The organism is Shewanella sp. TB7-MNA-CIBAN-0143, assembly GCF_040310065.1.
Lineage (GTDB): Bacteria > Pseudomonadota > Gammaproteobacteria > Enterobacterales > Shewanellaceae > Shewanella.
In genome coordinates, this window is sequence record NZ_JBEOPL010000014.1 from 57,672 (window position 1) to 115,342 (window position 57,671).

General features: G+C 41.1%; 52 protein-coding genes (2 of these 52 cut by a window edge). 21 read left to right on the forward strand and 31 right to left on the reverse strand.

The annotated features are described in order from the left end of the window. From AAEY97_RS12705 to AAEY97_RS12735, 7 genes are all read right to left on the reverse strand, one after another. Positions 1–488 carry the 5' portion of a class I SAM-dependent methyltransferase gene (locus AAEY97_RS12705; RefSeq protein ID WP_243756366.1) on the reverse strand. The gene continues 295 nt to the left of window position 1, outside the view, so only the first 488 of its 783 coding nucleotides appear in the window; it begins with the start codon at positions 486–488; its stop codon lies off the left edge, out of view. A gap of 77 nt (positions 489–565) precedes the next feature. Then, positions 566–1,243: a M50 family metallopeptidase gene (locus AAEY97_RS12710; protein ID WP_350999174.1), complete on the reverse strand. Its 678-nt coding sequence runs from the start codon at positions 1,241–1,243 to the stop codon at positions 566–568. Then, complete coding sequence (locus AAEY97_RS12715) at positions 1,236–1,565, reverse strand: hypothetical protein (RefSeq protein ID WP_059745362.1); 330 nt, start codon at positions 1,563–1,565, stop codon at positions 1,236–1,238. Before AAEY97_RS12715 ends, AAEY97_RS12710 begins: the two co-directional genes overlap by 8 nt. A gap of 59 nt (positions 1,566–1,624) precedes the next feature. After that, positions 1,625–2,326, reverse strand: a complete 702-nt coding sequence (gene tsaB / locus AAEY97_RS12720) for a tRNA (adenosine(37)-N6)-threonylcarbamoyltransferase complex dimerization subunit type 1 TsaB (protein WP_350999178.1) — start codon at positions 2,324–2,326, stop codon at positions 1,625–1,627. A 73-nt stretch (positions 2,327–2,399) separates the two neighbouring features. Then, a complete protein-coding gene (gene yoaA / locus AAEY97_RS12725) occupies positions 2,400–4,325 on the reverse strand; it encodes a DNA repair helicase YoaA (RefSeq protein ID WP_350999181.1) in 1,926 nt (641 codons plus the stop codon). A gap of 398 nt (positions 4,326–4,723) precedes the next feature. After that, a complete protein-coding gene (locus tag AAEY97_RS12730; RefSeq protein WP_182743679.1) occupies positions 4,724–4,954 on the reverse strand; it encodes a thioredoxin family protein in 231 nt (76 codons plus the stop codon). A 16-nt stretch (positions 4,955–4,970) separates the two neighbouring features. Beyond that, positions 4,971–5,984 (reverse strand): permease, encoded by a 1,014-nt coding sequence (locus AAEY97_RS12735; RefSeq protein ID WP_182743680.1) that lies wholly within the window; start codon positions 5,982–5,984, stop codon positions 4,971–4,973. Positions 5,985–6,333: 349 nt separating this feature from the next. Between AAEY97_RS12735 and AAEY97_RS12740 the strand changes: the two genes are divergently transcribed. Both AAEY97_RS12740 and AAEY97_RS12745 read left to right on the forward strand, forming a co-directional pair. Continuing rightward, the gene (locus AAEY97_RS12740) at positions 6,334–7,677 is read left to right on the forward strand and encodes a hypothetical protein (RefSeq protein ID WP_335692180.1); all 1,344 of its coding nucleotides are present in this window, start codon (positions 6,334–6,336) and stop codon (positions 7,675–7,677) included. 163 nt (positions 7,678–7,840) lie between these two features. Beyond that, positions 7,841–8,392 carry a DUF1569 domain-containing protein gene (locus AAEY97_RS12745; RefSeq protein ID WP_350999186.1) on the forward strand — a complete coding sequence of 184 codons (552 nt, stop codon included), beginning with the start codon at positions 7,841–7,843 and terminating at the stop codon, positions 8,390–8,392. A 54-nt stretch (positions 8,393–8,446) separates the two neighbouring features. On the opposite strand, the gene AAEY97_RS12750 is transcribed toward AAEY97_RS12745, so the two are convergent. Both AAEY97_RS12750 and AAEY97_RS12755 read right to left on the reverse strand, forming a co-directional pair. After that, a complete protein-coding gene (locus tag AAEY97_RS12750) occupies positions 8,447–8,830 on the reverse strand; it encodes a Fis family transcriptional regulator (RefSeq protein WP_192116092.1) in 384 nt (127 codons plus the stop codon). A 233-nt stretch (positions 8,831–9,063) separates the two neighbouring features. Further along, on the reverse strand, positions 9,064–9,948 hold the full coding sequence (locus AAEY97_RS12755) for a diguanylate cyclase domain-containing protein (RefSeq protein WP_350999189.1): 885 nt from the start codon (positions 9,946–9,948) through the stop codon (positions 9,064–9,066). Between the two features lie 809 nt (positions 9,949–10,757). Between AAEY97_RS12755 and hisG the strand changes: the two genes are divergently transcribed. The 8 genes from hisG to hisIE all read left to right on the forward strand — a co-directional run bounded on the left by hisG (position 10,758) and on the right by hisIE (position 18,075). Continuing rightward, a complete protein-coding gene (hisG, locus tag AAEY97_RS12760) occupies positions 10,758–11,657 on the forward strand; it encodes an ATP phosphoribosyltransferase (protein ID WP_101087564.1) in 900 nt (299 codons plus the stop codon). A gap of 5 nt (positions 11,658–11,662) precedes the next feature. Next, a complete protein-coding gene (gene hisD, locus AAEY97_RS12765; protein ID WP_335692498.1) occupies positions 11,663–12,949 on the forward strand; it encodes a histidinol dehydrogenase in 1,287 nt (428 codons plus the stop codon). Positions 12,950–13,031: 82 nt separating this feature from the next. Next, the gene (hisC, locus tag AAEY97_RS12770) at positions 13,032–14,081 is read left to right on the forward strand and encodes a histidinol-phosphate transaminase (protein ID WP_350999193.1); all 1,050 of its coding nucleotides are present in this window, start codon (positions 13,032–13,034) and stop codon (positions 14,079–14,081) included. A gap of 104 nt (positions 14,082–14,185) precedes the next feature. Continuing rightward, positions 14,186–15,253 carry a bifunctional histidinol-phosphatase/imidazoleglycerol-phosphate dehydratase HisB gene (gene hisB / locus AAEY97_RS12775; protein WP_350999196.1) on the forward strand — a complete coding sequence of 356 codons (1,068 nt, stop codon included), beginning with the start codon at positions 14,186–14,188 and terminating at the stop codon, positions 15,251–15,253. A gap of 9 nt (positions 15,254–15,262) precedes the next feature. Continuing rightward, positions 15,263–15,913, forward strand: a complete 651-nt coding sequence (hisH, locus tag AAEY97_RS12780; protein WP_101087560.1) for an imidazole glycerol phosphate synthase subunit HisH — start codon at positions 15,263–15,265, stop codon at positions 15,911–15,913. Beyond that, entirely contained in the window at positions 15,910–16,647 is a 738-nt protein-coding gene (gene hisA / locus AAEY97_RS12785; protein WP_350978799.1) for a 1-(5-phosphoribosyl)-5-[(5-phosphoribosylamino)methylideneamino]imidazole-4-carboxamide isomerase, read from the forward strand. The genes hisH and hisA overlap by 4 nt, the downstream gene beginning before the upstream one ends. Next, positions 16,629–17,402, forward strand: coding sequence for an imidazole glycerol phosphate synthase subunit HisF (gene hisF / locus AAEY97_RS12790; protein WP_101087558.1), 774 nt, complete (start codon positions 16,629–16,631; stop codon positions 17,400–17,402). The genes hisA and hisF overlap by 19 nt, the downstream gene beginning before the upstream one ends. Positions 17,403–17,454: 52 nt before the next feature. Further along, entirely contained in the window at positions 17,455–18,075 is a 621-nt protein-coding gene (gene hisIE, locus AAEY97_RS12795; protein WP_101087557.1) for a bifunctional phosphoribosyl-AMP cyclohydrolase/phosphoribosyl-ATP diphosphatase HisIE, read from the forward strand. Between the two features lie 83 nt (positions 18,076–18,158). On the opposite strand, the gene AAEY97_RS12800 is transcribed toward hisIE, so the two are convergent. The 14 genes from AAEY97_RS12800 to speA form a co-directional block, all read right to left on the reverse strand. Further along, complete coding sequence (locus tag AAEY97_RS12800) at positions 18,159–19,028, reverse strand: mechanosensitive ion channel family protein (RefSeq protein ID WP_192116097.1); 870 nt, start codon at positions 19,026–19,028, stop codon at positions 18,159–18,161. Between the two features lie 48 nt (positions 19,029–19,076). After that, on the reverse strand, positions 19,077–20,012 hold the full coding sequence (gene lpxM, locus AAEY97_RS12805; protein ID WP_101087555.1) for a lauroyl-Kdo(2)-lipid IV(A) myristoyltransferase: 936 nt from the start codon (positions 20,010–20,012) through the stop codon (positions 19,077–19,079). A gap of 315 nt (positions 20,013–20,327) precedes the next feature. Continuing rightward, positions 20,328–20,627, reverse strand: a complete 300-nt coding sequence (gene ihfA / locus AAEY97_RS12810) for an integration host factor subunit alpha (protein WP_011637176.1) — start codon at positions 20,625–20,627, stop codon at positions 20,328–20,330. Between the two features lie 3 nt (positions 20,628–20,630). Then, positions 20,631–23,018, reverse strand: coding sequence for a phenylalanine--tRNA ligase subunit beta (pheT, locus tag AAEY97_RS12815; protein WP_350999201.1), 2,388 nt, complete (start codon positions 23,016–23,018; stop codon positions 20,631–20,633). Between the two features lie 15 nt (positions 23,019–23,033). Then, positions 23,034–24,017: a phenylalanine--tRNA ligase subunit alpha gene (gene pheS, locus AAEY97_RS12820; protein ID WP_059745381.1), complete on the reverse strand. Its 984-nt coding sequence runs from the start codon at positions 24,015–24,017 to the stop codon at positions 23,034–23,036. 479 nt (positions 24,018–24,496) lie between these two features. Then, positions 24,497–27,358 (reverse strand): ExeM/NucH family extracellular endonuclease, encoded by a 2,862-nt coding sequence (locus AAEY97_RS12825; RefSeq protein ID WP_350999204.1) that lies wholly within the window; start codon positions 27,356–27,358, stop codon positions 24,497–24,499. Between the two features lie 538 nt (positions 27,359–27,896). Further along, positions 27,897–28,781: a putative ATP-dependent zinc protease gene (locus tag AAEY97_RS12830; RefSeq protein WP_350999206.1), complete on the reverse strand. Its 885-nt coding sequence runs from the start codon at positions 28,779–28,781 to the stop codon at positions 27,897–27,899. Positions 28,782–28,836: 55 nt separating this feature from the next. Beyond that, positions 28,837–29,187 (reverse strand): DUF3802 family protein, encoded by a 351-nt coding sequence (locus tag AAEY97_RS12835; protein ID WP_101087551.1) that lies wholly within the window; start codon positions 29,185–29,187, stop codon positions 28,837–28,839. Positions 29,188–29,269: 82 nt separating this feature from the next. Then, positions 29,270–29,845, reverse strand: a complete 576-nt coding sequence (locus AAEY97_RS12840; protein WP_101087550.1) for a YceI family protein — start codon at positions 29,843–29,845, stop codon at positions 29,270–29,272. Positions 29,846–29,905: 60 nt separating this feature from the next. Next, positions 29,906–30,403, reverse strand: coding sequence for a YaiI/YqxD family protein (locus tag AAEY97_RS12845; RefSeq protein WP_101087549.1), 498 nt, complete (start codon positions 30,401–30,403; stop codon positions 29,906–29,908). Beyond that, entirely contained in the window at positions 30,403–31,041 is a 639-nt protein-coding gene (pdxH, locus tag AAEY97_RS12850; protein ID WP_350999209.1) for a pyridoxamine 5'-phosphate oxidase, read from the reverse strand. Before pdxH ends, AAEY97_RS12845 begins: the two co-directional genes overlap by 1 nt. A gap of 102 nt (positions 31,042–31,143) precedes the next feature. Continuing rightward, complete coding sequence (locus AAEY97_RS12855) at positions 31,144–31,407, reverse strand: arginase family protein (RefSeq protein ID WP_350999267.1); 264 nt, start codon at positions 31,405–31,407, stop codon at positions 31,144–31,146. Positions 31,408–31,783: 376 nt separating this feature from the next. Beyond that, entirely contained in the window at positions 31,784–32,713 is a 930-nt protein-coding gene (locus AAEY97_RS12860) for an adenosylmethionine decarboxylase (RefSeq protein ID WP_162022914.1), read from the reverse strand. Positions 32,714–32,966: 253 nt separating this feature from the next. Next, entirely contained in the window at positions 32,967–34,877 is a 1,911-nt protein-coding gene (speA, locus tag AAEY97_RS12865; RefSeq protein ID WP_101087546.1) for a biosynthetic arginine decarboxylase, read from the reverse strand. Positions 34,878–35,465: 588 nt separating this feature from the next. On the opposite strand from speA, the gene AAEY97_RS12870 reads away from it, so the two are divergent. The 4 genes from AAEY97_RS12870 (at position 35,466) to AAEY97_RS12885 (ending at position 38,826) form a co-directional block, all read left to right on the forward strand. Then, complete coding sequence (locus tag AAEY97_RS12870) at positions 35,466–36,299, forward strand: CvfB family protein (RefSeq protein ID WP_101087545.1); 834 nt, start codon at positions 35,466–35,468, stop codon at positions 36,297–36,299. Between the two features lie 105 nt (positions 36,300–36,404). Further along, positions 36,405–37,058 (forward strand): YceH family protein, encoded by a 654-nt coding sequence (locus tag AAEY97_RS12875; protein ID WP_350999212.1) that lies wholly within the window; start codon positions 36,405–36,407, stop codon positions 37,056–37,058. A 38-nt stretch (positions 37,059–37,096) separates the two neighbouring features. Beyond that, on the forward strand, positions 37,097–37,930 hold the full coding sequence (locus AAEY97_RS12880) for an ABC transporter permease (RefSeq protein WP_162022912.1): 834 nt from the start codon (positions 37,097–37,099) through the stop codon (positions 37,928–37,930). Then, on the forward strand, positions 37,927–38,826 hold the full coding sequence (locus AAEY97_RS12885) for an ABC transporter ATP-binding protein (protein ID WP_350999217.1): 900 nt from the start codon (positions 37,927–37,929) through the stop codon (positions 38,824–38,826). Before AAEY97_RS12880 ends, AAEY97_RS12885 begins: the two co-directional genes overlap by 4 nt. 1,166 nt (positions 38,827–39,992) lie before the next feature. On the opposite strand, the gene AAEY97_RS12890 is transcribed toward AAEY97_RS12885, so the two are convergent. The 3 genes from AAEY97_RS12890 to AAEY97_RS12900 all read right to left on the reverse strand — a co-directional run bounded on the left by AAEY97_RS12890 (position 39,993) and on the right by AAEY97_RS12900 (position 42,112). Further along, on the reverse strand, positions 39,993–40,199 hold the full coding sequence (locus AAEY97_RS12890; protein ID WP_011637160.1) for a cold-shock protein: 207 nt from the start codon (positions 40,197–40,199) through the stop codon (positions 39,993–39,995). Between the two features lie 255 nt (positions 40,200–40,454). After that, positions 40,455–41,279 (reverse strand): 23S rRNA (guanine(745)-N(1))-methyltransferase, encoded by an 825-nt coding sequence (rlmA, locus tag AAEY97_RS12895; RefSeq protein ID WP_350999220.1) that lies wholly within the window; start codon positions 41,277–41,279, stop codon positions 40,455–40,457. Between the two features lie 26 nt (positions 41,280–41,305). Continuing rightward, positions 41,306–42,112, reverse strand: a complete 807-nt coding sequence (locus AAEY97_RS12900) for a hypothetical protein (RefSeq protein WP_192116105.1) — start codon at positions 42,110–42,112, stop codon at positions 41,306–41,308. 167 nt (positions 42,113–42,279) lie between these two features. Here AAEY97_RS12900 and sbcB point away from each other — a divergent pair, with 167 nt between their 5' ends. From sbcB to AAEY97_RS12925, 5 genes are all read left to right on the forward strand, one after another. Further along, entirely contained in the window at positions 42,280–43,695 is a 1,416-nt protein-coding gene (gene sbcB / locus AAEY97_RS12905; protein ID WP_350999224.1) for an exodeoxyribonuclease I, read from the forward strand. A 45-nt stretch (positions 43,696–43,740) separates the two neighbouring features. Further along, complete coding sequence (gene cdd, locus AAEY97_RS12910) at positions 43,741–44,637, forward strand: cytidine deaminase (protein WP_101087538.1); 897 nt, start codon at positions 43,741–43,743, stop codon at positions 44,635–44,637. A gap of 488 nt (positions 44,638–45,125) precedes the next feature. Further along, on the forward strand, positions 45,126–48,272 hold the full coding sequence (locus AAEY97_RS12915; RefSeq protein WP_162022860.1) for an intermembrane phospholipid transport YdbH family protein: 3,147 nt from the start codon (positions 45,126–45,128) through the stop codon (positions 48,270–48,272). A 63-nt stretch (positions 48,273–48,335) separates the two neighbouring features. Then, complete coding sequence (locus tag AAEY97_RS12920) at positions 48,336–48,494, forward strand: YnbE family lipoprotein (protein ID WP_081430160.1); 159 nt, start codon at positions 48,336–48,338, stop codon at positions 48,492–48,494. Between the two features lie 15 nt (positions 48,495–48,509). Further along, the gene (locus tag AAEY97_RS12925; RefSeq protein ID WP_101087536.1) at positions 48,510–48,842 is read left to right on the forward strand and encodes a YdbL family probable chaperone protein; all 333 of its coding nucleotides are present in this window, start codon (positions 48,510–48,512) and stop codon (positions 48,840–48,842) included. A 46-nt stretch (positions 48,843–48,888) separates the two neighbouring features. On the opposite strand, the gene AAEY97_RS12930 is transcribed toward AAEY97_RS12925, so the two are convergent. The 5 genes from AAEY97_RS12930 to AAEY97_RS12950 all read right to left on the reverse strand — a co-directional run bounded on the left by AAEY97_RS12930 (position 48,889) and on the right by AAEY97_RS12950 (position 54,806). Continuing rightward, the gene (locus AAEY97_RS12930; protein ID WP_101087535.1) at positions 48,889–49,293 is read right to left on the reverse strand and encodes a hypothetical protein; all 405 of its coding nucleotides are present in this window, start codon (positions 49,291–49,293) and stop codon (positions 48,889–48,891) included. Positions 49,294–49,311: 18 nt separating this feature from the next. Then, complete coding sequence (locus tag AAEY97_RS12935) at positions 49,312–49,902, reverse strand: GNAT family N-acetyltransferase (protein ID WP_162024323.1); 591 nt, start codon at positions 49,900–49,902, stop codon at positions 49,312–49,314. Positions 49,903–50,083: 181 nt separating this feature from the next. Then, a complete protein-coding gene (locus AAEY97_RS12940) occupies positions 50,084–50,707 on the reverse strand; it encodes a 2OG-Fe(II) oxygenase (RefSeq protein ID WP_350978774.1) in 624 nt (207 codons plus the stop codon). Between the two features lie 228 nt (positions 50,708–50,935). Beyond that, positions 50,936–52,738, reverse strand: a complete 1,803-nt coding sequence (locus AAEY97_RS12945; RefSeq protein WP_392342719.1) for a SulP family inorganic anion transporter — start codon at positions 52,736–52,738, stop codon at positions 50,936–50,938. 151 nt (positions 52,739–52,889) lie between these two features. After that, positions 52,890–54,806 (reverse strand): choice-of-anchor I family protein, encoded by a 1,917-nt coding sequence (locus AAEY97_RS12950; RefSeq protein WP_254439887.1) that lies wholly within the window; start codon positions 54,804–54,806, stop codon positions 52,890–52,892. Between the two features lie 304 nt (positions 54,807–55,110). On the opposite strand from AAEY97_RS12950, the gene AAEY97_RS12955 reads away from it, so the two are divergent. Continuing rightward, positions 55,111–56,271, forward strand: coding sequence for a multidrug effflux MFS transporter (locus AAEY97_RS12955; protein ID WP_162024320.1), 1,161 nt, complete (start codon positions 55,111–55,113; stop codon positions 56,269–56,271). Positions 56,272–56,668: 397 nt separating this feature from the next. Further along, positions 56,669–57,671: the 5' portion of an acetolactate synthase 3 large subunit gene (locus tag AAEY97_RS12960; protein ID WP_101087533.1), read on the forward strand. 716 nt of this gene lie beyond the right edge of the window; only the first 1,003 of its 1,719 coding nucleotides appear in the window; the start codon lies at positions 56,669–56,671; its stop codon lies beyond the right edge, outside the window.

Consider the following 57,671-nt stretch of genomic DNA (forward strand, 5'->3'; position numbering starts at 1 on the left):
ACGTCATGAGCGGCTTTAAACACACCTTCCAACTCTCCTTTCATTGCCCAATTGTGCAAGTTACGGAATGTTAATACGTGGTCTGCAGAATTATCTTTACCCAATGAAAACTTAGCCGGTGGATCAAGCGTTACAAACTGTACATTGCCTACGCTGGCTTTGTTATCGCTAACCCATTTTTCAAACTTCAAACCCGCTGATTTGTAATAAGCACTTTGATTCGTGTCTGTTGCAGGATTAGTTTCAAAATTAGCAGCTACATATTGGCCTTTTTCAGCTAGGTATGGCGCTAAAATTTCAGCATACCAACCACCACCTGGCCATAGTTCAATCACAGTTTGTTCAGGCTTAATATCAAAAAACGCTAATGTTTCAGCAGGATGACGATATTGGTCACGTAGTTTATTATCTGCAGTACGAAACTCGCTGGCCACTGCTTTAGCAAGGGCAGAACTAACCTGCGGTGCCGTCACTTTTTTATCGGGCATACTATCGGCTGCGTATATTGCGGTCGACATACCTAAACTTGATAAGCCAATTAAGGCTCCTAACATCATGTTACGTTTCATTTTGACACTCCCTTTTTTCGATCAACTTTACGCCAACAGAGCAACAACATAAACCCGCTAAAGGCGAGCCATGTTATTACCCATAACCATGCAGGTAGCCAAGTCATTTTAGCTAACATAACCGCATCGCCTTGACCGCTTAACCCCAATAATACCATCGGACTTGCCATGGCATTTAAAATAATCATTAACCCTAATATACGCAGTAAGGTGTTTAACAGACTACTGTTTTTTAATTTAAGTGGTAACAAAAAAAGTATTATCAATACGCTGAGTATAACAATGGTTAACACATCGCGAGCCCAAAAAAGTAACGATGCTGCCACGGTAAACGCGAGTAAAGTCAGGGTAAATCTAATAGTCTGTTTTTGCGTTGCCATCAGAAATATCGAATAACCCCAGAGTGCGGCGCCAAAATAGCCCGCATAAGCGATTAATATACTGCTGCCGCCTTGGCTAAAACAAAAGCCAGCGCCGTTTGGAAATAGCTGAATATGACTGACCGAGCCACCGGTCAATAATGTCGCGATGCCATGAGATAATTCGTGAAAATAACTTTCAAACCATTTAAAAGGTATAGAGATATAAGGGAATCGCGTCAGTAAAAAAGCCAACAGTAATTCAATCACAAAACGGCTACGACTGGGTATTGCAGACAACGGCACATTAGGCATATAAATCAATACCAACCATTTGTTGAATTTCGTCTCTTTTAGCAGAATGCTGTGTCGATAAATACTGAGCTATAGCGCCACGCTGACTGTAAGTCTCACGGTCGTATTCAACACGCGCTTGCTGTTTGGCCGATAAAGTTGAATCATCAACAATGGCCATGTTGCGAGCTTCAATCCCTTGAACCTCAGTTTCTACAGTAGCAGGATTAACAATAATAGGTTCGTGGGCCGCTATGATCGGCCGATTACCGGCAACAGCTTGGCTCAGGCTAATTGGGCCTGATTGATTATTTGCCATTGATAATGCTGAATTTATCGTCATTAACGACACCGTTTACCTATATTTGAATCTTATACTTTATGTCAAATTGTCGTGAATGGCTATTCTCGGCCCGGAAGTTTTTTCCACGTAACAGTATCACGAAGGTACACAGGCGAAAGTTCATCAACAGTAGTATGCAAACCTTGTTGAAAACCTTGTTGTGCAAGAATTAACATGGCTTTCGCATCTGGATAAGTCGCTTGAGTGCATGGTGTCATGTGTGGCGCTATCGTTAATAATTGTGGATAGGCTTCAAAGCCTGTGCCACAAACACTAATGTTTTGTTGTGTATCGAGGGTTAACTCAATCGCTTCTGGCGCGCTAACGTGTTCTTGACCTACTAAGGTAGCAATGCCGTCTTTGGCAATGTATTGGCCCCAATAGACTTCCTTCATACGGGCGTCAATACAGCACAATACTTGCGTAGCACCTTGCTCTGTTATGGCTAATTGGGCCATAGCGGCTAAGGTCGAAATGCCAATAACCGGCAAGTCGAGTCCCAAGGCTAATCCTTGGGTCATGCTGGTACAAATGCGGATACCGGTAAAACTGCCAGGACCGCGGCCATAGGCAATCATGTCCACATCGGCCAGTGTCACTTGGGCTTGGGCTAGCACTTCATCGACCATAGGTAATAATCGTTGACTATGCTCACGTGGTGCATCAGCAATAAGTGCAAACACCTCACCATTAATGGTTAACGCAGCGGAGCAAGTTTCAGTGCAAGTATCAAGAGCGAGGATGGTTAACGGCTTTGGCATTATGATGGGTTACCCAGTAAAAAAACATCAAATAGACTCAATATGATAACTGATGCGTACGGTTTTAAAAAGCTTAAGGGATTTGTTTTAAAAATTGTAATGCACGGTCTAAGTCACGTGTGCGTTGCATGGGTGGCAAAGAATTAATAAACGCCTGGCCATAAGCGCGGTTAACGATGCGGTTATCGCACAAAATAAGCACACCACGGTCTTTCTCATCACGGATTAGCCGCCCGACGCCTTGCTTTAAACTTATGACCGCTTGTGGCAGAGAAATATGGTTAAAGGGGTCAAGCCCTTGACGTTCGGCATTGGCTGAACGGGCTTTGTATAAAGCATCATCTGGCGATACAAACGGCAACTTATCGATAATCACGCAGCTGAGTAACTTACCGCGAACATCGACGCCTTCCCAAAAACTGCTGGTACCGAGTAATACTGCATTACCTAACTGCCTAAATTTATTTAACAAACTTTGTTTACTGGCTTGGCCTTGTACCAGTAAAGGATAAGCGACTTTACCTTGTAAAGCGGATGCAACTTGTTCGAGCATTTGATGGCTAGTAAACAATATGAACGTACGGCCTTGAGCCGCGTTGATAGCTTGAATACACACATCGACTAATTGTTTTACCGTATGTTGCGACTGCCCTACTTTACCTAAATGGCGCGGTACACAAAATACCGCTTGATTAGGGTAATCAAATGGACTGTCTAAAATGATTTGTTGCGCTGATGACAAGCCAAGCTCAGTCGCAAAATGGCCCAAACTTCGGTTTACTTGTAAGGTAGCCGAGGTGAAAATCCAGCGAGTTTTGGCATCAAACAGCTGCTGGCATTGTTTTGCCACATTGATAGGACTCAGTCTTAACAGGATAAAGCGCGGACCTAACTCGACATTATAAGCCGCTTGCATGTCTTTGCATTCAAAATAGTCTTGTAGCTTTTCAGCAAGCTCATGCAATTGTTCAAACGCTAAGTCGAGTTGGTCTTCACGCCCAAGATGATGACGCATTACATTGGTAAGGTCGGTAAGTGCCTGTTGTAGTGCCCACGATACTGTCGCTAAGTGTTTATTGGCGAGTACTTTACGCCAATCAGTTACTTGGTTGTCGTACATAGCGTTGTGCCAGTCACTCAAAGCCAACAGCCCACGTTGCGACAGTTGCTCTATTTGAATACTGTCGCGAATGAGTTGTTTGTGTATTTTAATGATGCCATTAAGCAACTGATCAATTTCGCGACTGGAGATATGGCTGCCAAAGTAGTTAATGCAAATATCTGGCACCAAATGGGCTTCATCAAAAATAACCACATCAGGATCTGGCAATAACTCGGCAAACCCGGTGTCTTTGAGTAAGCGGTCGGCAAAAAATAAATGGTGATTAACCACCACCACTTTTGCCTCCATGGCCCTAATACGTGCTTTACGGGTAAAACACACATCATAATGATCGCATTTTTTACCCGTACAGGTTTCTTTGGTGCTCACAATGCTAGGAATAACCTCTGAATGCTCTGCCACCGAGGTTAAATTGCCGATATCGCCATCTTTGCTTAAATGTGCCCATTGGTTAATCTTGAGTAAATCATCAATATAATATTCGCTAAATTGACTGGCATTTTGCATCTGCTTTTCAAGACGTAACTGACATAAATAATTGTTACGCCCTTTTAATAACGCAATCGGTACATGTACATCTAACATGGCAAGTAATGCGGGGAGATCTTTGAGGAATAGCTGCTCTTGCAGATTTTTACTGCCGGTACTCACAACCACTTGCTTGCCGCTGAGTAAGGCCGGAATTAAATACGCATAGGTTTTACCCACACCAGTACCCGCTTCTAAAATCAGATTATGCTTTTTAGCAATAGCGTCACTGACCGCAACGGCCATATCTGTCTGACTTTGTCGATGGTGGTAATGATGCACATGTTTGGCTAACGCACCGCGATCGCTAAATTCATGGATTACAGATTGGGTAAGTGTAGAGCTCAAAGCATCCTCAAATTATCGCGCTAATGCTGATGTAGTGTGATTTGGGCTATTATGCTTATAACGGCATCATGTTCCAACTGTTTATCACCAAAAGTTGTAAAGGCAGTTGTATAAACAATATCGATGATTTGACTAAATTTAGACCAGAAACAAAAAATGCTGGCCACCAGCGTGACTCAGCATTTCTTGACTCGTATAAAATATAATCAAACGTTTATTTTTTAGTAATTCAGAGAACAGGTTTTGAATGTGGTGTTCAGGGGTGAATTCAAATACCACTTTTTCATTGGTAACCTTGCGTTTAACACTTATGCTCGTGACTTTTTCGGCCGATTTTGACCAAATAAGTCAAATGACAATATATCAGGCATCACAAAATCATCCGTAAAACATATCTTCTATATCCACATTGCCATCTGTTCTTTGGTGGGTTTACTGCCTTTATGGACCACTTTTTCATCAACCACTACCGCTGGCGTACTCATTACGTCATAAGCCATAATTTGCGTCATATCGGTTACTTTTTCTATTTTTATAGCAACACCTTTTTCGTCGGCAACAGCTTGGGCAAGCTCAGCAGTTTCAAGACACTTTTTACAACCTGAACCTAATACTTTAATGATTTTCATTTATTGTTCCTTGTGACTAATTCGTAGATGATAGCAACGGAGCAAATGCATTAAATATCCACCCCACTAAAGTGAATGAAACTAATAGAAGGCTAAATAATATTGCCAGTAAACGCCATTGCATGACTTGCTTTAACAAAATAAATTCAGGAAAACTGGCCGCTACAGTGCTCATACAAAATGCTAATGTGGTACCTATTGGTAAACCATTGATAATAAGGCTTTCCATAATCGGAATAACACCTGTCGCATTGGAATAAAGTGGAATGCCGAGCAACACCGCAGCAGGAACAGACCACCATTGTCCGTCGCCCAAATGCGCTTCAATCCAACCGTCTGGTACAAAGCCATGCAGCGCCGCGCCCAAACCCACCCCAATGATGACCCATTTCCACACTCGGCCGAATATATCTAGCATCTCAGTTTTGGCAAATTGATGCCTTTGTGGCAATGACATAGTTTGCACTTTGCCACTATCATCAGCAGTATTGCCAACCCCCTTCTGCTGACCACGTTTTAAGGCTTCGGCCGCAAACGACTGTAGCCAACGTTCAGCCTTAATACTGTCAAGAAACAGGCCGCCTAACATTCCCACACTCATTCCAACGGCAATATACAATAAGGTAAATTTGAGCCCCAATAAGCTCATAAGCAGTAATATTGCGACTTCGTTGATTAAAGGCGAGGTAATCAAAAAGCTCATGGTGATCCCTAATGGGATCCCGGCAGAGGTAAAACCTAAAAAAACAGGAATGCTCGAACAAGAACAGAATGGCGTTATGACACCAAAACCTGATCCCATTAAATAACCTAATCCTCGGTGTTTACCTGCTAAATAATCTCTGACACGCTCAACATTTAACGAAGCCCGGATGAGGGCAATGAAATAAATCATCACCAGCAGTAAAGCAAAAATTTTAGTGACGTCTTCAACAAAAAAATGCAGCGCATCTCCGAGTTTGGTCTCTGGCGACAACCCCAATAAACTGTATATAAGCCAAGATGCAAAATCAGAAAAAATCTGAAACATAAGTTATTGCTCTATAAAAACACTACTGTAAAGATAGCCTTATTTTTAGTCGCAATATAAGATCCAGGTCTCGATTTTGTTGATGATAAAAATAAACATAGATTATCCGAAATAATATCGGGTTAATTTTTTGTCTAAGTGGAATGTCTTGTTTTTGTCAGTTTTACCTATGATGACTTATTCAAACTCAAAATTTAAATGTCGATGATAAATTAATATAAAAATTAGTCAGTTAAACTCGTTTTTATTAAATCTATTACTGAATAATTCGTTGCAATGTTAACGGCATCATAATAACGTAGCCCTAGAGATCTTTGAACACAGTCAATAAGCTTAAGGAAAAGCAATAATGAAATGGTTAATTGTAGTGGTTATAAGTTGGTGTATCGGGTTTATCAGTTATCCGCTGATATGGCCTAGTGACACCCCAGACACTACCGAACATGCCGATTTATTGTCCAAAACACCACAAGGCAACACTTCAAAGTTTGTCTCTGCAGGTCAAGCTAATCTTACTTCGGTAAATGATGTAACCCAGAACACTCACGACCGAGAAGCATTTAAGGCATCGTTAGGCAATGATGAAACGCCTTACATGTCGATTTTTCGCATCATGCAACTGGCCGAACAAGACCCTCTAGAAGCATTACTCGTTGCCGAAGAAACGCAACATGAAGACTTATATGGATTAATTTTAGAAATAGCGGGGAAAATGCAATTTTCAAATGTCATTTCATGGCTAGAACAGCAAAAGTCGACTGAACAATATGAATCATTACTCGACGGTTATTTACGTGGTTTAGCGTCTGTAAATCCGCAACAAGCATTAAGCGATGTAGAGTTATTAGCAGTAGAACCAATGAAGTCGTCGATCATCATGTCGATTGTCGACTCATGGGCCAACACCGATGCAATAGCCGCATTTGAATGGTTAAAATTGCAAACAGAAACTCAATCAACGTTAAAAATGTACTTAAATACCATGTATTACTACATTGAACAGTCACCTAACGAAGCCGCCAATCTCATTTCATCACTGCCATTAAATGAGTCGACTAATTATCTTATTACATCGATGGTATATCAGTTGGTTGAAAAGAATACTCAAGATGCTGTCGATTGGTTAGATACTATTGCCGTAGAGCAACGTGCCAGCGGGATATATATTGTTTCTCGAAAAATGGCAGAAACAGATCCTGAGGCTGCTTTAGTATTTTTAAACAATCAAAAACAAGCTTACGATTTAAATCAAGATTATTTCAACAGTGCCTTAGCTGAAATAGCCAGTGTGGAACCCAATATGATGCTAGCGCGAATAGACAATTATGAAGCGAATGTTCAGCGGGATATTATCATTAACGCTAGCTACGCCCTCGCAGAAAATTCGGAAGTCGATTTTTTGCAGGTAATTAACTCGCTGTCCGATGACAACAAAGATATTGCTTTTCGTCAACGATCAGCCCAGTTGAGCCAAACAGATCCACAACAAGCGTTTAATGTAGCCGAACGCATTAATGATACCACGACTCGATTAGAATCTATTGCCAGTACCGTCAATGTCTGGAGTGGGTTTGACAAACGAGCAGCGATGACAGCAATTGATAACTCAACCCTCTTAACAGCCAGTCAAAAAGCCGAAATAAGCAGTCAAATACAATTGCAGCTGACATCATCGAATATTATTTACCCTTGAGTAGCCATTTGATTATTTGGCTAACGAGCTTGTTCTATTGATTGCCACGGCAATTAACATCTTGTTATAGAAATAAGCAATCCACACAGATGCACACAGTCGTTAAGTTGATTATGATGATGACATTAAATAGTAAGTTAATGCCTACCAAAAAGGCCACATAATGCAACGCAGACTGTTTTTAAAAGTGGGAATGTTAGGCGCTGCGGTAGGATTAACTGGTGCCAGTGCATTATGGTTAAGCCAAGGCAATGATCCAACACAACTGAACATTGCTGCACTATTAGCCAAGTTGAATAAGTTAACGATGTTATCAACCGAACAACTTGCAGGTTTAAGCACTGGCAAGTGGAACAGTGCTGAAGTGTTTACACATTGCGCGCAAAGTGTTGAATTTTCAATGAGCGGGTTTCCAGAGCATAAATCAGCACTCTTTAAACAAACTGTCGGGGCGCTGGCATTCACCGTATTTGCCACTAAAGGCGCAATGTCTCATAACTTAGCCGAACCAATCCCTGCTGCGCCAGAGTTAGACCGCAGTGTTGATGTTAATCAAGCACTCGCTAGGCTGATACAATCTTTAAAAGATTTTCAACAATATCAAACTGATTTGGCACCACATTTTGCTTATGGTGAATTAAACAAAGCAGATTACGAGCTTGCCCATGTACTGCATTTTTATAATCACCAACAGAACTTTAATCTAATGAGTTAACGGTTAAAAATTAACATTAAATATCAAGTGTTTAAACAAAACCCCAATGCAACGTTAATGCAGCTTAGATAGCCCGTTTTTATCGATACTACTGGCATTATGTAATCGCAACGCCCAATTACCATGATGTTGCTGATCACAAGCAGTTTCAGTATCAAAGCTAACATGTTGATTAATATCTTTGAGATCAATCTGGTATTGAGCAAGGGTGCGTTGAATTAGCGTTAACAGTAGCGCTTTATGACCACTTTGATTAAATTGCGTTAGTTGTGTTTCAGTATCAAATATACAAATAATTCGTAAGCTCTTGGGGAATGTCGTGTAATCAACGACGTGCGTAATCCATGCAAAACCAGGATAGCTATCCAGTGCATGTTCGCATACGACGGTTAACCCCTCTCTTAATTTATTATCGATTTTTTTATCGGTTTTTCGCATACTAAAATGTTCTTCCTAATCTGTACAACTAGATGAATACATCATCATATTAAAAGCTATCGAGTACATTATGTTTTTATGCGCAGACATATCGTTAACCATAGTTCTGGTGACCATTAATGATGAACGGCTATTTCGTTACATAACTCTTGTTAAAGTTTGAGCTAATGACGAGGGCCTGTTTATCTTTGCAAAAACAGCCTTGAAAGATCAACAGGCCCTAAACCGTAACCCTACTTAAGATGGTCTACACCATTATCGATCCGGTTCCCTCCAGCATTTTTTGCTCTATACATAGCTTGATCTGCATATTGAATTAATTGCTGCTCATCAGCACCATTATCGGGATAACGAGCGACACCAATACTCGGTGAAAGTTGCAAATTAAGGCTATCAAATTGATAAGTTTTCTCCAGTTCAACTCGAATATTCTCTGCAATAAACAACACACTATCAACTGAATCAATACCGTTTAGTACAACGACAAATTCATCGCCACCAAAACGTCCAACCGTATCTGATTTACGAACGCAATCACGCAAACGCTGAGCGATATTCTTAAGTAGCTTGTCACCAACAAGATGCCCATAGCTGTCATTAACATGTTTAAACCCATCAATGTCGATAAATAACAAAGAAAGATGAGAGCCTTCGCGACGCGCCAGTCCAAGCGATGTTTGTAAACGCCCAAACAACAATGCTCTATTAGGTAATTCTGTTAATGGATCATGTCCTGCAATGTAATGAAGTTGCTGCTCCATTAATTTTCGTTCAGTAATATCGTGAGCAACTGCAATTCTAAACTGGTGATCTTCTGACCATCGTGCCGACCAAAGAATATCAATTATTTTGCCATCTTTACGAACCCAACGATTTTCAAAGCGAGGTAGTTTTTTGCCACTCAGCAATGATTCAACGACTTTAAGTGTCTTTATACCGTCTTCAGGATAAACATGGTCAAGCATAGGTTTGCCTATCACTTCGTCAGGAGAGTATCCAAAAATATCTTCAAATGCAGCACTAACAAACACAAAATTTCCTGCTTTATCAACCACACAAACTGCATCGAGCATTAAGTCCATAACATCTCTAAGCGCCACTACATCAATGGTCTTCATACTGTGCGTACCTCGAGAAGTTAGCTAAATTAATAAAGCGTAATACACGCCAGCTTATAAGTAGCGTCCAATAAACTCAATGGCTTATAACGATATGATTTAAACATTGCGATTCATAAAGACTAAAGGAACAAGTTTCATCACACTAAAACATCATTTATCCCTTGAATAATCGACTAGCACACGGCTCTTGTTGCATAAGAATCAAGCAATTGAACGGTATCATTAACCTAAGTGATATAGAGTGCCAAATGGGAGGCGTCATTACGCTAACGGTCTACCCTTTGTATTTATTGAGTTCTCAAAGTCATTTATCGACAAACAACAAGTAGAGGTTAATCCCCAAGGGCATTGATAGCTAAAATATTAAGCAGTTGTGTTGTTAACGCTTTCTTAATCGGCTCTAATGATCACAAACAGACAAGAAAGCATATCTTATGCAAAAAATATGGTAATTAAATAACATTAATGCTTTATCCGCTCTTGCAAACAAGCATAAATGCGGTTAAGTTAACTGCAAGTCGATATACACGACATCAGATGAGTGCATAATCCTTCATTTGAACTGATTTACTAATATCAAATAAAGAGTACTGAAATGAACATCCAAGTGACTACAATCCACCATCATCACCATATGCGGTAGCCTTCGGATGCTAACTGCCGAAGGACGATATCCTTCTGGTGGTGAACAATTATTCACATAAACCCCTGGAAGGAATTTCAGGGGTTTTTTGTTTCTAAATTTTTATTTTTATTTAAGCAGTTAAATTTACACATTTTATATTTAATACATAAGGAATTATCACATGAGTGAGTCAAAGCGTTTACGTATAGCCATCCAGAAATCAGGCCGTTTATCTAAAGAATCTCAACAATTGCTGAAAAGCTGTGGCGTTAAATTTAACGTTAATGAGCAACGCTTGATTGCACACGCAGACAACATGCCAATCGACTTATTACGCGTTCGTGATGATGATATTCCAGGCCTAGTAATGGATGGAGTTGTCGACCTAGGTATTATCGGTGAAAACGTTCTAGAAGAAGAACAAATAGAGCGCCAACTAGCAGGTAAACCGGCTGAATGCACTAAATTACGTGAATTAGATTTTGGTTCATGTCGTTTATCACTTGCGGTACCTAATGAGTTTGAATATAAAGATGCCAACTCACTAGAAGGTCTGCGCATCGCGACATCTTACCCGAACTTACTGCGCCGTTTTATGCTAGAAAAAGGCATTAACTACAGCGACTGTATGCTTAAAGGTTCTGTTGAAGTCGCGCCACGGGCAGGATTGTCAGATGGCATTTGTGATTTAGTCTCGACCGGTGCAACCCTTGAAGCGAACGGCTTGTATGAAACCGAAGTCATTTACCGCTCAATGGCTTGCATTATTCAATCAAACAAAACTCAATCTACTGAAAAACAAGCTCTAATCAACAAAATCTTATCGCGTATTAATGGCGTTATCCGTGCCCGTGAAAGTAAGTACATCTTATTGCACGCTCCAATTGAAACGTTAGATCAAATCGTTGCCCTACTCCCAGGCGCTGAAAACCCAACCGTATTACCACTTAATGACGACACTAATCGTGTGGCTATTCACGTAGTAAGCACAGAAGATTTATTCTGGGACACTATGGAAGAATTAACCGCACTAGGTGCAAGCTCAATTCTGGTCATGCCTATTGAAAAAATGATGGGGTAACACAAATGCAAATTCTCGATTGGGCTTCTTTATCTACTGAACAACAACGACAAACGTTAGCGCGTTCGCCATTAATTGGTGATGCAAGTGTAGAGCAACGTGTTCGTGACATTATTGAGCAAGTCAACGCTCAAGGTGATAGCGCATTACTGGCTTATAACAAGCAATTTGACGGTGTTGAACTGACTGAGCTCGCATTATCAACTGACGCCATTGCGGCAGCATGTGCACGTGTAGGTGACGACGTCAAACAAGCTGTTGCGCAAGCGGTGAACAACATTGAAACCTTTCACAAGGCGCAGGTGTTTCAGGGTGTTGATATAGAAACTCAAGCGGGAATTCGTTGTGAATTGCGCAGTGAACCCATCGAGCGAGTCGGCTTATATATTCCCGGTGGTACAGCTCCATTAATATCCACAGTAATGATGTTGGCGTTACCAGCAAGAATTGCCGGTTGCGAAAAGCGTGTGTTAGTCAGTCCACCGCCGATTAATGATGCGATTATTTATGCCGCCAATGTCTGTGGTATTACTGATATTTTCCAGGTGGGTGGTGCCCAAGCCATTGCGGCATTAGCATTTGGGACAGAGTCGGTGCCGAACGTAGATAAAATATTTGGTCCGGGTAATCGTTATGTGACTGAAGCAAAACGATTAGTGTCACAAGACAGCCGTATTAGTGTGTCAATAGACATGCCTGCAGGTCCGTCTGAAGTGTTAGTGATTGCCGACAAAGATGCAAATCCTGGTTTTGTTGCGGCCGATTTATTATCCCAAGCAGAACATGGTGTTGACTCGCAAGTAATGTTAGTGACTGACTCATTAACACTGGCAGAGCAAGTCAACCAAGCGTTAACTGAACAATTAGCACAGTTGAGCCGTAAAGACATCGCCGCACAAGCGCTAGAATGCAGCCGCAGTATTATTGTTAGCGATATGGTGCAAGCTGCAAAAGTGTCTAATTTGTATGGCCCAGAACATTTAATTATTCAAACTACTGCCCCACGTGACGTGCTTAGGCAAGTTCGCGGTGCCGGCTCCGTCTTTTTAGGCGCTTATACCCCAGAGTCTGTGGGCGATTATGCTAGTGGTACTAACCATGTTTTACCGACTTATGGTTATAGCCGTTCAGTTTCAAGTTTGTCATTAGCCGATTTTAGTCGACGTTTTACAGTGCAAGAGCTCAGCCAACAAGGGCTTAAAACTTTAGGTAACACTGTGATGGTGTTGGCAGAAAATGAATTATTAGATGCACATAAAAATGCTATCGCCATTCGTTTAGCCAGTTTTTAGTCGTTAGCAGTAAATAGTATGTCAGCGCTATAGCTAAGAGCTAGTTAGCACCCTATTAGAGTAGAAAGTAGAGAACACAGCCATGAGCCAGACCGTAGCAGCGTCTTTTGATCCAAAGCAGTTGGCTAGACCCGAATTACTTACATTAACGCCCTATCAAAGTGCCAGACGAATTGGTGGTCGCGGTGATATTTGGATTAACGCCAATGAATCGCCATTCAATAATAGCCCGCTTGATAAAGTGAATCGTTACCCAGAATGCCAACCTGCTGAACTCATCAATGCTTACAGCCGTTACTCAGGCGTTAAGGCAAGTAATATTATTGCCAGTCGCGGTGCCGACGAAGCGATCGAATTACTCATTCGTACATTTTGTATCCCTGCTGTCGACAGTATTGCTTGTTTTGGTCCAACTTATGGGATGTATTCAATTAGTGCTGCAACCTTTAATGTAGCTGTCACAGCGTTAAGTTTAACAGATGAATATCAGTTACCGGATGCGTGGCCAACACAAATCGGCAATGCCAAAATTGTATTTATTTGTAACCCAAATAACCCAACCGGCACCGTGATTGCAAAAGACAAAATTGAACAAGCTATTAACGCAGCACCTAAAGCTATTGTGGTGGTAGACGAAGCCTACATTGAGTTTTGCCCAGACTACAGCGTGGCAGATTTACTTGGCACCTACCCTAACCTTGTGGTGTTGCGCACATTATCAAAAGCATTTGCTTTAGCAGGTGCACGTTGTGGCTTTATGCTCGCCAGTGATGACATTATTGACTTAGTCATGCGAGTCATCGCCCCTTACCCGGTGCCATTACCGGTGTCAGACCTTGCGGTAAAAGCGTTAAGTCCTGCTGGCATTGACACTATGCGAACTCAAGTCGCCAGTTTAATTGAACAAGGCAAACGCTTAAGCGTTGCATTAACAGCCTATGGCGCTAAGGTGTTACCTGCCAACGGTAACTATGTTTTAGCCCAATTTGACGATGTACAAGCAGCCGCTAAACGATTAAGCGATTCCGGCGTGGTTGCTCGTGCATACAAAGACCCACGCCTTGCTGATGCGATTCGTTTTAGCTTTACATCAGCCAAACAAACCGATGTGATTATTCAGTTATTTGGTTAATGCGTTAGTGCGTTAGTGCGTTAGTGCGTTAGTGCACGTTGCATATCGGTCAATACCCTATACATCATAAATAAGAATTAGATATCACCATTAAGGTAGTTAGCATGAAACAGAAAATCCTTTTTATCGACCGCGACGGTACATTAGTTGAAGAGCCAGCCATCGATAAACAACTCGATAGTTTAGCTAAATTAGTGTTTGAACCACAAGTGATCCCAGCGTTACTTAAATTGCATAAAGCCGGTTTCCGTTTAGTCATGGTCAGCAATCAAGACGGTTTGGGCACTCCTTCGTTTCCAAAAGCAGACTTTGATGCCCCGCACGACATGATGATGCAAATTTTTTCAAGCCAAGGTGTCGTTTTTGACGATGTGGTTATCTGTCCACACTTTAATGATGAAAACTGCAGCTGTCGTAAGCCTAAACTTGGTTTAGTAAAAGACTACTTAACCCAAGGTAAAGTAGATTTTACTGAATCAGCGGTAATTGGCGATCGTGAAACTGACGTTGAGCTCGCTAATGCCATGGGCATTAAAAGCTTTAAATATAATCGTCAAACACTCGACTGGGATGCTATAACCAGCGCTTTATTAAGTAAAGGTCGCGTGGCAACGGTAGTGCGTACCACCAAAGAAACCGACATCAAAGTCACCATCGACTTAGACAACCAAAGCAAAGGTAAGATTGAAACCGGGATTGGCTTTTTTGACCATATGCTGGATCAAATTCAAACCCACGGTAATTTTAAAATGGACGTGCATGTTGACGGCGACCTAGAAATTGACGACCACCACAGCGTAGAAGACACGGCCCTCGCTATTGGCGATGCCATTCGCCAGGCCTTAGGCGACAAGCGCGGTATCGCTCGTTTTGGTTTTAGCTTACCTATGGATGAAGCCAGTGGCGAATGTTTAATGGACATTTCTGGTCGTCCATTCATAAAATTCAATGCTGACTTTGATCGCGAAATGGTCGGTGAAATGGCTATCGAAATGGTGCCTCACTTCTTCCGCTCATTCGCTGATGGCCTACGTTGCACTTTACACATTGGATCGAAAGGCGATAACGATCACCACAAAGTAGAAGCACTGTTTAAAGTGTTAGGCCGTACGCTTCGCCAAGCGGTGAAAGTCGAAGGTGACATACTGCCATCAAGCAAAGGTGTGCTGTAAGGAGTTCATGTGACACAAGTATCGAATACTTCAAACGCTAGCAATGATCTTACCGTGATTATTGATACCGGCTGTGCCAATTTAAGCTCTGTACGGTTTGCTTTTGAGCGCCTGAATGCCAATGTCTTAGTCAGTGCTGACTTTGATGTCATCCGCAGCGCCGCAAGAGTGGTACTACCGGGTGTTGGCACCGCTGGTGCGGCCATGGATGCCCTAAAACAAAAGAACCTTATCGAGCTAATTAAAAGCTTAACGCAACCTGTTATGGGCGTGTGTTTAGGCATGCAAATGCTGGCATCATTGTCTAATGAACATGGCGGCCGCAGCGAGCAAAATATCACCTGTCTAGGATTAGTGCCGACAGACATTGGCGACCTAGACAGTAAAGGCTTACCGCTGCCACACATGGGCTGGAATCAAATAGAGGTGAGCGATCACCCATTATTTGTTGGCATTGAAAATGGCAGCTACGTGTATTTTGTTCACAGCTACCGTGCGCCAATCAGTGAGTACACCCTAGCCAGCAGCACTTATGGCGAGTCATTCAGTGCCGCCATTGGTAAAGGTAACTTTTTTGGGGTGCAATTCCACCCAGAAAAAAGTGCCAAAGTAGGCGCACAAATTTTACAGAACTTCTTAAACATGGGGACACCACAGTGATTATTCCTGCCATTGATTTAATTGACGGCCAAGTGGTGCGCTTGTACCAAGGTGACTATGACAAACAGACCACCTTTGACTTAAGTCCACTGGTACAATTGCAGTCTTATCAAGCCCAAGGGGCAAAATTGCTGCATATCGTTGACTTAACGGGTGCTAAAGATCCGAATAAACGCCAAACTCAATTAATTGCTGAACTTGCTGCGGGACTTGATGTTGATATTCAAGTCGGCGGCGGTATTCGCAGCGAAGAGCAAGTCGCGGAATTATTAGCCATTGGGGTTAAACGTGTGGTGATAGGCTCTCTTGCAGTCAAAGAGCCTGAACTGGTCAAAAGTTGGTTTGTAAAATACGGCAGCGATGCTATTTGTTTAGCTCTTGATGTCAATATTAACGATAACGGCGACAAAATTGTCGCGGTATCGGGCTGGCAATCGGGTGGCGGTAAGTCATTAGAGTCGTTAGTGGCTGAATTTGAAACCGTCGGCCTTAAGCATGCTTTAGTGACTGATATCAGCCGTGATGGCACCTTAACAGGCGCCAATACCGAGCTCTACACAGAACTTGCCGCAACGTATCCCCATATCCTTTGGCAAGCCTCTGGTGGCATTGCAACACTTGACAATGTTGCCGCTGTACGCGACAGCAAAGCATCGGGCATTATTATCGGTAAAGCTTTACTGATTAACCAATTTACCGTGAAGGAGGCAATACAATGCTGGCCAAACGCATAGTTCCGTGTCTTGATGTACGCGAAGGTAAAGTGGTTAAAGGGGTGCAGTTTCGCAATCACGAGATTGTTGGAGACATCGTTCCCCTCGCCGCCCGTTATGCAGAAGAAGGCGCTGATGAGTTAGTGTTTTATGACATTACCGCCAGCGCGCACGACCGCGTTATCGATAAATCTTGGGTTAGCCGCGTAGCTGAACAAATTGATATTCCGTTTTGTGTCGCCGGGGGCATTAAAACCATCGAGCAAGCACGCGAAAAACTCGCCTTTGGTGCTGATAAAATATCGATTAACTCGCCTGCATTAAGCGACCCGAGTTTAATATCACGCCTACAAGATGAGTTTGGCCGCCAGTGTATCGTTATCGGCATTGACTCATTTTACGATGCTGTCAGCGATAGTTACAAAGTAAAACAGTTTACCGGGGATGAAGCCGCTACCAAAGACACTCAATGGTATACTCAGGATTGGGTTGAAGAAGTGCAAAAACGCGGTTGTGGCGAGATTGTATTGAACGTCATGAACCAAGACGGCGTGCGCGGTGGTTATGACATCAAACAACTCAGCATAGTACGCGCCATTTGCGATGTACCGTTAATTGCTTCTGGCGGTGCGGGCACCATGGAGCACTTTAAAGAAGTGTTTGAACTTGCCAAGGTTGATGCCGCATTAGCAGCAAGCGTGTTTCATAAAGGCATCATTGATATTGGTGAGTTAAAACAATACTTGCACGCCAATAACATCGCGATTCGTTTATAGGCTTAGACTTTTACGAAACTAGAAAATAGCCTTACCCAAAAAGAGATTACAGATGACAGACATCAAATTTGATAGCACAGGCGTAGATTGGGACAAGCAACAAGGCTTGATCCCAGCGGTTGTACAGCACCACCTAACGGGCAAAGTCCTCATGCTAGGTTACATGGACCAAGCTGCATTAGAGAAAACCTTAGCCACCAAACAAGTCACTTTTTTTAGTCGTTCTAAACAACGTTTATGGACCAAAGGCGAAACCTCAGGCAACACGCTTGATCTCATTGCTATCGACAAAGATTGCGACAACGACAGTTTTCTAGTTCAAGTTATTCCTAACGGCCCAACGTGTCACACTGGGACAGAAAGCTGCTGGAAAGATGGTAACGCGCATCCTTTTATCGATAATCTAACCAAGTTGATTATTTCACGTAAAGGCCAAAGTGCTGAGTCAAGCTATACTGCCTCGCTATTTGAACGTGGTACTAAGCGTATCGCCCAAAAAGTCGGTGAGGAAGGTTTAGAAACTGCACTTGCTGCTGCGACTCATGATAAAGAGGAGCTTGTGAATGAAGCTTCTGATTTGATGTATCACTTAATCGTGTTACTTGAAGACCAAGGCTTATCAATGGCTGATATTAATAAAAACCTATTAGATCGCCACAATAAAGCCAAGTAGTTTTAGAGTCCTTCTGCATTAAATAGAAAAAGACGCTACGGCGTCTTTTTTGTTGATATACATTGATATAAAAATGGTTTTATTTACATTTTATGACTTTGAGTTACCGTCAAATTACCATTAACATGCAAATCACGTTGTGGGTATGCTATCACCACATTATTCTCGTTAAATAGTTCATACATTCTAAAACGAATTTCGCTACGACGGCGGCGGATATCCGTTTCTGACACTGCACTAACCCAGAATATTAAGTCAAAAATCAATGCGTTGTCGCCAAAGTCCTCAAATAAGACTGAAGGTTTAGGTTGCGGCAGAATATCATCCCGTTCAGCAATAACTTGATAAATCAGCTCACGCACTTTAATCACATCCGAACCGTAAGCCACACCTACACGAACAAATGTACGTGCATTTTTATCGATCAAGGTCCAATTAGTTACGGTATTTTCCAGTAACTGACTGTTAGGCACTAGCATGTGCACCCCGTCATTTCGGCGTATCAAGGTTGAGCGAGTATTAATACATTCCACTACTCCACGGGCTTCACCGACTTCTAAAAAGTCACCAATACGGATTGGCCGTTCCCACATTAAAATCCAACCACTGATAAAGTTATTGATAATGTTTTGTGCACCAAAACCGACCCCAATGGCTATCGCACCAGACACAAACGCAAATGCCGTTAATGGAATATTTAAAATTTCCATACTGGTAAACACCAGCACCGCAATACTGATAATAAAATACATGCGAGTGAACAAGTGAATGGCATCTGCGCCCACTTTTCGACGTTTTAGTGCTTTAACAATCAATCGCCCAACACGAGTGATAATAAACCACGCTAAAAATATGTAGAGAGGCACTTGCAACAGCTGCAATAAGGTGATGTGATGATTATCATAAGTGAACACCACAAACGATAAAGCCGCTAATAACTCATTAAAATCCATATAAACCTCTTATTATTATTGTGTTCATATCATGGTAGTCGTTATATTTTAGTAAAATTCTTGCTCGCCTGGAGGACGAGTTTTAAGTAATTTCAAAAACCACATATATTGCTCTGGATAAGCATTAATGACTTGTTCAACCACTTTGTTTAATGCGATAGCTTCGTTTTCTTTGCCAATCATTTCATCAGGATTCACCGCTGGCATCACTGTCATAATAAATTGTTTAGCTTGTTGATCGTATCCTATTTTAACAGGCATAACTTGTGCGTTGCCGGCTTGAGCTAAGCGCCCTACTACGGGTAACGTCGCTTTAACAGTACCCATAAAAGGTGCAAACACACTCTGTTCAGGGCCTAAGTCTTCATCTGGTAAATAGAAAAAACTGTTATCATTTTTTAACTCTGCTAACAATGCTCTGATGCCTGCTTCACGCATATACACGCGACCATTTTGACTGCTGCGCATCCGGTTACTAAACCAATTAAATAACCCATTGCGATGAGCCTTAGCCATAGTCACTAAAGGTATTTCCATGTTAATACGAAGACCGGCGTACTCCATCGGCCATACATGCGGCATGATGAAAATAATCGGCTGCTTAGCATCGCGAGCTGCTTTAACATGCTCAAAACCGTTAAGTTGAATACGTCGTTTAAGGTGCGCGGTAGAACGAATAAGCAGCTCTGCTTGCGATAATAAAGTAATGACAAATGTCTCAACATTTTTTTTGATTAATTCATCGACTTGTTCAGCTGATTTTTCTGGAAAACAATGGGTAATGTTCACCTTTGCTATTCGCAATGGTTTTTTGGCCACTTTCATCACGACTCGAGCCAATAGTCTCGCAATGGGATCTCTTACGCTTGCGGGAAGTACGCCAAATAGAAACAACACAGCGATAGCTAGCCATGTTCCCCAGTAACGAGGATGCAATAGTGATTTATTAAAGCGAGTATCAAAATATTTTGCTTGTCGTGCCAAAAGAAACTCCAAATAAACTGACCGTGACCCACGGTAAAAAATCATATTATAACGAAGGCATTATACTAGTGATTAATGAGTGTGAAACAGAAATTATACCAGACAATAGCAAACGTCTTTGTTGCACAGCTTACTCACACCTATTTTAGAACAGCCTGGGCAAGATTTATCGAATACACTGGTTACCATGCCAATATCAAGCTGATGCAGCAAACGGTGGGTTACATTCACCAAATTCAAAAACAAAAGAGCCACTCAATTAAGAGTGGCTCTTCGTAATACAGATCCGTTCGGATTGGCGTATTAACTAGTGAACTATTTTTTACCCGAGTTTGCCGCTTCGACACGTGATTTTAACTTCTGTCCAGGACGGAAGGTAACAACACGGCGTGCAGAAATCGGAATATCTTCACCAGTTTTCGGGTTCCTTCCCGGTCTTTGATTCTTGTCCCTAAGGTCAAAGTTGCCAAAGCCAGATAACTTGACCTGCTCACCACTTTCGAGTGCTTCACGAATTTCTTCAAAAAAAGACTCAACCATCTCTTTAGCCACACGTTTGTTAATGCCCAATGTTTCAAAAAGATGTTCTGCCATTTCGGCTTTGGTAAGTGCCATACTTTAATCCCTCAACGATGCGTTGAACTCGGTCTTTAGAGCCGATACCACTGATTCCATAGTCTCAGTAATATCTTTATCTTCAAGTGTACGAGTAGTGTCTTGTAACGTAAGTGCGATGGCTAGGCTCTTTTTGCCTGGCTCAACACCTTTACCTTGGTATACATCGAACAAGTTTAAGCCAACCAACTGATTTTCGCCAACTTTTCTTATCAAATTCATAACATCAGTTGCAGAAACTGTTTCATCTACTACTACCGCGATGTCGCGACGATTGGCAGGAAACTTAGATACAGCTTGGGCTAGCGGCAAACGGGCGTGCAATAATGCATCCAGTTCTAACTCAAAAACAATTGTTTTTCCATTGAGTCCAAACGGCTTTTCCAAACTAGGATGGATAGCACCGATGTAACCAATGACTCGATTATTTCGTAATATTTCAGCACATTGACCTGGATGCAGCGCAGGATGTGTTGCCCCTCTAAAGCTAAATTCTGTAGCGGCAACTGTCAAGCCGATTATTGCTTCTAAATCACCTTTTAAATCAAAGAAGTCGACAGTTTTCGATTCCATTGACCAATGTTCTTCGTTTTGAACACCGGAAATAACCGCGCCCAGCATAGCTTGTTGACGAACTCCAGAATCTGCTTGTGCATCAGGAACAAAGCGTAAACCGGTCTCAAATAAACGTACTCTATTTTGCTGACGGCTCTGGTTATAGCCTACTGCGGTCAATAATCCAGTAAACATTGATAAGCGCATTGCTGACATTTCGACAGAAATCGGGTTAGGCAATACCATGGCTTCTTCGCCAGGATGAACAATGTTCTGCATCTTAGGGTCGACAAAGCTGTAGGTCACCGCTTCTTGGAAACCACGAGCCACAAATATACTGCGCACACGTTTTAACGAAATATCCGCTTCTTTGTGATCTGGCATGCTTAACGCCGCTTGAGGGGCGATATTAGGAATGTTGTTGTAGCCGTAAATGCGGGCGACTTCTTCGATTAAATCTTCTTCAATCGCCATATCAAAGCGATAGGTAGCCGTTGTCACATGCCATACATCACCGCTGGTCTGCACGCTAAAACCTAAACGTTCTAGAATTTCAACCACGTCAGAATCTGGAATAAAGTGACCTAAGCTTTTATCTAACTTGCTACGACGCAAAGTGATATTAGCGGCTGCGGGCAAATGCTCAGCAGACACGGCTTCAATCACCTGCCCGGCTTCACCACCACAAATATCTAATACAAGGCGTGTAGCGCGGTCCATAACCTTATGTTGCAACTCAGGGTCTACACCACGTTCAAAACGGTGTGACGCGTCTGTGTGTAAGCCTAAGCGACGAGATTTACCCATAATGGCTAATGGTGCAAAGAAAGCGCACTCTAAAAGAATGTCTTGGGTGTTTTCATTCACACCGGTACTTTCGCCGCCAAACACACCCGCAAGCGCAACCGCTTGTTTGTCGTCTGCAATCACTAAGGTATCGCTTGGAACGGTAATTTCGTTGCTATCCAGTAAGGTTAGCTTTTCAACACCATCAGCTAAACGCACGGTAATACCGCCGTTTAAGGCATTTAAATCAAACGCATGCATTGGCTGACCAAATTCGATCAACACATAGTTGGTGATATCAACGATGGGATCAATTGAGCGAATACCACTACGACGCAATTTTTCTTGCATCCATAATGGCGTAGCAGCCTTGACATTGATGTTTTTAACCACACGTCCTAAGTAACGTGGGCACAAATCTGGTGCAACAACATTTATGCTAAACGGCGCGTCGATAGTGGCCGTTACCGCTTCCCAGGAAGGCTCTGTCACTGCTTGGCGATTTAATACACCCACTTCGCGTGCAAGCCCTGCCATGCCTAAACAATCAGCGCGGTTAGCCGTTAAATCAACATCAATAATGGCGTCATCTAATTGCAAGTATTCACGCACATTGACGCCTAAAGGCGCATCTTGTGGTAATTCGATAATGCCATCACTTTCGATGTCCATACCTAACTCGCCATACGAGCACAACATGCCCATTGACGGTTGTCCACGTAACTTGGCTTTTTTAATTTTAAAATCGCCAGGTAACACAGCGCCAACCATTGCTACAGCCACTTTTAAGCCTAAACGGCAGTTTGGTGCTCCACAAACAATGTCAATAAGCTCATCGCCGCCAACATTGATTTTGGTGACGCGTAATTTGTCTGCATCTGGGTGTTGGCCACATTCAACCACTTCGCCAATAATAACACCGCTAAAATCGGCAGCTACGGCATCAATACCGTCAACTTCAAGACCGGCCATGGTGATTTGGTGTGATAATGCGTCACGACTTACTGATGGGTTAACCCACTCACGAAGCCAAGATTCACTGAATTTCATCTACTTTTTGCTCCGTTATTTGAATTGCTTAAGAAAACGTAAATCGTTTTCGAAGAAGGCACGTAAATCATTTACGCCATAGCGCAACATGGTTAAACGCTCAACACCCATACCAAAAGCAAAACCAGAGTATTTTTCAGGGTCAATACCCACACTGCGCAATACATTTGGATGTACCATGCCACAGCCTAATACTTCTAACCACTTACCGTTTTTTCCCATCACGTCTACTTCGGCTGAAGGTTCTGTAAATGGAAAGTAAGATGGGCGGAAACGTACTTCTAAGTCTTCTTCAAAGAAGTTACGTAAAAAATCATGCAAAATGCCCTTAAGCTCGGCAAAGTTAACGTTTTCAGCAACCATTAACCCTTCAACTTGGTGGAACATTGGCGTGTGAGTTTGGTCGTAATCATTACGATAAACACGGCCTGGAGAAATGATCCTAAGTGGCGGCTTTTCATGTTCCATCGTGCGAATTTGTACGCCCGATGTTTGGGTGCGTAACATCACTTTAGGATTAAAGTAAAAAGTGTCATGATCAGCACGAGCAGGATGATGCTCAGAAATATTTAACGCATCGAAATTATGGAAATCATCTTCGATTTCAGGACCTTGCTTAACAACAAAGCCTAACTCACCAAAGAAGGTTTCAATACGTTCGATAGTACGCGTAACCGGATGTAAACCACCGATATCTAAGGTACGACCAGGTAAAGTCACATCAATATTTTCAGCAATTAATTTGGCTTCTAACTCAGATGCTTTTAATCCGTCAATACGCTCAGTCAACTGCTGTTGAACGGCTTGTTTAGCTTGATTGACTGCGGCACCAAAGGCAGGTTTTTCTTCTGCACTTAATGATCCCATCATTTTCATCATGTCAGTGATTTTACCTTTTTTACCAAGGTAATCGACACGGATATCATCCAATGTCTTTAGATCACTGGCCTTATCAATGACTTCTAAGGCTTGTTCTACGATCTCGGTTAACTGCTGCATGTTATCATCCACTGCATTTTTGCATTTAAATGCGATTGGGCGTCTTGTCGGCTATGCGAGTACACAAAAGTGATAACCCGGTAGTGAGTGACGACGCGGTAGTTTGACGCTTATTATGACAAATAAACCATCAAAACTGGGGTTAAAATAAAAGAGTGAAATTTTACGTTAGCGAGTCTAAATTTACTAGTCATTATTGGTATATTTAATGGCAAATAGTTGTATTTAACTACAATTACCCCTCTTAGTGTGTATCGGTGACGACAAGTAATAAGCTAACAGTCTTGCTAAGCAAAATCGTCGGTCTGCTGATGGTGAGAATAGATGAATGTCTATTGAGCTTGCATGCAACAATTTAGTGCCGTTGAACAGTCATCATAAAGGTCGGTTTACGCGGATAAAACACAATAAAAAAGGCGCATGTTGCGCCTTCCTCATTATTTTTCGTGAATATTTATTCACATATCGACAATATTTACCTATCTAAAATTGAGTGTTGCAGTGTCTTTTTCATCGTTATTATCGACTACCGTCAGTGACACAGCTTTATCGCGACGACTGAAACTAAACGCGATTGGCCCATGTGCTTTTCGACCATTATTAAATAGCCAGTTTTGACGTTTAATAAAACCGTCTTGGTCATAGCTCGTTGAAATAAATAATTTCATAAACCATAAGTTAACCAAGTGTATTTGTGCAGTTGGCGCTATATTAGCCGGTTCAACAAGCACATTTATGGTTTTCACGGTTGTCACAACCTCACCTTTATTGTCAGTAACAGTAAGCTGAACTTGATAATTACCTGATTGCAGATATTGATGTGAAGCCGTTTCTACATTAGCAACAGTACCATTAACGATAGTACCATCACCAAAATCCCATTCTAATGACGTAATATCACCATCATTATCAACAGAGGTAGACTGAACCTGTAGTTGGCTACCATTGATTTGATGATCAAAACTGGCGATTGGGAGCTCATTTTTCACCTCAAATTGCAGTGAAACAATCACAGGATCATGGTCTGAAGAGCGGAAGCCATCAGCTTGATACAAATCTTGTATCTGAGCAGCAGATTTAAACTCTTGGTTATAATCAAGGATCCTTGGCTCGTCAGCATTGATGTGCCATTCCGTTATGGCTAATACATTATCCAATAACGCTTGGTTTGCTAATGCATGGTCTAATTGGCCTGACTCACCCGAGAACACATAGGAGTATGAATTAACACTGCCAAGATGCTCATTTAATTCGCTATAGCCATGGCTGGCAAGTTGAGTGAGTGGATTTTCTTTGGCATAAGCATTTAAATCACCCATTACCAAGATTTTTTGCTCTGGATACTGCTCCATTAACCATTGCCCAATAGCATCTGTTGCCCGGGTACGGGTTAAATTACAGTTACCTTGGCCATCCAATAAATCAGGATCATTGTTACTGTCGCAACTACTTCCTTTTGATTTTAAATGGTTTACGGCGACAACAATGCTGCCCTCACGGCCATTGAGCATAAATGATTGCGTTAACATCGGACGGTTTTTACCGTCATCAAACAATGCCGCGCCATTTCCATCAACAGGCGAATTAGCTGAAGATAATATTTGAGCATCACCTGTTGGAGTGATTTTATCAGCACGGTAGATCATTCCCACAGCAATTGCATCGGAACCTATTTGTGCCACTGAAGGCACAACATAAGCGTATACCTCCGCTCCCATAGCTTGGTTTAATCCGCTGACTAAGTCGTTAATGGCTGAATCACTACCATAGCCGTCATTTTCAATTTCCATTAAACCAAATACATCAGCGTTAATGGCATGCATTGCACTGATAATTTTCACGCGTTGACGCTCAAATTCAGATAATGTGTCGGCGCCGCGATCAGTCGGAAATCCATTGCCGTTGCCATCACCGTTGAAATAATTAAGCACATTGAAACTGGCGACACGAAGATCTGCGCCAAGCGCTAACTCTGGAGTAGATTGTCGCGGGTTACTTTGCACTACATTGACCACTTGAGTTGGCATCACACGATATTGGCTAAAGCCATAATGCATAATACCCTCGAGCCCGGTAACAGAATCGCCTACCCGTAAGGTATTTGAGGCTGATAACCCAGGAGCTGGATAAGGTATCTGTTCAGGATTTTGGCTGGTTAAGCCATCATCCAACAAAATACTATCTCTGGCATTCGCTTCAGTCACTGCCAGCGCTGCTGCACCAGGTAAAGCAACTTGAGTACCGATAAAATGGCGACTACTGCCTAATGATACTTCACCATAACGGCCTAAGTTATACACTTCATTGACCACCAGAGATTGATCGAATATTACTCGCATGCCTTCAACACGCTCAAGTTGTTGATTGTCGGCTAACGGCAATGTGACAGTAGCAACCACAGGCAATGATAGGTTAGTACCACATAATGCAAATTGAGTCACATTAGACAACTGAGTTGTGCCTTGATATTCGGCAACAGAAGCTTGTAAACGAATTCTATCACCGGCATTCACGTCAAGTGATTGATTACCGCTGTAAACAAAAATACCTTCTGAGGTGTTAATGTCAGCATCAACTTCGCTGTCGGCCATTTGGATAAATATACCCTTTAGCCCAGCTTGTTGATTACTCGTCACAATCGCTTCAACCACCACGTCTGAACCCACTAGAGGGCTTGTGTCATCCATCCCTTGAATGTCATGGATTGCGACTGCGCTTTGTGAACAGACAAATTCTATTGGGTCAGTTGGATCTACTGGGTCTACTGGATCTGTTGGACCTGAATCATTACCCGCGAAAACACCTAAATCGCTGATGTCATCTTGAGCAAAACCTTGCCAGCCAGTAAATGTGACTTCGTCGTCAATGATGGTATCGGCAATTAATTGAGTGGCGTCACGACGAAGAGTATTGTTTTGGGTCGATAAATCACCTGCTCCCCATTGTGAACCGGGGTCTGTACCCACTTGTCCTAAAGAGTCGATCACTACGCTATTGTGACTGAGTACAATGGCATCATCACCATTAAAAAAGCTCGCTGTACTCGTCTGTTGAGCAAGCGCAAGGATCTCTGCAGATGCATCATTATCGGCGATAACAAACGTTGAGTTGGCTGCAATATTGCCATCCAATGCAATATTGGTTGTCGCTGCGGTATTGCCATTAAAATAAAACGACAACACATAATTACTCAAATCTATCGCTATCGAACTTGGATTGTACAATTCAATTGCTTTGTTATTACTGCTGCCTTCTATGTACTCTGAAATAAGCACATCTTGAGCAGCAACATTGAATACCATTAAAGATGATATCGCGAGCAACGACTTTTGAACTAACATAGTGAACCCCTATTCATTATCCATAAATCCAATGAGTTAATTTAATTATTCAATTGATATTTTATTGCTTGGTATAACCTCAGCTCGGAATAACCGTTGTAATAAACAGATAAAGATCCGTTTATGTTCAAATCATCAATATCAAGCTTGCCATTGTTTTGCTAACAAACCGTATTGACGAATCAATAGTGTGCGAGTTGTAAGTTGATACAACAGCGATAGCGAAATAAGCGCATGTTTGATAAGCATTTATGATCCCGCGTTGAGGCTACATAGCTCAATCAGCGCTTACTATAACGATTACGGATGACAATAAGGTTGCAAAGATGTTGCAGTGAATACAAAAGCAATTTCAGTCAACAACCGCGCCTAACTACCGCTTATTCACACACCTCTTTCTACGATCTTTTTTGGTTACCTAGGCGTGAAAAACAGCCAAAAAAATACCGCTCATATTGAGCGGTATTGTTAGCTGATGTTATTGAACGATGTTATTGACCAGCGTTATTGACCGATGTTATTGACCGATAATAAGCAATTAATGCTTTTTAGACACATCAACCATATAGTGACCTTGTAACCAATTTCGGCCAATTAATAATTTATAACCCATTTTGGTACGGTCTTTAAGATTCACATCGACTATAAATTCATGACGAGGCTCACCAACACTTAACCTCACCATGTAACGCCTTTCTGTACCTTGTGCATTACGAATTAACGATGTGCCCCGAATTTTGGTGCGAACATCAGCTTTTTCGCCTTTTTCATTCGCTGTGGTGAACGTAATCATCTTACCAATGTTATTTTCAATGTTCACTTTGTCTTCATTCTCGACTCGAATATTAACTGCATGTAATGAGTTTTCAACGGCGCCGGTATCTATACGCGTATTATACATTAAGCCAGTTTGCTTAATGCTCAGATCTGCTAAAGGACCAATGGTCTTTTTGTCAGAAACATCCACAATGTAGTTATGTTTTAAAAAGTTACGCCCAATAAGTAATTTGTAATTCATGTGGCTACGATCGCGTAAGTTAACATGAATATTATGCAATTGATCAGGAAAACCTATATCAAGCTTCACCATGTAACGAGTTTCAATTCCTTGAGAGTTTTTCACCCTTGAAGTACTGACAATTTCGGCTTGAATGCGTTTTTTATCACCACGTTCATTTTCAGTAGTGAATTCAACAATTTTACCAACATTGCTTTTCATTTTTTTGGATGCACCGCCAAGGATTTCTAAATTGACAGCGTGCAGTGAAGTGTTCACGGCACCTGTATCAATGCGAGCATTATATTGTAGTCCTGACTTAGCGACGGTCATGGTTTCAACTTGACTTAAAACGGTTTTATCACTCGCAAAAACAGATATAGAAAGCAAACACAGCAGAGTCGAAATCACAATTCTTTTAAACATGATCAATCCCAAAAAATCCACAAATCGCTTTAGTAGCGGCCAGTTTTATGTACGTTTATTGCAATAAATGATCAACTTCTTGATCGAATAAATTTTTAATCAGTCCTGAAAACTCAGTAATAAAAATGCTTTGTTCGGGGGTGGCTTGTTGATTAGCTACAGAGGCTAAAATCTCTTCTAAGTCATATACAATTGCGTCAATTTCGCGGATCACCATATTACGTTGTGCAAATGATAATTGCGGGTTTTGCCCACATACCATAATGATCTGAGCAGATAACTGCTCTTCAAACAATTCCATGACAGTTTCCGTTGCAGCGGCATTACTCTCAGACGACTCAAATAGCCCTAAATGTTCAGTTAAATACTGAATTAAATGCATGTATCCGTCTTTGTCAGTAACCATTTCATACCACCTTTCTTAAAAACGACTTAACAGGAAATGGCTCCCAACCTGATGATTGAAAACCATTAATAACCACATATAACTATTGCGCTAAGGTTAGCACAAATGACACTGGCACCGCTAAGCTGATACTCGGCAATCCCGCCATTTCTTTAAGTTTTTCGACACCGGACACTAAACCAAATTCACTTGCTTGAACAATCACTGGCGCTAAGCTTGAAATCACCATTTTCTTATCCGACAATTTAGCGACTAACACATCAAAGCTCTTTTGTTGTTTCTGACCATGTAGCTTAATGGTTGCTTCAACTTGCGTCGTTAGCGTGTCACCGACTTTTAATCCGGCTAGCAATTTAGGGTTAACCACTGCATCCAAGGTTAACTTAGGAAACTGTGCCACTTCAAATAACACTGCTTGCATTCGTTGATCTCGAATTTCTATTCCGGTATCAACACTGGTTAAATCAATCGATAAAGAAAATGCACCAGCATCCGTTAATGAACCTGCAACTTGTTTAAAATGATGCACTTCAGCAACATCGGCTTTCTTAATCGAAATGAAGCTCACCCGAGAATGATCTTGATTGACTTGCCAATCGCCTGCCATCACTGATGTACTCAGCAAGCTCGCGGCTAATAATGGTAACCATTTTTTCATCGTAAAGTCCTTTGTATAGAAAGTAAGATTAACAATAAATAAGTATAGAGTAATCTTTGGTTATATCTTGCTGGGGATCAATCTAGCCAGCCATTTGTCTAACGCTTGTGCAAAAGCATGTTTATCCGTTTGCGAAAAACTGTTCGGACCACCAGTATGGATGCCACTGCTGCGCATTTCTTCCATAAAATCGCGCATCGTCAGAATCTGTTTAATATTTTCAGCTGTATACACCGTACCACGAGGGTTTAATACTAGTGCGCCTTTATCAACCGCATCAGATGCCAGAGGAATATCAGCAGTGACGACTAAGTCCCCTTTGACGACTTGTTCCACAATGTAGTTATCTGCTTCATCAAAACCCGAACTCACCCGTATCATGCTAACTAAGGGCGAAATAGGCACTTTAATCATTTGATTGGCCACTAACACTAATCGAACCGATTTACGCTCAGATGCCCTAAATAACATTTCTTTAACTGGGTTGGGGCAAGCATCAGCATCAACCCAGATTTTATTGGTTATCACCGCAAAATGCTCCACTTCATTAACACTCATTAAGGTGCCAACCGATCAATATTCCAATCCGCATCGGTTTTAGTGTAAATAAATCGGTCGTGTAACCGATGTTCACCACCCTGCCAAAACTCAATGCTAGCTGGTCGCACCAAATATCCACCCCAAAACTTAGGTAATGGAACCTCACCTTGGGCAAATTTAGCTTTCATTTCAGCAAATTTACCTTCTAACGCCTGTCGTGCGCTAATCTTGCTTGATTGTTTAGATACCCAGGCAGCAATTTGGCTATCTTTTGGTCTAGACATAAAATATTTCGCCACGTCCAACATAGATAATGGCTCCGCTTGCCCTAATACAGCCACTTGACGTTCAAGTGGATGCCAAGGAAACAGTAAACTGACTTTACTGTTAGTGGCAATTTGTTTTGCTTTGCGGCTTTCTAAATTAGTAAAAAACACAAAACCGTTATCATCAAACTTTTTTAATAACACAATACGTTGAAATGGCTGGCCATCTTCGTCCACCGTCGCGACACACATGGCCGTTGGGTCAGTAAGTTGGGCATCTTTTGCCTGTTGCATCCATTGTTCGAATAGATCCATTGGGTTAACAGGCAAATTCGCTCGTCTTAATCCGCCCTGGGTATATTCACGGCGAATATCACTTAAATCACTCATATTGGTTCCTCATTAAACCTTGCTGGACCTATTCTACGCTGAGCAGACACAAAAAAGCCAACGTCAACTCGTTGGCTAATGTGTTTAATTACAAAGTTGAAATTACTTTTTAATTAAGCCTTTACCTTCAGCCCACACCTGTAGCATTTCAAGGCCCAGTGTTGCTGCAGCTAGCGGGGTAACATCTGTATAATCATAAAAGAATGCTAGTTCTACAACATCCATGCCGACAATATTTAAACCACGTAAGCCACGAATGATCTCGCTAGTGAACTTACCACAAAAGGGCGTAGCTGTAGCGGTTGCAAAAGCCGGGTCTAAACATAAACAGTCAATATCGAATATCGAATGTCGAATGCGACGTATAACGGCATATCGCCAACACGCATAATTAACTGTTCAACCATTTGTTGAGCGGTTAAGTTATTGGCGAATCACTTCAAAGCCATGACCTTTTTTGTGCTATTCAGTACAAATAGCAATTTGCATTGAATGCTCAACATCAATAAACCCCTCACGCAGCGCATAGTAAAACATTGTCCCGTAGTCGTACCGTACTTACTGCCTTGGCGGTATCTGTGTGGGCATCAAAAGGTAAACCAATAACAACGTCTGCGTCAGACTCTGCGGGTTTGAAATCAAGCGGTTGGCGTAAATTGCCACATGGGTTTGAATAATACGAATAATCTAATTTTTCTACGAAAGTAGTTATAAACGATCAAAAGATGGCAACTGTTGATAATTATAATAGTGTAGGGCTCAGCAGTTCTGAGCAATCTTGCTGATAGTGGTTAAAGTGTATAGTGAAACCTTGCTCGATTGGCATCGCGCAATGGCTTAAACACAAATAATTTAAAAAGGGTTTATTGGCAATATGACTATTAAAGCCAATAATGTCACAGCTACTAGGCTGCAATAATCTTACCAGTTCAGCAAAAACATCAACCGGCGTTGAGCTAAGATCAATGTTAGTTTCAACACTCACATATGAGCTATTTTCTTGTGGTGTAATGTGTATTGTAAAATATTCAGCACCGCGAATACCGTTTATTGAATAACCTAACGGACTGAATAAATACTGATCAATACTAAAACCATTAAATAATTGTTCCAGTTGCAGCATCTGACTAATTTGAACAGTTGATTGCTGCTCACCACGTAAATAATCAGCTACTGCACCAGAAATATGGTACATCAGCAGTTCATTGGTAGTATCGAGCTGGCTAGCTTGATAGTCTTTGTTGGTCGAAAATATATAGTGATGATGGCTATCTAAATGACCCATTCGATAGGCCTGCCCAGCAATAAACTGCCTTAATCTAAACACATCATCGATAAAGGAAGTTGCTTGTAAATGGGCATAGTATTCATTTTTGCGTTGATAACAAATGTACGCAATCGCCTGTTCACTTAAATGTTCAATGCAGTAGCATGCAGATTCTACCAACGTGCTAGCCCCGCAAGTGAGCATAACGATACGATCATCCCAAACAAATAAACTCGATTCACTCAGCAAATAAGCATCACAATATTCATTACTTATGGAAGATAAAATGTCTGCATTTGAGGCAGCAACGAGCCCCAGCCAAAATGTTCGATCTAAGGATCGTAATTTAGGCGCTGATTCATTAACAATAATCTCTAACTTTTTCTCTGAACCTTCAAAAAACATGTGTAACTACTCAGCACTTATTCTAATTAGAGATGTTTGTATAAAAATGTAATGTCTCATGGTTAAGCCATATATGCGCAGTTAAAAGAGAAAAAAGCGTAGTTTAGCGGTTTAAATAAGCATTTCCCAACGATAAAATAGGCTTAAATAGAACTGCCTGAATAATTACAAATATGTTAGCAACTTAAAAGCCTAGCGACCTGAGATCGCTAGGCTTTTTTAATAACAAGCTAACATCACTTAGTCGATAAGATTAAAAATCTTCTAAGTAAGTGTAACCCTTAAGCCCTAACTGTAACTCTTCTAGAATACTGGCACGCTCTTCTTCAACAATATGCTGATTTACAAGCTCTTCATAAGTGCGCATAAAGTCAACCGCATCTAAGTTTACATAACGTAAAACGTCAGCTACCGTATCGCCTTCTAAAACAGATTCAATCTGGCTTAATCCACGCTCATCAATGCGAACAACAGCAGAGTTAGTATCACCAAACAAGTTATGCATATCACCCAAAATTTCTTGGTATGCACCCACCATAAAGAAACCAATCAAATATGGGCTGTCGGCACTCCATGCTGGGACGGGCAATGTGGTTTCAATTCCCTGACCGTCTACGTATTGGTCAACAATACCGTCTGAGTCACAGGTAATATCTAACATAACCGCACGGCGCTCAGGTGCTTTATCTAAACCCGATAACGGCAACACTGGGAACACTTGATCAATACCCCATGCATCAGGTAATGACTGGAATAAAGAGAAGTTAACGAAAAACTTATCAGCTAACTTTTCATTTAATTCGTCAATCACTGGACGGTGATAGCGGTTATTGTTGCTTAATAGTCCCTTCACTTCATGGCAAACACGTAAATTAGCTTGTTCTGCCCAAGCTCGGTCAGCCAAACTTAATTGACCCACAGCAAACAATGAGTGTGCTTCAGAAATATCACTTTGACTATCATGGTAAATTTCAATAATTGCACGTTGATCATATCGACCGCTGATTTCTAACCAAGATTGCCACATATTGTGGAGCAATTGCGGCGCCTCTTCACTTGGTTCCTGAATATTTTCTGGTTGATACGCTTCAGTACCAATAACATCAGTAATTAACACCGCATGATGCGCCGTTAAATGGCGACCAGATTCAGAAATAATACGCGGCATTGGTTGCTCGTACTCATTACATAAATCGGTTAATACGTTGACGATATTGTTAGCATACTCATTTAAACCATAGTTCATTGAGTTATTGCTCTGGCTACGAGTACCGTCGTAGTCAACCGCTAACCCGCCGCCCACATCGAAACAATCAATGCTGGCACCAAGTTGGCGCAATTCACAGTAAAAACGGCCAGCTTCACTTACGCCTTGGCGAATGTCGCGAATATTGGCAATTTGCGAACCTAAATGGAAGTGCAATAGCTGCAGAGAATCAAGCATATTAGCACTTTTTAATTCAGCTATAACTTTCAACACTTGTGCTGCAGACAAACCAAATTTAGACTTTTCACCACCGCTGGCTTGCCATTTGCCTTTGCCCTGGAAAGCCAAACGCACACGTAAACCTAAACGAGGTGTAATACCAAGCTTTTCAGCTTCAATTAATACCATTTTAAGTTCTGACATTTTTTCCAGAACGATATACACCTTATGGCCAAGCTTTTCGCCGATAAGTGCTAAACGAATGTATTCTTTATCTTTGTAACCATTACATACAATGACTGAACTGGCTTTTTGTGCCATGGCAAGTACAGCCATTAACTCTGGCTTACTACCGGCTTCAAGTCCTAACTGAGGGACTTCTTTAGATTTTTGGCTAGCTAAAATTTCTTCAACTACCGTTTTCTGTTGGTTTACTTTAATTGGGTAAACTAACAAGTAATCATTTTGATAATCGTACTTCTTAATTGCATCATTAAATGCTTCGCATAAACTTTCCACTCTATGGTGTAAGATTTGCGGGAAACGGACTAATACCGGTAACGAGACGCCTGCTTCGACCATACTTTTGGCTAGTTCATTTAAGCCGACTTTATGATCAGGATTTTGTGGGTTAGGTGACACTGTCACTTCGCCATCTTCACGAATACCATAAAAACCTTGGCTCCAGTGAGTCACGTTATAACCCGAGCGAGCATCTTCGATAGACCAATCAGACATAATTATTTTCCGTATTTGTATCAAAGTTAGCAGTTGACCAAAAGTGGCTTCTGCTTGTTAAAAATCCAGATAACACAACAATGCTATCCAAGAAATAAAAATGGTTTATTCAGCACTATGATTATGGCTGTAAAACCTGTGACAGACAAAATGGAGGCCCTATAAATTGGCTCGACATCATATCGTCATTGTTATCATGTTTCGCATCTGCTTATATAGAACATCTTACGCAGAAATCCACAAAGCATGCAAATTTTGGCTGCTGAACATCAGTTCGCTGCTGTAACAAGTATTTTACTGATTACGCCTGCAGTTAGTTCACTTTTTAATTGCTAACCAACCACATTTTTAGCCTTTATAAAAACGGCGCAATTAAAACCTGCAATGATGTGTAATGCAAGTTAATTACCGATTAATTACTATAAAAAATCATCTACAATTGTTGTCATAAACCTCAACAAACAAGGCGATAAGCCTAAATGATTTTCGATAGCGCTTAATTGGCACAACGTGAGCTTAATTTACGTGTATAATTACGTGTTTTTCTTAAGATCATCTTTTTCATTTTTAATTAAAGTAGAGTCATTCATGATACAAATCGGTAAACGTTATTCATTAGAAGTTGTTAAACAAGTTAATTTTGGGGTTTATCTAAATGCTCAAGAGCTTGGACAAGTCTTGCTTCCTAATAAATTTGTCCCTACCGGTTGTAATGTCGGTGATATGGTAGATGTGTTTCTTTACCTAGACTCTGAAGACATTGTGATTGCTACTACCCAAAAGTCGTTAGCTCAAGTGGGTGAATATGCTTATTTAAAAGTAATCGCCACGGGCCCATTCGGCGCATTTTTAGATTGGGGCTTAGACAAAGATTTACTACTCCCTTTTGGCGAGCAACATAAACCGGCAGAAGAAGGCCACTCATATTTAGTTTATGTCCATGCTAACCATGCCGACGAACGTATTATGGCATCGTCAAAACTGGATAAGTTTGTCGATAAAACAGAAGCGCATTATACCGAAGGTGAACAGGTTAATTTAATCATCGGTGGCACTACAGAGTTGGGTTACAAAGCCATTATTAACAACCTGCATTGGGGCGTAATTTACACTAATGAAGTTTTCCAAAAATTGCGATTTGGTCAAAAAGTGACTGGTTATATCAAAACGATTCGCAGTGATGGCAAAATTGATCTTGTACTGCAAAAAGGTGATAAAGACGAGCTAGACAAAAATGCCCGGTTGATCATTAATAAATTGCGTAGCGCTAATGGTTTTTTACCTCTACATGACAAAACTGATGCTGATGTCATTTATGACAAACTCGGCATGAGTAAAAAAGCCTTTAAGAAATCAATTGGTGGTTTATTTAAAGCAGGTGAAATCACAATCGAAAGTGAAGGTATTCGCCTAACTGTGTGAACAATAATCGATTAGCCTCGGTAAACTAGTCCAATCCTTTGAGAAAAAGCATGCCTCTGTTATAAAAGTAATAGAATCATGCTTTTTATTAAAAGGATACTGTGTATGGAATTAACCTCACTAGAAGCTAGAGTTATCGGATGTTTACTCGAAAAAGAACTCACGACTCCAGATCAATATCCTCTGTCATTAAATTCACTCGCCTTAGCATGTAATCAAAAAAGCAGCCGCGAACCTGTGCTGTCACTGAGCGAATCTCAAGTAAAAACAGTATTAGACGATCTTACCAAAAAACGCTTACTCAGCGAGCAATCTGGTTTCGGTAGTCGAGTCGAAAAATATAAGCATCGCTTTTGTAATACTGAATTCAGTGAATTGCAGTTAAGCAGTGCGGAAGTCGCTATAATTTGTGTGTTGTTATTGCGGGGACCGCAAACACCAGGCGAACTCAAAACTCGTACCAATCGACTCCATGAATTCACTGATGTCTCACAGGTTGAAACAGCATTACTGGCATTAAGCCAACGTGAAAAGCCTTTAGTAGTTCAACTTGCTCGAGAAGCGAATAAACGTGATTGTCGCTTCCTTGAGTGCTTTAGTGGCAACGTTGATGATTATGATGTGAACAGCTGTGATGCCATTGTCGTGTCGACTCACACTCAACAAACTGTACAGCAAGATTCTCGGATTGTAGAACTAGAACAAAGAGTTGAGTTGCTAGAACAAAAGCTAGCCCAATTAGAGTCGCTTTTAAACTAATTAACGCTTTCCAAAACAGGTTAAGCAAGGAAAAGTATATGGACCGTACCGCATCTCCATCGTCATTAACTCATATTTGGTTATTAGCCAAATATGAGTTAACCAAACGTTTTACTAACAAAAGCGGTATGATTTCATTAATCGCCTTTATGCTAATTTGGGCAATTTTATTGCTGTACCCTATCAAGAGTGCATCTGAATTTATTATGCAGCCTAACTTCAAAGACTTTACTGAAGCCCTCTTTGGGCCAGGGAGTTTACGCCATCTATTTGAATGGCCCGTCGAAGAGTTTGCTGTGTTTTGGTTAGCTGCACTGTACCTTTTCCCCATGTTCAGTATTTTTATTGCCGCAGACCAATTTAGTTCAGATAAACAACGTGGTAGTTTGCGATTTCTAACCTTAAGAGTCAGTCGTTCCAGTTTGTTTTTTGGTCGTTTCTTAGGGCAAATGTTTATCCAATTGATGTTGATCATCTTAACGTTATTGGCAACCATCGCATTAGCATTATCACGTGATATATCTTTGTTATTGCCATCAATAACAACTAGCTTAATCGTAATGGTTAATCTAGTGATCGTATTATTACCCTACACTGCTGCTATGGCGGTGCTGTCATTACATGCAAACTCAGCAAGACAAGCCAGTATATTTGCGGTTATCTTGTGGGCTGTAGTATCAATATTTATTGCATTAATTAATATGAATTTCCCACAATTAAGCTGGTTAAACTGGATACTGCCTGGTTCGCAAATAGGTAATTTGATCAATACTCAAGGATTAGGTTCATTCGTATACGCTCCCATTCCTTTACTGCAAACTGCGGTTATTTTATTTGCTGGTAAAGTCTTAATGAGTAGGAGTGCGCTATGAGTATCATTCAATGTGACAACCTTTCTAAACAATACGGTAATAAACTTGCGCTCGACACTGTATCGTTAACGCTTACACAAGGTGCTCCCATTGCATTAGTGGGTCCAAATGGTGCCGGTAAAACAACGCTATTTAGTTTATTATGCGGTTTTATTCAACCCACCAATGGCTGTATTAGCATTTTAGGCCATAAACCCGGTAGCAAAGCGTTACAAGGACTATTGTCGGCATTGCCACAAGATGCAGCATTGGATCCTAATTTTAGTATTGTGTCGCAACTCCAGTTTTTTGCCCAATTACAAGGCATGACAGCAGCGGCAGCAAAACAAGAAGCATTAAGAGTTCTCGCCCTTGTCGACTTAAGTGACTCAGCAGAGGCGAAACCTAAAAGTTTAAGTCATGGTATGAGTAAACGAGTCTCTATTGCCCAAGCCCTCATGGGTTCTCCTAAGATTGTGTTACTCGACGAACCGACAGCGGGACTTGATCCTGCCAATGCGAAAAAAATTCGTCAAATTGTCAAAGATTTATCCGACCATACGACTTTTGTGATCAGCTCACATAACCTTGATGAACTTGAAAAGTTATGCGACCAAGTTGTCTATCTCGAACATGGCAAATTACAGCAATCGGTATCAATTAAAGCCAGCCAAGCGACAGACTTTATCACGCTGACAATGAAGCAATGTGACATGGACAGCCTCCATCAGCAGTTATTAGGCCTTAACGATATCATTGAAGTAAGGCGTATCGGTGATGAGCAATATGTTATCGAGTACCAAAAGCAATCCGGCTTTGCCATTGAAATGCAGTTGTTTGAGCTGTTTACTGCTCACCAGTGGCAATATAAAGCATTACTTAAAGGCCGTACCTTAGAAGAAACCTTGTTTTCTTAACTCACCGCCAATGGTTAAATGAACCTTTAATGCTGACTAAAATCGGTTTGCGTAAAAAGGCTTAACAACAAACGTCATAAGCATCAGTCTCTAATGCCATCGTTTATTAATTAGTGATAACTCACCATATTAATAAACCATGGCATTTTTTAATATATTATTTACGTATCAGGTCGATATAATGAAAATTTAATTGCTTAAAAAACCACATCAAATGAGGTACGTTAAAGTGTCTTCAATCGCTCACCCCTCTTCTACAGCGACTCTAAAACAGCAAATACTCTACATTCAAAATAACGACTAAATGCTAAGAAATCAGTCTAAATGACTAGACCCTTAAGTAAAGAAGCCTTCCCAGCAACCTCAATGCAATGCAATTAACTCAGCGTCCTTCAGTTAGTGAGCTCAACGCTAAAATCTGTTAAAGGGTTCTAAAATAGACAACATAAATAGGCAAAATTAATAATGATAATAATTTCATAAGCTTAGGCTTAAACACACCCATTGCTGACGTGTATTTTAATGCGCTAATAACCTGTCGTTACAACTAATACAATCCAGATATTCAATAAGCAACGGCTGAATGAGCGTTTATAACGATGAATTCGTTGTGTATTAGTTCTGAATCTGCTCTGTATTGTCACTAAATGGCAAACAAGCCATTGCTGTTATTGTGCTTATAATACTCAACAGTTTTGGCTGTTAATGTATTTACATAACAAAGACAAACTAATAATCCTCAATTCTAGTCATCTTATTAAGCTGGCTTTATGTGATGACCGTTTATGAGTGAGCCACCTTGTTCTTTAGAAAAGCTAAATCTTAAGTGACGGTACAGCATATAGGGATACGCGGGTCGACCGTATAGCGTCGACAGAAGAACGGTTTTTATCATCTTTGAATGAGTTTCTGGAGTCATTTTGAACTGATAAATGATTTGATGCGCATAACAATATTTCTATGTGTATTAATGATATGAGAGAGATAAATAGATTAATGATATACAACATATGATTAGACGATTAGACGATTAGACGATTAGACGATTAGACGATTAGACGATTAGACGATTAGCATGATGACAATACACAATAAAAAAGCAAAAAAAACTGCAGCAATAAATTGCTACAGTTTTAAATCTTTTAACACTTAGCCGAAGCTAAATACTAAACGATTGAAACGTTCTCAGCTTGAGGACCTTTCTGACCTTGAGTCACAGTGAAAGAAACTTTCTGACCTTCGTCAAGAGTTTTGAAACCGTCTGAGTTGATAGCACGGAAATGAACGAATACGTCTGGACCAGACTCTTGCTCAATAAATCCGAAACCTTTATCAGAGTTAAACCACTTAACAACACCAGTAACTTGAGACATAATATAAATCCTGTAAAAAAAAATAGTTAAAGCCTTAACGGCAGTAAAGCTGGAAAATGCCGGTATTACTTATGTTTACAGGACGAAACTGTTCGTATTGATAAATATAAGCCCAACCTTCAAGCTGAGTAAACTATAAACCATTTTCAGGATAAGTCAACAAACATCAACCAAACAATGGTATTTAATTAGTCTCATTTCAAAAAGGTTTATCTTTGAGCATCAAATAGTTATTTATATCAATTATCTGATTGTTTATTGTTCTCGTTGATGAATTTCGATTTTAAAATCTATCTCACACTCGAGCCCTTGCTCTATTATCTGAGACTTCTGTGAATCACTCAATTTCCATGCGTAAGGAGTCATGTTAAGAAAGTGATCAATGTCTTCCGCACGAGTTAATGTTAATGAATAAGCTAATGCTTGGTGTGCTAAGTAAGTAAAGCCATCTAACACCATAGGTTCTTGTGGATGTTGTTTGGGTTCACTATAAATTTTCTTTTTTAACGCATAGTGATGCATCGGCCCAGGAGAAACGGTAATGAGTATTCCGGTCGGTTTTATCACCCGCTGTAACTCTTCAACTTTAGACGGCGCATAAATACGTATCGCTAAATCAAAACTGTCATCAGCAAAAGGCATTTCAAATGCACTTGCCACACAAAAATGTAATCCACTATAGCGTTTGGCAGCATAACGAATTGCAGACTTAGAAATATCTAAACCATAAAACTCACAATGGGGTTTAACCACAGACTGCAACGTTTCAAATAACCGATGACTGTAATACCCTTCGCCACACCCTATATCGAGCACCTTAGTGGCATCTCCTCCAGCAAACTCTAGCGCTAACTGATTTACTTTGTCGCTTAACGGTTGATAAAAGCCTTGATTAAGAAACTCTCGTCTGGCAATCATCATTTCTTTGTTATCACCAGGATCTTTTGTTTTCTTTTTTTGTACAGGCAATAAATTAACGTAACCTTCTTTAGCACAATCAAATTGATGGCGCTGTTCACATTGCCAAGAATGTTGTTGTTGTACTAATGGCGCGCTACAAATAGGGCAAATATAAGACATGGGTGGGCTCTAGAGTTACTGAAAAGTTAAAGATCGTCATCACACAGCTTATTGACCATTTCCGACACGTCTTTAGGGGCTAAAAGTTCAAAACAATCCAATTTACGCTGTAATTGTTCATTATTATAAAATTGTTCATTAGACGAGCGGCCGAAGTTGGAACGCTCTAATGACTGATGATAGGTCCGTAACAACCATTGATGCTTATTTTGCAATAAATGATCGAGTTTTAGTAGCTCAGTTGAGACACCTGGGTGGATTTTGCCCGACTCGCCTCGGAGGTAATCACGTAATTCTCGTCGAACTTGCTCTAATTCACTTATATGAACCGCAAGCATGGTAGAAGGCTCATCATAATCAAACTTACGTCCTAATATCGCTTTAGCCATAACTAGAGCTTGAGGTTCACTCAAAATCCGTAAGTCATTCTCTAACGTCACTAGTTCAAAACGAGCTTCAGCCGCTACACTAAAGTGCACATCTTCATCAGCGTGAATATTAATCGTCACCCCATTTCTGAGTTGTTCAATACACACACGTGGAGCTACCCCCATTGAAGGATATAACTTAATCCCCTGCCCTACGAGCCTTGGCTGAGTAGGCATTTCAATCATTGTTTGTGTATGTTCAAAAGCAAAAGTCAAAAAAGGTTGAATACGTAAAATGAGTGTCGTTTGTTTATGCTCAACTTGGCTAACCACAAACTCAACTAAAGGATTACTCATCGTTGAAAGTACTAATAAATCACTCACACTATCCGGTAAACGAAGTGTCAACGCAGTCGGTTGAGTTATTTCACTGACGCATGGTTGAGTAAATACATGATGATGCATACAATATTCCTTTACTACTTCACTAAATTGTAACCAGCAAATCCACATTAGTCACCAGTAAACAAGGTTATATTAGAAAAATCATATTGAAGGTTACCTCATTATCATTTTTTTATGCTGATAAATGTTAACATGTTTTTAATCGCGAAAAGGATCTTATACTTACTATGGCTAACGCAATTCAACCCACCTTATTCTGGCACGATTATGAAACATTCGGGGCAAACCCAAGCAAAGATCGTCCGTCTCAGTTTGCGGGTATTCGAACCGATTTAGAACTCAACATTATCGGTGAGCCTGAAACCTTTTATTGCAAACTCGCGCCTGACTATTTACCGTCTCCCGAAGCCATATTAATTACGGGGATAACCCCACAACTGGCCAACCTTAAGGGCGTACCAGAAGCTGAGTTTATGAAACGTATTAATACGCTGTTTAGCCAACCCAGCACCTGTGTTGTGGGCTATAACTCATTACGTTTTGATGATGAGGTCAGTCGCTATGGTTTCTATCGTAATTTTATAGACCCTTACGCGCGAGAATGGCAAAACGGTAATTCTCGTTGGGATATCATTGATTTAGTTCGAGCTTGCTATGCATTTCGTCCAGACGGAATAAATTGGCCGAAGAAAGAAGATGGCTCACCGAGTTTCAAGCTAGAGTTACTCACCCAAGCGAATGGTTTAAGTCATGAAAAAGCCCATGATGCTATGTCAGACGTTTATGCCACGATTGCTATGGCTAAACTGATAAAGCAGACACAACCCAAGCTGTACGAATATTATTTTAATTTAAGGCGTAAACAAGCGGTTGCGGATCATATTGATGTCCTTAAAATGCAGCCTTTGGTTCATGTCAGTTCAAAAATTAGTGCGCTGCAAGGCTGTACTACGTTAATCGCGCCAGTGGCATATCACCCAACTAATAAAAATGCGGTGATATGCGTTAATTTGGCCATGGATATCTCGCCAATATTAGAATTATCTGCTCAAGAAATAAACGACCGTATGTATACGTCTCGTCAAAACTTAGCTGAAAATGAGCTCGCAATACCACTCAAACAAATCCACCTTAACAAGTGTCCCTTTATCGGATCGCCAAAATTACTTGACGACGAGGTAGCTGAAAAATTACAGTTCGATAAAGCATTTGCACGTGAGCAATATAAACGCTTAAAAAACCACCCAGAATTGCGCGAAAAGCTTAACCAAGTATTTGAACTTGAATCAGATCGTAAACCGATCACCGATCCTGATTTAATGCTATATAGCGGTGGATTTTTCAGCCATGCTGATAAAACAAAAATGGACATTATTTGCCATACTGCACCACATAATTTAGCAGCTTTGGCATTGCAATTTGATGATCCGCGGATCAATGAAATGTTGTTTCGTTTTCGGGCACGTAATTATCCAGAAACATTAAGCGACAGTGAAGTCCGTAAATGGCGTGATTTCTGTCAACAACGCTTATCGGATGCCGATTATGTGATTAAACTCGAGAACCTGGTCGAAGAAACCAGCGAGAATGAACACAAACAAAAGCTATTAAAAGCCCTATATCAATATTTACAGTCACTATAGTAAATTTTATTTTTACCCAATTTATTTCATCTAAGGATTAAGGGAATGCAAAATCGTTTTTTAGAAAGCATTACTCAACTAGACAAACCTCTGGCCAATGCGCTTGTGCCATTATTACACGAGCAATTTTGCGGTCATATTGATGCAAGTCAATTTGCAGGCCTAGTTAACGCAAGCGGTAAAACAGAGCAACAAGTGCTCATGGATTTATTACCTATTGCCGCAGCACTCGCTAACCCACCGATAAGCGAATTTTATGTCGGTGCTATTGCAAAAGGTGGCAGTGGCGACTTGTACATGGGTGCTAATTTAGAATTACCCGGAGAAGCGTTATTTCACAGTGTTCATGCTGAACAAAGTGCCATCAGTCATGCATGGTTAAGTGGTGAAACAGAAATTGTTGATATCATTGTAAACTTCAGTCCTTGTGGTCATTGTCGCCAATTTATGAACGAACTAGTCAATGGCAGTAAGATAAATATTCACCTGCCTAATCAACCAACCCAAACATTAGCGCATTATTTACCTTATGCGTTTGGGCCGGCAGACTTAGATATAACCGTGCCACTATTATGTAAGCGCGAGCAAGAATTTAATTGTGATTCAGATGACCCAATGATCATCGAAGCCATTGATCAAATGGGCCTCAGTTACGCGCCATATACTAATAGCAATGCCGCTGTTGTATTAGAAACTAACGACGGCGCCACTTTCTGTGGTCGTTATGCTGAAAGTGCGGCATTTAATCCATCAATGCAACCGATGCAAATGGCATTATCCAATTTAATCCGCCATAACCGTCAATACAGCGAAATAAAGCGCGCGGTATTAGTCGAATCATCAGTAGGCAAAATTACCTTGGTCGGCGCTGCTATGGATGCTCTGCATGCAATCGCACCGATTGAGCTTCAACATATGGTTGTAGAACCATTGCTGGGATAAATAACAGCAAACTTACTATGTTAAATATTCAGATAGATGGAAGGCGCTAATAAGCGCCTTTTTTTATTTGGATTAACACTACATTAAACCTAGATTAATAATGTATTATATTTTAACAATCTACTGCTGATACCATGCTAAGCTAATTGACATTTTTAGCATGGATAATATTAATTTAGCATGGATAATATTAAATTATCGGTGTACACATCGTTAAACAAACAACTGTTTATTGCTATTTTAATTATTTACTGGCTAATAATTTTCATCTAATGCAGCGTTTAATCAACAACAGTCTGTAGATAATTTATCTCCTTTAATGGCAGATAATGAGTAGGATTATTACCATGGCCGATATTAATCAATCTTATAGCCAAATTCAGATAATAACTGCAACATTATTAACGGGCACATCGTTATCAATGAACAAACAAATGTAAAGCGAGTCACTATTGCGCATATCGAGCCTTAGCAAAGTTTTACTCTTTATGCTGTTTTGTACAGTCGCTTTAGTATGGGCCATTATCGAAAATGCCAAACCTCTTACGGTCAAAATACTCAACAACTTATTAGCCGACAACCACATAGAAGTGCTTAATTTTGATGCCGAATATGTCTCATTTAATCATATTCGGATCCCCAGGTTAGTCCTAAAAATTGAAGACAGTCATATCGCTATCCAAGAGTTCAATCTTGAGCTGCGTGACAGCCTGCAAATTCTTAAAAACCAACAAATCAACGCCGACGATATCGTTAGCATCAAAACCCAGAGTGTCTATGTTGATTTGGGCGACAGTTTTTTCATTCGTCAATCACAACAAACTGAAGAATCTCCAGCGGCAATGCAACTCAACCTCGCAAAATTACCCACTATTGAGCTAGGTGAAATAAACATTAAGCTACCAGTGCTGGATAAAGATCTCCCACAGCAACACACTTTAAAGATGGACCAGCTTACGTTGACCCAAAAAGGTCAACTAAATACCTTGTGGCGATTTAATGACTTCCCGCTATTTAGCCTAGATGCCAGCTTAGACAAACGTGCTTGGCAATTTAACACCCTTGTTGATTTAGGGTTAAGCTATCAAGGGCTTGATTCATTAGAACAATATTTAAGCTTATTAAACAATAAACAACAGTCACAACAAGCGCAAAGCAACAATATGCTTCATGGTTTGCATACGCAGCTATCACAACTTCTACAACCCATTCGTCAACAGCAAGTCACCATAGAAGGCCAATGGACAGCCAACAGTAAAATTAACTTAATCAGCGGCGAGATGAGCAGTCAGCAATCGATAGACGGATTATCTTTGCACTCGCCACTTTGGCCTAGTGTCTATTTTTCGCCGCAACAACCCATTAAGGCGATGCTTAATTTGGGCAATTACCCGCTACAGGCCTCACTAGACAACAGTAAAACCATCGATGCCTTCGCGCTAAAACTTGATATTGCCCCGCTACACTACCAACTGTCGCCCTCACAAGACGACAGAAATAAATTAATTGCATTGTTAGCCGATGATCACGCCAATCAAATAGTTCATATCATTGAACAGTTAACCCCTAAATCACCTTCTCAGCTAGCCAGTATCGATGTAGGCATGGCCTATCCCGTTGAAGTCGTTATCCCGCTGCAAAATGATGCTCTACCTCTGCAGGTGTCAATTCCTGACCTAAGCGTCAGCATTGAAGGGTTATTGCTCCAAAGCAAATTAAAACTGGCGCACACCACATTCAATAGTCATCAACAATTTAACAGTCATTTCGATTGGGGTATGGCATTGTCGACCCCGGAAGCAACAGCCAAGACACAACAACAGCCAGTTAACACACTCACCACAGCCAACACAACCGTAACCGTTAGTGAAAATATATCCGAACCAACATCAGCACCAGTAACCGCGATGGCTCCAAGTCTAATTGATATAAAAGCCTTATTCCCTGAGATCCCGTTAGAGCAGCTGTCACTTTCTAATGCGAAAGTGAATCTAGTCGGTCAAATATCGCAGTGGCAACAAAATCAACTCGAACTGTCATTGCTGCCAAGCTCCAGCGTAGCCGTCAACAACACAAGTATATTGCGCAGTATTACCAGTGAGAATGAACAACATACCAAGCAGACCAAAAAATCTTCTGCACTATTAGGGTCATTCGGACTTGTGCTTAACGACACCTCGACCATGTCATTCAAACGAAATAATACTCAACTCAATCTATCTCCGTTTACACTGCAAATTGGCCAATTGATTGTTCAGCAAGCAACCCAAGTGGACAACAGTAAACTATCAACCACACTGGCCTCGGTTAACAAAGCCGATATTGCCATCAATCAAGGTATAATCTTGGCGTTACATCAAGATGAGCCCATCGACAAGTCGCTAGAACGTTGGTTACAAAACCCTGCAACCAACGACATAGCTTGGCGTATCAATAAACTCGATATCACCAAGCAACTGGGCAAAAGTCGCCGACAACCACTACTTGCACTTGATAATATTACGGTTACTCAGCAGCTCAATTTATCCAAAGGATTACTGGTTGGTAGCGAACAATGGCAACTCGATACCCTTAACTTAAGCAGTTATCACTTACTTAAATTTGCCGATAAAAAAAGCCCATTATCATTAGCTGGCCAATGGACTTTTGATACCGACATTGAAATAGCACTGAAGACATTACAAAAAGTCCAACCCCTGCCAGATAACTTTACAATTCAAGGCCACAGCAAACTAATCGCAGGTTTTGCATTAAGCGAAATAGGCAACACCAGTCAGTTTGAAATGAAAATTCAACAACAGTTGTCATCTTTGTCAGGTCAATGGGAAGATAAAACCTTTAATGGCGGTGACGTGTTTGCCCAATGCCAATTTAACTGGCAGCAAACTCACGATGGTCCTAATACTCCTGCGGCTGAAAAACACTTTGCTCACAGTCAATTAGTCTGCCCACAAACCGCAATCAGTTTACAGCAAGCTAAACTTGGTTTATCGCTAACAAACTTGAATTTGAATGCCGATATCGAACTCAATAAAGACGGCAATAAAACGCCGACCAATTGGTTACAGCAAGTTACAGGGTTAAGCGAGACCAACATCAACCTTACCGCCAGCGGCGACATGCTTGATGGACGCTTTTTATTACCTGAGTTTGTACTAAAACTGCATGATAAATCTTATGGATACTTATTATTACAAGGGTTGAGCCTAGAAAAATTCTTAGAAGAGCAACCGCAAGTGGGTGTTAAAGCCAATGGCTTATTTGATGGCGTATTACCCGCGGTACTGGTTGATGGCAAAGTGACTGTTACTGGTGGCAAACTGGCTGCGCGAGCACCTGGAGGATTAATTGAAGTTGCCGGAAATCCTGCAATGGATCAGCTAGAATTATCTCAGCCTTATCTTGGATTAGTCTTTACCGCACTTGAGCATCTTAACTATACTGAATTGTCGAGCTCCTTTGACATGATACCCAACGGCGATGCACAGATTAATATTGCAGTAAAAGGTAACAGCCGTGACATTGAGCGCCCTGTTCACCTTAATTACTCTCACCAAGAAAACTTAATTCAGTTATACAAAAGTACTCAGATCGGTAATCAGCTACAAAGCAAAATTGAAGCAAAAGTCCAATAGCAGCATAAAAGGATCGTCCACGTGAAATATTCATCGACATATTTAGTCAGTATCAGCACCATAATGGCATCGTTATGGTTATCAGCTTGTACGCCTACCGTAAAGATAGAGCCACCTGACAAGCCAATTGTCATTAACTTAAATGTTAAAATTGAGCATGAAATTAGAATTAAAGTGGAAAAAGAACTCAATAATTTACTTGAGAATGACGAGTTATTTTAAGCAGAGGTTATCAAGATGAAATCTAGATTCGTTTTAGCCACTGCCGTATGCTTAACCAGTTTATTATGGTGTGCCACTGCTTGGGCAATGACATTGCAACAAGCCAAAACGGCCAGACTAGTAGGTGAGCAAACAAACGGTTATTTAGGTGTTGTCATTCAATCAAAAGAAACACAACAGCTAGTACTCACGGTTAATACCAAACGCAAACACTATTATCAACTCATCGCTGAGAGAAATAAAATTAGCCTAGATAAAATTGCCACTCTTGCGGCTCAAAAAGCGATTGAAGCAGCGGAACCTGGGCATATGATCCAAACGCCACAAGGGCAATGGCTAAAAAAATAACCACGAGAGTTGCCTCTACGTGGTTATGTCTATATCTAACAAACCATTACATGGTCGCCATAACCCAATAATCTAAGCGCTTCTGTGGGTCTGTGACAATCGATTTGCAAGAGTCTTTGTATTTTGACATCAATGCGCCTAAGTTATTCGACCCAGCTAATTTATCAATTTGCTTTTGTTTAGCAGCAACAACATCTTTTTCAACTTGCTCTGGGGCACGGTACTTACCCGCTATCGCCACGGCATCAATTGCAGAGGTTTTTAAACGATCACCCACCGCTTTCATTTGTGGGGCATTCATCGCAGCAATCGCTTCCGAGCTAATTTGATAATACGCTGCACATTCAAGTAGTTCATCAGTGAATGCTTTTTCTGCAGCATCTTCTGCGTGTGCAGTTACACTCATGCATATAGCCGACACAGTAAAAACCCACATAGCAGATTTGTTCATGGTTGTTTCCCTTCGTTTTTAGAAATTTGGAGATAAAGTTAACGATTGATAATGCGCTAAACGAGATGTTAAAAATTGTTCAACTTGAGGCCATTCGGTTTCAATAATCGAAAACACCACAGTGTCACGAATAGTCCCGTCAGCTTGAATTTTATGATTGCGTATAATGCCATCTTGCTTAGCACCCAACCGTGCGATAGCGTTTCGAGAGGCATGATTATGCCAATGCGTCCTGAATTCGACCGCGATAGCATCTAAGGTATTAAATGCATAGCGGAGTAATAATAACTTGGACTCAGTATTAATAGCACTACGTTGATAAGATTTAGCGTACCAAGTGTAGCCTATTTCGAGTCTACGATTAGGTTGGTCCCAGTGGCAAATTCGAGTACAACCAATAATATTGCCAGAGACTTTATCACGCACCGCAAACGCGACCGCTTCGCCTTTGTTTTCACGAGCTAAAGCATGCTCGACATACGCTTTCATACCATCGGCATTAGGAATTTGCGTAAACCATAATGTCCACAAATCGCCATCACTGGCAGCCACAGTTAATCCAGGAACGTGATCGAAAGACAGTGGCTCTAGGATAACATGTTCGCCCATTAAGCAATCTTGTCTATTAATCCAGCTCAAATTAACGCTCCTTATAGTAAAAGGTTACATTACCTTAACTGCATATAGATTTACAGCCAGCAACTACAATGTTTTTATCTATCGCGTAAAAACATTGTTTTGCTGTTGCTACAACCAATCACTAAAGACGGATCCCTTGCCAACGGTAGAATTAAAAACCGTGATTCGCGTTACTCACCCTAAACCAGCCGGCAATACTATTACGGGTTTTTGTGGTCGGCCTGACTTCATGCGGAAAGCGTTCACTTAAAAACAATACCAAGGTACCAATTTTAGGATTAACGACTTCTAAAGGTGCATCAAACTCATCATAAATGATCAATTCGCCACCATCGCTGTGTTGCCAATCTGGATTCAAGAAAAATACTGTCGATAAAATACGATTTTGGCTGCCATGCAACGCATCAACATGTTTTTTATAAAAAGCACCAGGCTCATAAACAGCATAGTGACTTTCAAAGTCAAACAGCCCCATAAACAAACGACGATTTAACCCGTCTTTCAATTGGCTCATAATCGATAAATATTCACGGTCAATATGATCTTGATTGTCTAACCAGCTAATTTTATCCGAGCGAATTTCAGTATTGATTTGTTGTTCAATCCCTCGACCAATGGCGGCTTTTTTAAAATCAATATCTTGCTGAGCTTGCACTTTTTCAAGCAAGGCTAAACTTACATAATCAGGAATGATATCAGATAAAAGGATATACCCTTTATCGACTAACGCATCTGCGATCACATCCAGCATTGCTTCACTTACTTGCGAAACCATATATGCCACATCCAACAGAAAGACTACGCTTTTTACTTTACTCAAGGGCACAGAAAGGAAATTAAGGGCCTGATTTTCGAGGGGGCGTCATTACAAAGTATGATTGCCATACCTTGGTTATTTTCGGCGATTTTATAGAATAAAACCGCCATGAACAACATTTATTAAAATCTTTAAAATTCATAAACTTAAACCAAGCTAACACACAGTACCAGCTAAACCTAATGGTTAAATTTGACTATGTGTTAATACGGCCTCGGTTGAATCATCGCTATGACTATCATCAAGCTTTTGTGCTTCACACGCTGCAACATGACTTTGTTGCATTTTTAAGGCGAGATATAAATCTGAGCGAATAGTAATACCTTCTTCGCCAGACACCATATCTGTTTGTTCAAACCAGCTAATTAACTGCCGCTTACGCCCTGCCAACACTAAACTGACACCACGCTTTCTTAATAACACATCGATGTCGGTCAGCATTGCCATTACGCTTAGATCTAAATGAGTAAAGCAAGGTACCGCATCTATAATCACACATTCGACCGTTTCAAGTTGGTTCTGCCGAGCAAAGCGTTCCAGTAGACGGCGCTTAAAATAGGTGGCATTAAAATAGGTCAACGGAGAATTGAACCGATAAATAAACACACCAGGTACCGATGAGGCTTTGTCGCTGCTATCTAAGCTGCGAATAATGCCTTTAGCATCCAGTCCCAACACTTGATCCGTCGGTCGCATAACCGTACGAAGAAACTGAAACAATCCTAATAACACTGCAAGGGTGATCCCAGGGATCACGCCAATAAAAAGTACTGCGAGGAAAGTGGTTAAAGCTAAATAAAAGGCTTGGCGATCACGTAAACGTAAGCCCCAAATCGCTTTTAAGTCGATAAGGTGCACAGACGCTATCACTAATACTACCCCGAGCGCTGCGCTGGGAATAAACTCTAACGGCGCGGTTAAAAACACCGCCACTACGGCGATTAACACTGCAGCAATCACCGACACTAACTGAGTTTTACCGCCATTCGCATCGTTTACCGCAGTACGAGAATCGGCACCACTCACGGCAAAACCTTGCGATAATGCGGAAGCAATATTGGCTAAGCCCAAGGCTTTAAACTCTTTGTCAGCATCAATGTCGTAACCATTTTTAGCGGCAAAACTGCGCGCGGTCAGCATCATACTCACAAAACTGACCATGGCTAAGTTGAGTGCCGGCATCACTAATTCACGCGCAATACCAATGTTAAACACAGGAGCTTGAAATGATGGCAAGCCACCTGCCACGCTACCAATAACCGCCACATCATAATCGGTTAAATGAAAAGCCCACACCAATGCACCACCGACTGCAATAGCAAACATTGATGCTGGCCATGTCGGTTTTAACCGCTTCATCACAAAATAAACAACCACAGTGAGAATGGCCATCATCAATGTCGGTATGTGAGTTTGTGATAAATAACTTGGCGCACCGCCTAGGCGTTCAAGCAAGTATTTTTCATCAAAGGTAAAACCGAATATTTTTGAGAATTGCCCCACAATAATGGTAATGGCGACACCGTTAAGCAGCCCCATCAGAATGGGTTTGGATAAGAAATCGGCTAACACGCCTAATTTAAATCGACTTGCAATCAAGCACCAAAACCCTGTCATCACGGTCATGGTCATCACTAATTGCCAATGTTTTAGGCTATCGCCGGCCGCTAGAGGGGTCACAACGGCGGCAATTACCGCACATGTTGCAGCATCAGGGCCAACGATTAGTTGTCTTGAGGTGCCAAATAAGGCGTAGATGAGCATCGGCAACACGCATGAATACAAACCTACAGCTGCATTCACGCCCGTTAACTGCGCATACGCAATTGCCACGGGTAAAGCGACTGCAGCAACAGATAAACCAGCACGAACATCATCTTTAAGCCAGCTTCGCTCGTAACGAGAAAAGGTTTCTAAACCAGGCATAAATCCATATAACCGACTCAGTAACACAACAACCTCAATAATAATAAAGCAGGTTGTTATCATAGTTTTATTTCAAATTAATTACGACATATTCACCAACGATAAATAAAATTTCATCCAATAAAAAACGCCAAGCGAGTTAGACTTGGCGTTTTGAGTTACTAATTTGTGGCTAATATAAAATAGCCGTAATGATACAGAAGTAGCGATATCGTTACTGTAAACGTAATTGATATACCACAGTGGTGCCGCTGACTTCATTACCAATTAACAATAATGGCAATCCGGTAGGGCTGTATTGACTAGCAATAAACTTCATCCCCTCAGGACCTAAATCACCCGCTAAAGAGGCATCACCTTCTACTTCGCCAGTGTCGGTATCAATGGCAAAGTCGGCATCAAAATTACGATTACGAACATAATCGACAAACGATACGGCAAAAGGGTTAGTAATGTCGTAGATCATAAAACCACCGGTGCGTTCTAAACCAATAAAGGCATAAGTATGTGAACCTATTTGGCCAATAGCTAATGCCTCTGGCTCCGGGCCTTTGTCGTCGCTGCGGCTATCACCTTTGTTTTCATCGTTGTTGTTATTGAAGTTCATCGCTAATAACGCCGCGGTAATACGCTCGAAATCACTACCACTGTCAAAAACTTGTTGCCCTTCTGCAGTCCAAATCGAAAATGAACGGCCACCGTAAGCGACTATTTTATCCATTAAGCCATCATTATTCTCATCGCCCATACTCGTGGTGACTTTTAAGCGCCCAAGTTGGGTTTTATCTTGTGCGGCAGCAAACTGCGGATGGTTAGGATCTAAATTCAAATCTTCAGCTCGAGCTTCTTCAGAAAAACCGTCATAGTCGCGGGCATCACCTTCGTTGGCCGTTACGATAAAATCAGTATTATTCCATCGATAACTAGCAATAGTATCAGGTTGATACATACCATAAACACCTTCGTAAGTTTGTAAATTTATGGCATCGTCTTTGTCACTGGCATCAATTTTATTAGCGTCTAAACCAAAATCTTTAAGCCCTAATGCAATAATACGCTTTACCGTTGCTGTTGCTATATCAATCACAGCAATAGCATTGTTTTCTTGTAAACTGACATACGCAAATTGACTGTCAGCTGACACTGAAATGTACTCAGGTTCTAAATCTTGCGCCACACTCGCGCCAGGACCATTAATTTTAATCAATGGATTAAGCTCTGAATTACGCGTACCACCAATATTAAAATCTTTAAAATCAATGACAGTTGCCGTGGTTGCTGGCACACCACCCACAATGGCAATTAACGCAACAGAACCTTCAGGGTCAACATCATAAGCGCTATTAGGCTCACCTTCACCGGCAACTAACAACACACTACCGTCAGGGCTAAAAGTGACATTATCAGGTAATGCACCCACCTCAACAAACGACAAATAAACGGGTAATGCGCTTTCAGATAATCGATAGAACGCCACTATACCATTACCTTGAGTAGCGTTACCTAACGCATCGCCTCGCTCAACGGCTGCCGCTAACAAATTACCCGAGACACTGACACTGTTCACGGCGCCCAGTAAGGTTAACCCGGTATCGACGCTAATATTCAATTCGGTCTTTTTGGCAATATTATTTAAACTGTAGCCTGCTTCATCTTGAACGGCTGTTTGAGTTAATGTCGATAAATCGAGTACATCTACTTTGCCACTTTGAGCATTCACCACAAATGCGCTCTGACTCAACGGATGATAATCGACAATTTCTGCAGCACTTAAGCCATAAACACCAGACTGATAACGCCCCACTAAATCAACTGCCAAAGTATTTTGGGTAACATTACAAATCGTTTGAGTTTGGTTGCTATCAACCTCACTCATCTCTAATACGCCGTTACTATTAGTGTCTAATCCAGTGTCAATTTGCTGACCACCAAACGCGCACTGATCATGACCTACAGCAAGAGGGGTTACACTAACCAAAGCAGATAAACCATTATTACCACTGGCTCCATCTACGCCACTATCACCCTTTGAGCCCATTTGGCCGTCATCGCCATCGCACGCTGTTAGTAGCATGGTGGTCATTATTGCAGACACTAACAGTGCCGTTTTTCCTTGAACAAAGCGCATCATAAACTAAAGTTCCGAATAGAGGTTGGTAATCTAAAGCGAATAATCTAATCAAAAACAATGAAGCTTTAATGACAATAATGTTGCATTTATGTGCCATCAATAAAAATCAATATAATGAAAATGTAAGCACAATCTGTATATATTATTCATTACAAAATCAGCCGCAGTAAATGTCTAATATCGTGGTAAACTAGCGTTGATTAAATTAGCATCGTCTGCAACACCTAAAGCACATGAGGTTCACGTGGTATCGCCATCAAAATTCGACTCGTCTCCAGTCTCTGCGGGTATTCCCCACTTAGCGATGCTAATCCCTATGCTTGCCGCTATTGTCGCCATTACGCCTTTAGCCATAGACATGTACTTACCGGCAATGTCCATGCTGGCATTAGGTTTTGAGACCGACATCACCACAGTACAACAGTCTCTCAGTATTTATCTTGCAGGTTATGCCTTAGGCATGCTGATTTTTGGCCCCCTTGCCGATAAAATTGGTCGTCGACCACTGGTGATTTTTGGGTTGTTAGGTTTCACCATTATCAGCTTGTTAATTGCACTTAGTACCAGTATTGAACAGTTTTTAATATTGCGTTTTGCACAAGCTCTCATTGGCGCAGCGGCCACGGTTGTGGTGCCGGGTTATATTAAAGAGATCTATGGCGACAACACCGCCAAAGGTATGTCTTATGTAAGTCTTATCATGATGCTAGCACCATTGCTCGCCCCTACTTTGGGCAGTTTAATTATGGAGGTCGGTGATTGGCATCTTATCTTTTTAAGCCAAAGTTGTTATGCCATCACGTTATTGGTATTAGTATTATTTAAACTAAAAATGCCCAGCGATAAAGATCTTGGCAGTCGCAGTCAAAAGACATTTTTAGGCGGTTACTACACAGTCTTTGCTCGCAATGGCGTCAAACTGAATTTATCCAGCGGTGTATTAACGTCATTTGCTTTCTTTTGTTACTTAACCGCTTCGCCATTTATTTACATGGAAGTGTTTAATTTAGATAAATCGCTGTTTGCGATTTTATTTAGCACCAATGTGGGAGCCTTGATGCTCGCTAATATTGTTAACTCTAGAGTGGTAACCCGATTCGGCTCAAAACGGATGTTACACGTAGCAACATTCTTCGGCGTCATTGCCGCAACCGGCCTACTAGCGGTTAATTTACTTGATTTAAGTTATTATTTTACCGTGTTAATGCTTATCCCTTTAATGGGTTCGCTCGGGGTCATGTCGGTCAATGCAGACGCCATTGTATTAATGAAGTTCAAGCAAGAAACCGGCACCGCAACTGCCGTCATTGGTACGCTAAGATTTGGTTTTGGTGCAGTAGCAGGGCCACTGTTGGCGTACTTTTATGATGGTACTGCCGTGCCCTTTTCAGCGCTGATGCTTGGCGCAATATTGCTAGTCGGATTATGTCAGTTTTTTCAAAGTACCTTACCTAAAACTGAATAACGCAAAATATTTCTGAAATAACATTATGCAGAGACCACTATTTTAGTGGTCTTTTTATTGCCTTATTATTGGTGATAGACACTATCAATCCCCTTTCGCCGAGCAAATAGCAGCACTTAAACATCAAACTCATCACAACAACCAAAAAACAGCTCATAAACATGAAATGATTTCAACCTTGAAAAATAATTAACTAAAGGGGTTGCAGTAAAAATAAATTTACATAAGATGGAGGCTAGTTACTTGTTCAGTAACAATGAAATCAGCCATTGAATATTGCGACAGCAATTTCAATCTTCGAGTTTGGATTATCCTTCAAACTTATTTTTTAAAACGATTACCGTCGTTGTATACAAGATACTGTTTACCATACGGTAACTTAACAAGGATTCATTTCATGGAAAAGCTTTCTGGCGCGAGTATGATCGTGCGCTCATTAATAGATGAAGGTGTCAGCCATATCTTCGGTTATCCCGGTGGTTCGGTATTAGACATCTATGATTCTCTGCATAAAATATCTGGTATTGAACACATCCTAGTTCGTCATGAACAAGCCGCTGTGCACATGGCTGATGGTTATGCCCGTGCAACTGGCAAAGTTGGCGTCGTGTTAGTCACTTCAGGCCCTGGTGCTACCAATGCTATTACTGGTATTGCCACTGCTTACATGGATTCAATCCCACTGGTTGTGTTGTCTGGTCAAGTGCCGAGTAATTTGATTGGTAATGATGCCTTCCAAGAATGCGACATGATTGGTATTTCTCGCCCAATCGTTAAGCACAGTTTTTTAATAACAGATGCAAAAGACATTCCAGAAACGGTTAAAAAAGCCTTTTTCATTGCCGCTACCGGTCGCCCTGGCCCTGTGGTCATTGATTTGCCTAAAGACTGTTTAAGCCCAGATATACTGCATGATTATGTTTATCCGGACAGCGTTAAAATGCGTTCGTATAACCCCACTACATCGGGTCATAAAGGACAAATTCGTCGCGGTTTGCAAGCCCTGTTAGCGGCTAAAAAACCGGTATTATATGTCGGTGGTGGCGCGATTATTTCGGGTTGTGATGCACAAATACTTGCCCTTGCCGAACGTTTAAACATCCCTGTCGTGAGTACTTTGATGGGCTTAGGCGCGTTTCCTGGCACCCATAAGCAGAGTTTAGGCATGCTAGGAATGCATGGTTTATACGAAGCGAATATGGCAATGCACAACACCGATTTAATCTTTGGTATTGGGGTCCGTTTTGACGACCGCACCACCAACAATGTTGAAAAATATTGTCCTAACGCCACCATTTTACACATCGATATTGATCCATCTTCTATCTCTAAAACGGTTCGGGTCGATATTCCAATTGTTGGCTCTGCCGACAATATTTTAGACGGCATGTTAGATCTAC

What these genes read in the sequence shown, in the direction of transcription:
- AAEY97_RS12710 (WP_350999174.1), bottom strand. Translation starts at nt 1,243, where the DNA reads ATGCCTAATGTGCCGTTGTCTGCAATACCCAGTCGTAGCCGTTTTGTG.
- AAEY97_RS12715 (WP_059745362.1), bottom strand. Translation starts at nt 1,565, where the DNA reads ATGACGATAAATTCAGCATTATCAATGGCAAATAATCAATCAGGCCCA.
- tsaB (WP_350999178.1), bottom strand. Translation starts at nt 2,326, where the DNA reads ATGCCAAAGCCGTTAACCATCCTCGCTCTTGATACTTGCACTGAAACT.
- AAEY97_RS12730 (WP_182743679.1), bottom strand. Translation starts at nt 4,954, where the DNA reads ATGAAAATCATTAAAGTATTAGGTTCAGGTTGTAAAAAGTGTCTTGAA.
- AAEY97_RS12735 (WP_182743680.1), bottom strand. Translation starts at nt 5,984, where the DNA reads ATGTTTCAGATTTTTTCTGATTTTGCATCTTGGCTTATATACAGTTTA.
- AAEY97_RS12740 (WP_335692180.1), top strand. Translation starts at nt 6,334, where the DNA reads ATGAAATGGTTAATTGTAGTGGTTATAAGTTGGTGTATCGGGTTTATC.
- AAEY97_RS12745 (WP_350999186.1), top strand. Translation starts at nt 7,841, where the DNA reads ATGCAACGCAGACTGTTTTTAAAAGTGGGAATGTTAGGCGCTGCGGTA.
- AAEY97_RS12750 (WP_192116092.1), bottom strand. Translation starts at nt 8,830, where the DNA reads ATGCGAAAAACCGATAAAAAAATCGATAATAAATTAAGAGAGGGGTTA.
- AAEY97_RS12755 (WP_350999189.1), bottom strand. Translation starts at nt 9,948, where the DNA reads ATGAAGACCATTGATGTAGTGGCGCTTAGAGATGTTATGGACTTAATG.
- hisG (WP_101087564.1), top strand. Translation starts at nt 10,758, where the DNA reads ATGAGTGAGTCAAAGCGTTTACGTATAGCCATCCAGAAATCAGGCCGT.
- hisD (WP_335692498.1), top strand. Translation starts at nt 11,663, where the DNA reads ATGCAAATTCTCGATTGGGCTTCTTTATCTACTGAACAACAACGACAA.
- hisC (WP_350999193.1), top strand. Translation starts at nt 13,032, where the DNA reads ATGAGCCAGACCGTAGCAGCGTCTTTTGATCCAAAGCAGTTGGCTAGA.
- hisB (WP_350999196.1), top strand. Translation starts at nt 14,186, where the DNA reads ATGAAACAGAAAATCCTTTTTATCGACCGCGACGGTACATTAGTTGAA.
- hisF (WP_101087558.1), top strand. Translation starts at nt 16,629, where the DNA reads ATGCTGGCCAAACGCATAGTTCCGTGTCTTGATGTACGCGAAGGTAAA.
- hisIE (WP_101087557.1), top strand. Translation starts at nt 17,455, where the DNA reads ATGACAGACATCAAATTTGATAGCACAGGCGTAGATTGGGACAAGCAA.
- AAEY97_RS12800 (WP_192116097.1), bottom strand. Translation starts at nt 19,028, where the DNA reads ATGGATTTTAATGAGTTATTAGCGGCTTTATCGTTTGTGGTGTTCACT.
- ihfA (WP_011637176.1), bottom strand. Translation starts at nt 20,627, where the DNA reads ATGGCACTTACCAAAGCCGAAATGGCAGAACATCTTTTTGAAACATTG.
- pheT (WP_350999201.1), bottom strand. Translation starts at nt 23,018, where the DNA reads ATGAAATTCAGTGAATCTTGGCTTCGTGAGTGGGTTAACCCATCAGTA.
- pheS (WP_059745381.1), bottom strand. Translation starts at nt 24,017, where the DNA reads ATGCAGCAGTTAACCGAGATCGTAGAACAAGCCTTAGAAGTCATTGAT.
- AAEY97_RS12825 (WP_350999204.1), bottom strand. Translation starts at nt 27,358, where the DNA reads ATGTTAGTTCAAAAGTCGTTGCTCGCGATATCATCTTTAATGGTATTC.
- AAEY97_RS12830 (WP_350999206.1), bottom strand. Translation starts at nt 28,781, where the DNA reads ATGTTTAAAAGAATTGTGATTTCGACTCTGCTGTGTTTGCTTTCTATA.
- AAEY97_RS12835 (WP_101087551.1), bottom strand. Translation starts at nt 29,187, where the DNA reads ATGGTTACTGACAAAGACGGATACATGCATTTAATTCAGTATTTAACT.
- AAEY97_RS12840 (WP_101087550.1), bottom strand. Translation starts at nt 29,845, where the DNA reads ATGAAAAAATGGTTACCATTATTAGCCGCGAGCTTGCTGAGTACATCA.
- AAEY97_RS12845 (WP_101087549.1), bottom strand. Translation starts at nt 30,403, where the DNA reads ATGAGTGTTAATGAAGTGGAGCATTTTGCGGTGATAACCAATAAAATC.
- pdxH (WP_350999209.1), bottom strand. Translation starts at nt 31,041, where the DNA reads ATGAGTGATTTAAGTGATATTCGCCGTGAATATACCCAGGGCGGATTA.
- AAEY97_RS12860 (WP_162022914.1), bottom strand. Translation starts at nt 32,713, where the DNA reads ATGTTTTTTGAAGGTTCAGAGAAAAAGTTAGAGATTATTGTTAATGAA.
- speA (WP_101087546.1), bottom strand. Translation starts at nt 34,877, where the DNA reads ATGTCTGATTGGTCTATCGAAGATGCTCGCTCGGGTTATAACGTGACT.
- AAEY97_RS12870 (WP_101087545.1), top strand. Translation starts at nt 35,466, where the DNA reads ATGATACAAATCGGTAAACGTTATTCATTAGAAGTTGTTAAACAAGTT.
- AAEY97_RS12875 (WP_350999212.1), top strand. Translation starts at nt 36,405, where the DNA reads ATGGAATTAACCTCACTAGAAGCTAGAGTTATCGGATGTTTACTCGAA.
- AAEY97_RS12880 (WP_162022912.1), top strand. Translation starts at nt 37,097, where the DNA reads ATGGACCGTACCGCATCTCCATCGTCATTAACTCATATTTGGTTATTA.
- AAEY97_RS12885 (WP_350999217.1), top strand. Translation starts at nt 37,927, where the DNA reads ATGAGTATCATTCAATGTGACAACCTTTCTAAACAATACGGTAATAAA.
- AAEY97_RS12890 (WP_011637160.1), bottom strand. Translation starts at nt 40,199, where the DNA reads ATGTCTCAAGTTACTGGTGTTGTTAAGTGGTTTAACTCTGATAAAGGT.
- rlmA (WP_350999220.1), bottom strand. Translation starts at nt 41,279, where the DNA reads ATGTCTTATATTTGCCCTATTTGTAGCGCGCCATTAGTACAACAACAA.
- AAEY97_RS12900 (WP_192116105.1), bottom strand. Translation starts at nt 42,112, where the DNA reads ATGCATCATCATGTATTTACTCAACCATGCGTCAGTGAAATAACTCAA.
- sbcB (WP_350999224.1), top strand. Translation starts at nt 42,280, where the DNA reads ATGGCTAACGCAATTCAACCCACCTTATTCTGGCACGATTATGAAACA.
- cdd (WP_101087538.1), top strand. Translation starts at nt 43,741, where the DNA reads ATGCAAAATCGTTTTTTAGAAAGCATTACTCAACTAGACAAACCTCTG.
- AAEY97_RS12915 (WP_162022860.1), top strand. Translation starts at nt 45,126, where the DNA reads ATGCTGTTTTGTACAGTCGCTTTAGTATGGGCCATTATCGAAAATGCC.
- AAEY97_RS12920 (WP_081430160.1), top strand. Translation starts at nt 48,336, where the DNA reads ATGGCATCGTTATGGTTATCAGCTTGTACGCCTACCGTAAAGATAGAG.
- AAEY97_RS12925 (WP_101087536.1), top strand. Translation starts at nt 48,510, where the DNA reads ATGAAATCTAGATTCGTTTTAGCCACTGCCGTATGCTTAACCAGTTTA.
- AAEY97_RS12930 (WP_101087535.1), bottom strand. Translation starts at nt 49,293, where the DNA reads ATGAACAAATCTGCTATGTGGGTTTTTACTGTGTCGGCTATATGCATG.
- AAEY97_RS12935 (WP_162024323.1), bottom strand. Translation starts at nt 49,902, where the DNA reads ATGGGCGAACATGTTATCCTAGAGCCACTGTCTTTCGATCACGTTCCT.
- AAEY97_RS12940 (WP_350978774.1), bottom strand. Translation starts at nt 50,707, where the DNA reads ATGGTTTCGCAAGTAAGTGAAGCAATGCTGGATGTGATCGCAGATGCG.
- AAEY97_RS12945 (WP_392342719.1), bottom strand. Translation starts at nt 52,738, where the DNA reads ATGATAACAACCTGCTTTATTATTATTGAGGTTGTTGTGTTACTGAGT.
- AAEY97_RS12950 (WP_254439887.1), bottom strand. Translation starts at nt 54,806, where the DNA reads ATGATGCGCTTTGTTCAAGGAAAAACGGCACTGTTAGTGTCTGCAATA.
- AAEY97_RS12955 (WP_162024320.1), top strand. Translation starts at nt 55,111, where the DNA reads ATGCTAATCCCTATGCTTGCCGCTATTGTCGCCATTACGCCTTTAGCC.